The organism is Pseudoxanthomonas yeongjuensis, assembly GCF_010093345.1.
GTDB classification, from domain to species: Bacteria; Pseudomonadota; Gammaproteobacteria; order Xanthomonadales; family Xanthomonadaceae; genus Pseudoxanthomonas_A; species Pseudoxanthomonas_A yeongjuensis.
The window spans coordinates 172,675-229,062 of record NZ_PDWT01000003.1 but is presented as its reverse complement, the minus strand read 5'-3'; the positions used below and the strand labels follow the sequence as shown (position 1 = coordinate 229,062).

At 66.5% G+C, this 56,388-nt stretch carries 53 protein-coding genes (2 of these 53 cut by a window edge); 26 read left to right on the top strand and 27 right to left on the bottom strand.

Annotated features, from left to right (window positions below; translation table 11 throughout):
• A protein-coding gene (locus CSC74_RS10780; RefSeq protein WP_162314467.1) for a carbohydrate kinase family protein crosses the window boundary here: on the bottom strand, positions 1-107 show its 5' end (the start). Its footprint begins 826 nt before the window's first position; 107 of the gene's 933 nt are visible here — the first part of the coding sequence; it begins with the start codon at positions 105-107; its stop codon lies off the left edge, out of view.
• A gap of 449 nt (positions 108-556) precedes the next feature.
• On the opposite strand from CSC74_RS10780, the gene CSC74_RS10775 reads away from it, so the two are divergent.
• From CSC74_RS10775 to glnE, 12 genes are all read left to right on the top strand, one after another.
• Positions 557-1,606, top strand: a complete 1,050-nt coding sequence (locus tag CSC74_RS10775) for a rod shape-determining protein (protein WP_162314466.1) — start codon at positions 557-559, stop codon at positions 1,604-1,606.
• A 243-nt stretch (positions 1,607-1,849) separates the two neighbouring features.
• Positions 1,850-2,872: a rod shape-determining protein MreC gene (gene mreC, locus CSC74_RS10770; RefSeq protein WP_162314465.1), complete on the top strand. Its 1,023-nt coding sequence runs from the start codon at positions 1,850-1,852 to the stop codon at positions 2,870-2,872.
• Positions 2,869-3,348: a rod shape-determining protein MreD gene (gene mreD / locus CSC74_RS10765; RefSeq protein ID WP_162314464.1), complete on the top strand. Its 480-nt coding sequence runs from the start codon at positions 2,869-2,871 to the stop codon at positions 3,346-3,348. Before mreC ends, mreD begins: the two co-directional genes overlap by 4 nt.
• A gap of 3 nt (positions 3,349-3,351) precedes the next feature.
• Positions 3,352-5,325, top strand: coding sequence for a penicillin-binding protein 2 (gene mrdA / locus CSC74_RS10760; RefSeq protein WP_162314463.1), 1,974 nt, complete (start codon positions 3,352-3,354; stop codon positions 5,323-5,325).
• A complete protein-coding gene (gene rodA / locus CSC74_RS10755; RefSeq protein WP_162314462.1) occupies positions 5,322-6,440 on the top strand; it encodes a rod shape-determining protein RodA in 1,119 nt (372 codons plus the stop codon). The genes mrdA and rodA overlap by 4 nt, the downstream gene beginning before the upstream one ends.
• Before the next feature lie 149 nt (positions 6,441-6,589).
• On the top strand, positions 6,590-7,750 hold the full coding sequence (mltB, locus tag CSC74_RS10750; protein WP_162314461.1) for a lytic murein transglycosylase B: 1,161 nt from the start codon (positions 6,590-6,592) through the stop codon (positions 7,748-7,750).
• Positions 7,747-9,030 (top strand): septal ring lytic transglycosylase RlpA family protein, encoded by a 1,284-nt coding sequence (locus tag CSC74_RS10745; RefSeq protein WP_162314460.1) that lies wholly within the window; start codon positions 7,747-7,749, stop codon positions 9,028-9,030. The genes mltB and CSC74_RS10745 overlap by 4 nt, the downstream gene beginning before the upstream one ends.
• A gap of 135 nt (positions 9,031-9,165) precedes the next feature.
• A complete protein-coding gene (locus CSC74_RS10740; RefSeq protein WP_162314459.1) occupies positions 9,166-10,371 on the top strand; it encodes a D-alanyl-D-alanine carboxypeptidase family protein in 1,206 nt (401 codons plus the stop codon).
• A 301-nt stretch (positions 10,372-10,672) separates the two neighbouring features.
• Complete coding sequence (locus tag CSC74_RS10735; RefSeq protein ID WP_162314458.1) at positions 10,673-11,641, top strand: CsgG/HfaB family protein; 969 nt, start codon at positions 10,673-10,675, stop codon at positions 11,639-11,641.
• 205 nt (positions 11,642-11,846) lie between these two features.
• Complete coding sequence (locus CSC74_RS10730) at positions 11,847-12,125, top strand: DUF493 family protein (RefSeq protein ID WP_162314457.1); 279 nt, start codon at positions 11,847-11,849, stop codon at positions 12,123-12,125.
• Positions 12,122-12,784: a lipoyl(octanoyl) transferase LipB gene (gene lipB, locus CSC74_RS10725; RefSeq protein ID WP_162314456.1), complete on the top strand. Its 663-nt coding sequence runs from the start codon at positions 12,122-12,124 to the stop codon at positions 12,782-12,784. The genes CSC74_RS10730 and lipB overlap by 4 nt, the downstream gene beginning before the upstream one ends.
• 162 nt (positions 12,785-12,946) lie before the next feature.
• Positions 12,947-15,760, top strand: coding sequence for a bifunctional [glutamate--ammonia ligase]-adenylyl-L-tyrosine phosphorylase/[glutamate--ammonia-ligase] adenylyltransferase (gene glnE / locus CSC74_RS10720; protein WP_162314455.1), 2,814 nt, complete (start codon positions 12,947-12,949; stop codon positions 15,758-15,760).
• 63 nt (positions 15,761-15,823) lie between these two features.
• Here glnE and CSC74_RS10715 read toward each other — a convergent pair whose 3' ends face one another.
• Positions 15,824-16,774, bottom strand: coding sequence for a mitochondrial fission ELM1 family protein (locus CSC74_RS10715; protein WP_162314454.1), 951 nt, complete (start codon positions 16,772-16,774; stop codon positions 15,824-15,826).
• 172 nt (positions 16,775-16,946) lie between these two features.
• Here CSC74_RS10715 and CSC74_RS10710 point away from each other — a divergent pair, with 172 nt between their 5' ends.
• From CSC74_RS10710 to CSC74_RS10680, 7 genes are all read left to right on the top strand, one after another.
• A complete protein-coding gene (locus CSC74_RS10710; RefSeq protein ID WP_162314453.1) occupies positions 16,947-17,540 on the top strand; it encodes a malonic semialdehyde reductase in 594 nt (197 codons plus the stop codon).
• A 55-nt stretch (positions 17,541-17,595) separates the two neighbouring features.
• Entirely contained in the window at positions 17,596-18,171 is a 576-nt protein-coding gene (locus CSC74_RS10705; RefSeq protein ID WP_162314452.1) for a YceI family protein, read from the top strand.
• Positions 18,172-18,333: 162 nt separating this feature from the next.
• Positions 18,334-18,909 carry a YceI family protein gene (locus tag CSC74_RS10700; protein ID WP_162314451.1) on the top strand — a complete coding sequence of 192 codons (576 nt, stop codon included), beginning with the start codon at positions 18,334-18,336 and terminating at the stop codon, positions 18,907-18,909.
• Positions 18,910-19,088: 179 nt separating this feature from the next.
• A complete protein-coding gene (locus tag CSC74_RS10695; protein ID WP_162314450.1) occupies positions 19,089-19,286 on the top strand; it encodes a zinc-finger domain-containing protein in 198 nt (65 codons plus the stop codon).
• Positions 19,287-19,311: 25 nt separating this feature from the next.
• Positions 19,312-20,448, top strand: coding sequence for a glycosyltransferase (locus CSC74_RS10690; RefSeq protein WP_162314449.1), 1,137 nt, complete (start codon positions 19,312-19,314; stop codon positions 20,446-20,448).
• Entirely contained in the window at positions 20,420-21,739 is a 1,320-nt protein-coding gene (locus tag CSC74_RS10685) for an O-antigen ligase family protein (RefSeq protein WP_246193155.1), read from the top strand. Before CSC74_RS10690 ends, CSC74_RS10685 begins: the two co-directional genes overlap by 29 nt.
• Entirely contained in the window at positions 21,732-22,628 is an 897-nt protein-coding gene (locus CSC74_RS10680; RefSeq protein WP_162314448.1) for a lysophospholipid acyltransferase family protein, read from the top strand. Before CSC74_RS10685 ends, CSC74_RS10680 begins: the two co-directional genes overlap by 8 nt.
• A 72-nt stretch (positions 22,629-22,700) precedes the next feature.
• Here CSC74_RS10680 and lpxL read toward each other — a convergent pair whose 3' ends face one another.
• The gene (gene lpxL, locus CSC74_RS10675; protein ID WP_162314447.1) at positions 22,701-23,621 is read right to left on the bottom strand and encodes an LpxL/LpxP family Kdo(2)-lipid IV(A) lauroyl/palmitoleoyl acyltransferase; all 921 of its coding nucleotides are present in this window, start codon (positions 23,619-23,621) and stop codon (positions 22,701-22,703) included.
• A gap of 38 nt (positions 23,622-23,659) precedes the next feature.
• Here lpxL and waaA point away from each other — a divergent pair, with 38 nt between their 5' ends.
• Entirely contained in the window at positions 23,660-24,958 is a 1,299-nt protein-coding gene (waaA, locus tag CSC74_RS10670) for a lipid IV(A) 3-deoxy-D-manno-octulosonic acid transferase (protein ID WP_162314446.1), read from the top strand.
• Positions 24,959-25,128: 170 nt separating this feature from the next.
• Here the strand turns inward: waaA and CSC74_RS10665 are convergent, their stop codons facing one another.
• From CSC74_RS10665 to CSC74_RS10655, 3 genes are all read right to left on the bottom strand, one after another.
• Positions 25,129-26,481: a TolC family outer membrane protein gene (locus tag CSC74_RS10665; RefSeq protein WP_162314445.1), complete on the bottom strand. Its 1,353-nt coding sequence runs from the start codon at positions 26,479-26,481 to the stop codon at positions 25,129-25,131.
• A gap of 17 nt (positions 26,482-26,498) precedes the next feature.
• A complete protein-coding gene (locus CSC74_RS10660) occupies positions 26,499-27,155 on the bottom strand; it encodes a protein-L-isoaspartate O-methyltransferase family protein (protein ID WP_162314444.1) in 657 nt (218 codons plus the stop codon).
• Positions 27,156-27,323: 168 nt separating this feature from the next.
• Positions 27,324-27,989, bottom strand: coding sequence for a TetR/AcrR family transcriptional regulator (locus CSC74_RS10655; RefSeq protein ID WP_162314443.1), 666 nt, complete (start codon positions 27,987-27,989; stop codon positions 27,324-27,326).
• A 94-nt stretch (positions 27,990-28,083) separates the two neighbouring features.
• Between CSC74_RS10655 and CSC74_RS10650 the strand changes: the two genes are divergently transcribed.
• The 5 genes from CSC74_RS10650 (at position 28,084) to CSC74_RS10630 (ending at position 35,802) form a co-directional block, all read left to right on the top strand.
• The gene (locus tag CSC74_RS10650) at positions 28,084-29,184 is read left to right on the top strand and encodes an efflux RND transporter periplasmic adaptor subunit (protein ID WP_162314442.1); all 1,101 of its coding nucleotides are present in this window, start codon (positions 28,084-28,086) and stop codon (positions 29,182-29,184) included.
• A 224-nt stretch (positions 29,185-29,408) separates the two neighbouring features.
• Positions 29,409-32,576 carry an efflux RND transporter permease subunit gene (locus CSC74_RS10645; RefSeq protein WP_162314441.1) on the top strand — a complete coding sequence of 1,056 codons (3,168 nt, stop codon included), beginning with the start codon at positions 29,409-29,411 and terminating at the stop codon, positions 32,574-32,576.
• A gap of 187 nt (positions 32,577-32,763) precedes the next feature.
• Positions 32,764-33,204: a hypothetical protein gene (locus CSC74_RS10640; RefSeq protein ID WP_162314440.1), complete on the top strand. Its 441-nt coding sequence runs from the start codon at positions 32,764-32,766 to the stop codon at positions 33,202-33,204.
• Between the two features lie 631 nt (positions 33,205-33,835).
• A complete protein-coding gene (locus tag CSC74_RS10635) occupies positions 33,836-34,192 on the top strand; it encodes a hypothetical protein (protein ID WP_162314439.1) in 357 nt (118 codons plus the stop codon).
• Complete coding sequence (locus CSC74_RS10630; protein ID WP_162314438.1) at positions 34,189-35,802, top strand: PA domain-containing protein; 1,614 nt, start codon at positions 34,189-34,191, stop codon at positions 35,800-35,802. Before CSC74_RS10635 ends, CSC74_RS10630 begins: the two co-directional genes overlap by 4 nt.
• An 85-nt stretch (positions 35,803-35,887) precedes the next feature.
• Here CSC74_RS10630 and CSC74_RS10625 read toward each other — a convergent pair whose 3' ends face one another.
• Positions 35,888-36,430 (bottom strand): hypothetical protein, encoded by a 543-nt coding sequence (locus CSC74_RS10625; protein ID WP_162314437.1) that lies wholly within the window; start codon positions 36,428-36,430, stop codon positions 35,888-35,890.
• A gap of 152 nt (positions 36,431-36,582) precedes the next feature.
• Entirely contained in the window at positions 36,583-36,816 is a 234-nt protein-coding gene (locus CSC74_RS10620; protein WP_162314436.1) for a hypothetical protein, read from the bottom strand.
• A gap of 421 nt (positions 36,817-37,237) precedes the next feature.
• On the opposite strand from CSC74_RS10620, the gene CSC74_RS10615 reads away from it, so the two are divergent.
• The gene (locus tag CSC74_RS10615) at positions 37,238-38,344 is read left to right on the top strand and encodes a sensor domain-containing diguanylate cyclase (RefSeq protein ID WP_162314435.1); all 1,107 of its coding nucleotides are present in this window, start codon (positions 37,238-37,240) and stop codon (positions 38,342-38,344) included.
• 138 nt (positions 38,345-38,482) lie between these two features.
• Here the strand turns inward: CSC74_RS10615 and CSC74_RS10610 are convergent, their stop codons facing one another.
• The 19 genes from CSC74_RS10610 to ilvC form a co-directional block, all read right to left on the bottom strand.
• Positions 38,483-39,643: a serine hydrolase domain-containing protein gene (locus CSC74_RS10610; RefSeq protein ID WP_162314434.1), complete on the bottom strand. Its 1,161-nt coding sequence runs from the start codon at positions 39,641-39,643 to the stop codon at positions 38,483-38,485.
• Between the two features lie 221 nt (positions 39,644-39,864).
• Positions 39,865-40,278: a hypothetical protein gene (locus CSC74_RS10605; RefSeq protein WP_162314433.1), complete on the bottom strand. Its 414-nt coding sequence runs from the start codon at positions 40,276-40,278 to the stop codon at positions 39,865-39,867.
• Positions 40,279-40,587: 309 nt separating this feature from the next.
• Positions 40,588-40,929, bottom strand: a complete 342-nt coding sequence (locus tag CSC74_RS10600) for a hypothetical protein (protein WP_425501458.1) — start codon at positions 40,927-40,929, stop codon at positions 40,588-40,590.
• Positions 40,930-41,016: 87 nt separating this feature from the next.
• A complete protein-coding gene (locus CSC74_RS10595; protein ID WP_162314431.1) occupies positions 41,017-41,334 on the bottom strand; it encodes a putative quinol monooxygenase in 318 nt (105 codons plus the stop codon).
• Positions 41,335-41,418: 84 nt separating this feature from the next.
• Positions 41,419-42,099 (bottom strand): class I SAM-dependent methyltransferase, encoded by a 681-nt coding sequence (locus CSC74_RS10590; protein WP_162314430.1) that lies wholly within the window; start codon positions 42,097-42,099, stop codon positions 41,419-41,421.
• A gap of 72 nt (positions 42,100-42,171) precedes the next feature.
• The gene (locus CSC74_RS10585; protein WP_162314429.1) at positions 42,172-42,447 is read right to left on the bottom strand and encodes a hypothetical protein; all 276 of its coding nucleotides are present in this window, start codon (positions 42,445-42,447) and stop codon (positions 42,172-42,174) included.
• Between the two features lie 122 nt (positions 42,448-42,569).
• A complete protein-coding gene (locus CSC74_RS10580; RefSeq protein ID WP_162314428.1) occupies positions 42,570-43,046 on the bottom strand; it encodes an Hsp20/alpha crystallin family protein in 477 nt (158 codons plus the stop codon).
• Between the two features lie 232 nt (positions 43,047-43,278).
• Complete coding sequence (locus CSC74_RS10575) at positions 43,279-43,959, bottom strand: class I SAM-dependent methyltransferase (RefSeq protein ID WP_162314427.1); 681 nt, start codon at positions 43,957-43,959, stop codon at positions 43,279-43,281.
• A gap of 89 nt (positions 43,960-44,048) precedes the next feature.
• Positions 44,049-44,549, bottom strand: a complete 501-nt coding sequence (locus tag CSC74_RS10570) for a hypothetical protein (RefSeq protein WP_162314426.1) — start codon at positions 44,547-44,549, stop codon at positions 44,049-44,051.
• An 84-nt stretch (positions 44,550-44,633) separates the two neighbouring features.
• Positions 44,634-46,136 (bottom strand): glycerol kinase GlpK, encoded by a 1,503-nt coding sequence (gene glpK / locus CSC74_RS10565; protein WP_162314425.1) that lies wholly within the window; start codon positions 46,134-46,136, stop codon positions 44,634-44,636.
• Positions 46,137-46,274: 138 nt separating this feature from the next.
• Entirely contained in the window at positions 46,275-47,420 is a 1,146-nt protein-coding gene (locus CSC74_RS10560) for a peptidoglycan DD-metalloendopeptidase family protein (RefSeq protein WP_162314424.1), read from the bottom strand.
• Positions 47,421-47,570: 150 nt separating this feature from the next.
• The gene (gene leuB, locus CSC74_RS10555) at positions 47,571-48,659 is read right to left on the bottom strand and encodes a 3-isopropylmalate dehydrogenase (RefSeq protein ID WP_162314423.1); all 1,089 of its coding nucleotides are present in this window, start codon (positions 48,657-48,659) and stop codon (positions 47,571-47,573) included.
• On the bottom strand, positions 48,649-49,230 hold the full coding sequence (gene leuD / locus CSC74_RS10550; RefSeq protein WP_162314422.1) for a 3-isopropylmalate dehydratase small subunit: 582 nt from the start codon (positions 49,228-49,230) through the stop codon (positions 48,649-48,651). Before leuD ends, leuB begins: the two co-directional genes overlap by 11 nt.
• Positions 49,231-49,411: 181 nt before the next feature.
• The gene (gene leuC / locus CSC74_RS10545; protein WP_162314421.1) at positions 49,412-50,830 is read right to left on the bottom strand and encodes a 3-isopropylmalate dehydratase large subunit; all 1,419 of its coding nucleotides are present in this window, start codon (positions 50,828-50,830) and stop codon (positions 49,412-49,414) included.
• 201 nt (positions 50,831-51,031) lie between these two features.
• Positions 51,032-52,594: a 2-isopropylmalate synthase gene (locus CSC74_RS10540; protein ID WP_425501454.1), complete on the bottom strand. Its 1,563-nt coding sequence runs from the start codon at positions 52,592-52,594 to the stop codon at positions 51,032-51,034.
• Positions 52,591-53,709, bottom strand: a complete 1,119-nt coding sequence (locus CSC74_RS10535) for a threonine dehydratase (RefSeq protein ID WP_162314420.1) — start codon at positions 53,707-53,709, stop codon at positions 52,591-52,593. Before CSC74_RS10535 ends, CSC74_RS10540 begins: the two co-directional genes overlap by 4 nt.
• 150 nt (positions 53,710-53,859) lie before the next feature.
• On the bottom strand, positions 53,860-54,117 hold the full coding sequence (locus tag CSC74_RS10530) for an ACT domain-containing protein (RefSeq protein ID WP_162314419.1): 258 nt from the start codon (positions 54,115-54,117) through the stop codon (positions 53,860-53,862).
• Positions 54,101-55,843: an acetolactate synthase 2 catalytic subunit gene (ilvG, locus tag CSC74_RS10525; RefSeq protein ID WP_162314418.1), complete on the bottom strand. Its 1,743-nt coding sequence runs from the start codon at positions 55,841-55,843 to the stop codon at positions 54,101-54,103. The genes CSC74_RS10530 and ilvG overlap by 17 nt, the downstream gene beginning before the upstream one ends.
• Positions 55,840-56,388, bottom strand: the 3' portion of a protein-coding gene (ilvC, locus tag CSC74_RS10520; protein WP_162314417.1) for a ketol-acid reductoisomerase. Its footprint extends 474 nt past the window's final position; 549 of the gene's 1,023 nt are visible here — the last part of the coding sequence; its start codon lies off the right edge, out of view; the stop codon is at positions 55,840-55,842. The genes ilvG and ilvC overlap by 4 nt, the downstream gene beginning before the upstream one ends.

Here is a 56,388-nt window from a genome sequence, read left to right as displayed (position 1 = left end):
GACACATTCAGGATGTGCACCTTGTCCGGCAGGATGTGGTTCTTGAACTGGTCCGGGAACACCATGATGGTGTCGTAGGCGAGGGAACCACAGATCAGTGCGGACATAGGCCGTGCTCACGGGAGGCGGCCCGTTGCCGCAAGGCGCACAGGTTAGCGGCAAGGGGTTGAAAGGTGAAGCCGCCCGCTTTGCGGGCTGTGAAGTCGGTGGCTTCGCCACCTGTGAATCGCCAGGAAAAGCCCGCTGTTTCTCTTTGCAGGCCGCGAGCGGCCGACTTTCCCCTTTGCAGCGCCGCAGGCGCGACTTCAGCGGGCCGCGTCGCCCGCAATGGGGATCGGGGAGTCGGACGTTTCGCCATCCGCGAAGAAACAGGAGAAAAGCCCGCCGCTTCACTTTGCAGGCCGACTTCACACTTGCCAGCGCCGCAGGCGAGAATTCCCGCTATTTCCCGGGTTTTAGCTTGCCGCACCCCGGGTCGGTTGTTAGTCTAGCGAACCCCCGAATTCCCCTCCGCGCGGACACTCCGCCGCTTCGGCACAGCAGGACTCTTTCCCCGATGTTCTTCAAGAAACTCCGCGGCATGTTCTCCAACGACCTGTCCATCGACCTGGGCACGGCCAATACCCTCATCTACGTGCGCGGGCAGGGCATCGTCCTGAACGAACCGTCGGTGGTCGCCGTGCGCCAGGACCGCGCCTTCGGCGGCAACCGCACCGTGGCCGCGGTCGGCGCCGAGGCCAAGCAGATGCTCGGCCGCACCCCCGGCAACATCACCACCATCCGCCCGATGAAGGACGGCGTGATCGCCGACTTCACCTATACCGAGGCGATGCTCAAGTACTTCATCAAGAAAGTGCACAAGTCGCGCTTCCTGCGTCCCAGCCCGCGGGTGCTGGTCTGCGTGCCGGCCGGCTCCACCCAGGTGGAGCGCCGGGCGATCAAGGAATCGGCCGAAGAGGCCGGCGCCCGCGACGTGTTCCTGATCGAGGAGCCGATGGCCGCGGCGATCGGCGCCGGTCTCCCGGTCACCGAGGCGCGCGGCTCGATGGTCATCGACATCGGCGGCGGCACCACCGAAGTCGCGGTGATCTCGTTGAACGGCATCGTCTATTCGCAGTCGGTGCGGATCGGCGGCGATCGCTTCGACGAGTCGATCACCAACTACGTGCGCCGCAACCACGGCATGCTGATCGGCGAGGCCACGGCCGAGCGGATCAAGCTGGAGATCGGTTGCGCCTATCCGCAGCCGGAAGTGGTGGAAATGGAGATCTCCGGCCGCAACCTGGCCGAAGGCGTGCCGAAGATGATCAAGATCACCTCCAACGAGGTGCTCGAGGCCCTGCACGAACCGCTGGCCGGCATCGTCAGCGCGGTCAAGCTGGCCCTGGAACAGACCCCGCCGGAGCTCTGCGCCGACGTGGCCGAGCGCGGCATCGTGCTTACCGGTGGCGGTGCCCTGCTGCGCGACATGGATCGCCTGATCTCCGAGGAAACCGGCCTGCACGTGCAGGTGGCCGACGATCCGCTGACCTGCGTGGCCCGCGGCGGCGGTCGCGCGCTGGAGCTGGTGGACATGCACGGCAACGAGTTCTTCGCGCCGGAGTGAGGGGAGAAACGAGTGGAGAGGAACGAGGAACGAGTAAAGGCAGCCACCTTTGCATGTCGTTTCCGCTCCCGTGAATCCGCTTTTCGCAGCATGACTGCTGCCACGCCGGTGCCACGAAGATCCGATCATTGCCGTCAAAGATCGGTATTTGCCCTAGGTAGGTCCTCGTTTCTCGTTCCTCGTTCCTCGTTCCTTACTCCCCGTTCCTCGCTCCTCACTCCTCCCCACTCGTTCCTCGCCTAAGTGCCCTCCTACGCCGGCCCTCCCGTCACCGCACGTCCAGGCGAAGTCGCCAGCACGCTCAGGCTGCTGGCCTATCTGGCGCTGGCCATCACCTTGGTCATCTTCGACCATCGCGGCGGCTGGCTGTCGCAGCTGCGGGTCCAGGCCAATGTCGCCACCCAGCCGCTGTGGTGGCTGGCCGGACTGCCGGGGCGGCTGGGCGCGCGCATGCAGGAGGACGCCGGTACCCGCGCCCACCTGACCAGCGAAAACCGCAACCTGCGCAATGAGCTGCTGATCGCCAATGCGCGCCTGACCCGGCTGCAGACCGCCGCCGCCGACAATGCGCAACTGCGCGCGCTGCTGGGGGCGACGGAAGGCCGCGGCCTGGACGTGCAGCTGGCGCCGATCCTGGACATCGACCTGGACCCCGTGCGCCAGCGCCTGGTGCTGGACGCGGGCAGCCGCGATGGCGTGCACGTGGGCCAGGCGGTGATCGATGCCGGCGGGCTGATGGGCCAGATCATCGAGGCCACGCCGGGCCATGCCACGGTGCTGCTGCTGACCGATCCCGACCATGCGGTGCCGGTGGTGGTGGCGCGCAACGGCGTGCGCCTGATCGTGTACGGGCGCGGCGACCACCTGGAACTCTCGGACGTGCCCTTGAACACCGATGTGAAGCAGGGCGATGTGATCGTCACCTCCGGACTGGGTGGGCGCTTCCCGGCCGGGTTCCCGGTGGGTACGGTCACCAGCCTGCGCAGCGACGACAGCCGCGCCTTCCTGGTCGGCGAACTGGAGCCGGCGGCGCAGCTCGATCGCGGCCGCGACGTGCTGTTGCTGCGATCGGCGCCGAACCGCTTGCCGGCCCTCCCGGCGGCTTCGGGCGTCGACAGCGTTGGCGTGGTGGCGCTGGGCGCATCGACGGTTTCCGACCCCGCGGCCCATCCACTGGTCGATCCTTCCACCGCGTCTCCGGCGGCGATGCAAGCGGATCCCGCGACCGATCCGGCCGCCGAACGTGCCGTGGGGCCCGGGCGATGAGCCGCGCCCGCAATGGCTGGATCCTGCCGGTCAGCATCGTGATCGCGCTGCTGCTCGGCCTGTTGCCGCTGCCGCCGGTGCTGCAGCCGCTGCGGCCCTACTGGCTGGCGCTGGTCCTGGCGTACTGGGTGATCGAGGCGCCGGAGAGCGCGGGCCTGGGTTTCGCCTTCATCGTCGGCCTGGTCGCCGACCTGATGTTCGGCGGCCTGCTCGGCGAACAGGCGCTGCGGCTGGTCATCATGACCTTCATCCTGCAACGCTTCCGCGCGCGTTTGCGCTTCTTCCCGCTGTCGCAGCAGGCCCTGGCCATCGGCGTGCTGTTGTTCAACGACCGCGTGGTCGCCGGCGCAGTGCATCTGACCCTGGGCGAACCGGCGCTGCCTTGGAGTTACTGGTGGGCGCCGCTGCTGGGCATGTTGCTGTGGCCGCCGCTGTTCCTGCTGCTGGACGCGACGCGCCTGGGCAAGCGCAAGTAGGCCATGAGACCGGCGCGTCGACCGTCGAAGAACCCGCATGCGGAAGCCGAGCAGTTCCGCCGCCGCGCGGTGCTCGGCTTCGTCGTGGTGGCGGTCGCGCTGTTCGGCCTGGGTGGCTGGTACTTCAAGCTGCAGGTGCTCGATCACGCCGCCTACGCGACCTTGTCCGAAGCCAACCGGATCAAGCCCCGGCCGGTGGTGCCGGGACGCGGCAGCATCTTCGATCGCAAGGGTAAATTGCTGGCCGAGAACGTGCCCGCCTTCCGCCTGGACGTGATGGCGGAGAAGGCCGGCGACATCGACAAGCTGGTAGCCGAGCTCGGCAAGATATTCACCCTGGCGCCGGAAGACATCGAACGCTTCGACGCCACCCGCAAGGCGACCCGCGGGTTCCGCCCGGTGACCCTGAAACTGCGGGTCAGCGAGGACGAGATGGCCCGTTTCGCGGTGGACCGCTGGCGTTTCCCGGGTGTGGAACTGGAGCCGTACCTGACCCGGCGTTATCCCTATGGCGACCTGTTCGCGCACATCATCGGCTACGTCTCGCGGATCGACGAAAAGGACCTGGAAACGCTGGGCGAAGGCAATGCGGCGCTGACCCACATCGGCAAGACCGGGCTGGAACGCTATTACGAGGAAGTGCTGCGCGGAAAGGTCGGTTACGAACAGGTCGAGACCAATGTCGAGGGCCGCGCGCTGCGCACCGTCGGCCGGGTCCCGGCGCACGCCGGCACCGACCTGCGCCTGAGCGTGGACGCCGACCTGCAGCGGGCGATGGTCGAAGCCTTCGGCGATCTGGAAGGCTCGGCGGTGGCGCTGGATCCGCGCACCGGCGAAGTGCTGGCCATGGTCAGCCTGCCCAGCTTCGATCCCAACCTGTTCGTCAACGGCATCTCGCATGTCGACTTCGATGCGCTCAACACCAATCCGTCGCGGCCGCAATTCAACCGGCTGGTGCTGGGCGGGGTGGCGCCGGGTTCGACGGTCAAGCCGCTGACCGCGCTGGCCGGCCTGGACAGCGGCCTGCGCAAGCCCGAGGACCGGATCCTTTCCACCGGCATGTTCCGCCTGCCCGGCATGAGCGGGCGTGGCTGGGGCGACTCGCATCGCGGCGGCCATGGCTGGACCGACGCGCGCAAGTCGATCTACGAATCGGTCAACACCTATTACTACCGGCTGGCGCTGGACATGGGCGTGCAGCGCTACGACGAATACATGGCCCGCTATGGCTTCGGCCAGAAGACCGGCATCGACCTGATGGGCGAAATCGAAGGCATCGTGCCCTCGCCGGAAAGCAAGCGGAAATACGCCAGGGAACGCTGGTATCCCGGTGATCTGGTCAACGCGGCCATCGGCCAGGGCCTGTGGAAGGCGACCCCGCTGCAGCTGGCGCGCGGGGTGGCGGCGATCGCCGACGGCGGCGTGATGCGGCGCCCGCACCTGGTGGCCGAACAGCGCGCCGGCTTCGATGCGCCGTGGCAGCCGCTGCCGCAACCGGCGCCGCTGCGCATCAGCGATCGCGCCGACCACGTGCGCGTGGTCCAGGAAGGCATGGAAATGACCGTCACCATGGGCACCGCGGCCAGCGTGTTCCGTGGCTCGGCCTATCATTCGGCCGGCAAGACCGGCACCGCGCAGGTGGTCAACCGCAGCACGGTCGCGGTCAACCCGAAATCGTTGCCGCTGTGGAAACGCCATCGCGCGCTGTACATCGGGTACGCGCCGGCCGAGAGTCCGACCATCGCGGTGGCGGTGATGGTCGAAGGCGGCGGCTATGGCGCATCCACCGCGGCGCCGATCGCGCGCAAGGTCTTCGACGCCTACCTGCTGGGCAAGATGCCCGACGGCACCCGGCTCGACGCGACCGATCCGGACGGCACCCAGTCGGTGCAGGTGGGCTTGCCGGCACCGGCGCCGGCGACTCCACCGGCTGCGGACTCGACCGCCGCGGTCGCCAATGGGGTGGTGCGGCCATGAGCGAAATCCTGCGCTGGTTGCTGGACCTGGTGCGCTACTTCCTGCGCACCCTGGACTGGCCCTTGCTGCTGGCCTTGTCCGCGCTGATGGGTATCGGCCTGGCGGTGCTGTACAGCGCCGGCGGCGACAGCCAGGGCATGCACCTGATGCTGGCCCAGGGCGTGCGCTTCGCAGTCGGCCTGGCGGCGATGTGGGGACTGTCGCGGGTCACGCCGACGCGTTTGCGCGCCTGGACGCCGGGCGCGTACCTGGCCTCGTTGCTGCCGTTGCTGCTGGTGCTGTTCATCGGCAGCGGCCGGCACGGCAACCACTGGATCGACCTCAAGCTGTTCTATTTCCAGCCCTCGGAACTGATGAAGCTCAGTCTGCCGATGATGATGGCCTGGTACCTGCACCGCGAACCGCTGCCGCCGCGCCTGCGCACGGTGCTGGCGGCGGGCGCGTTGATCGGCGTGCCGACCGGGATGATCCTGCTGCAGCCGGATTTCGGCACCGCCATGCTGGTCGCGGCCAGCGGCGTGTTCGCCTTGCTGCTGGCGGGCCTGCCGTGGTGGTGGGTGGGCGTGGCTGTCGGAGGAGTGTCGGCCGCGGCGCCCGCGGCCTGGTTCTGGTTCCTGCGTCCGTACCAGAAGGACCGCATCCTGACCTTCCTCAATCCCGAGAACGACCCGCTCGGCACCGGCTGGAACATCATCCAGTCGAAGATCGCGATCGGCGGCGGCGGCCTGACCGGCAAGGGCTGGGGCGAGGGCACCCAGTCGCACCTCAACTTCCTGCCCGAGCACACCACCGACTTCATCTTCGCGGTGCTGTCCGAGGAATTCGGCTGGATAGGGGTCGCCGTGGTCCTGGCCCTGTACCTGTTCGTGATCGGCCGCTGCCTGTGGATCGCCATCGACGCGCGCGACACTTACTCGCGCCTGGTCGCCGGCACCATCGGCCTGTCGTTCTTCGTCTACGTGATCGTCAACGGCGGCATGATCTCCGGTCTGTTGCCGGTGGTCGGCGTGCCGATGCCGCTGCTGAGTTACGGCGGCACCTCGGCGGTGTCGCTGCTCGCGGGCCTGGGCCTGGTGATGTCGGTGCGCGCGCATCGGCCGGTGCATGGGTATTGAAGGCGAGGAGTGAGTGGAGAGGAACGAGGAACGAGAGGAAGAGCGCGGCTCTACGCTCTTGCTCCTTCTCACTCCTCGTTCCTCACCACTCGTTCCTCGCTATTCCCGATTCACTATTCCCCGCAACCCCCATGCTACCCTCGGCGCCGATGACCCGAACCGCTCTTTTCTGCCTGTTCACGCTCGGCCTCGTCGCTTGCGCGACGCCGGTGAAATCCCCGACTCCCGCGCCGCAGACCGCAGGCGAGCCGGTGAAACCAGCGACTCCCGCAATCGGCACGACTCCCGCGGAAACCTCCGTCGAAGCGATGCCGGTGGGTGCGCCGGTCGATCTGGTCCCGGTTCCCTTCGAAACCGCGCGCGCCGATTTCGTGCGCGATACCGCGGCGAAGTACGCCATCGCCCCGGCCACCATCGAAGCCACGCTGGCACAGGCGCAATTCCTCGACAGCGTGGTGTCGTTGATGTCGCGTCCGGCCGAACGGGTCAAACCGTGGAGCGAGTACCGCCCGAATTTCATCACCGCTTCGCGGATCGAAGGCGGCCGCGCGTTCCTGGCCACCCATCGCGATGAACTGCAACGCGTGCAGGCGCGCACCGGAGTGCCGGCGGAGATCATCGTCGCCATCATCGGCGTGGAAACCAGCTACGGCGGCTTCACCGGCAAGACCCGCGTGCTCGATGCGCTGTACACGCTCGCGTTCCGCTATCCGCGCAGCGGCAACCCGGAACGCGCGGCCTACGAATACAAGCGCGAGCTGTTCTTCCGCGACGAACTGGCGCAGCTGTTCGCGCTGGGCCGCGAGGAGAACCTGGACATCGCCAGCCTCACCGGCAGCTATGCCGGGGCGATGGGCCTGGGCCAGTTCATGCCGTCCAGCTATCGCGAATTCGCCGTGGATGGCGACGGCGATGGACGCCGCGACCTGTTCAACGACTACGACGACGTGTTTTCCTCGATCGCCAATTATTTCCTGAAGAAGGGCGGCGAGCGCGGTGGCTGGGTGCGGGGTGGGGCGGTCGCCGCACGCGCGGAATTGCAACCGGGCTTCGCCGAATTCAATCCGGAAACCTGGACCCCCGATTACACCCTCGCCGACCTGGCCCAGCGCGGTTATCGTCCGCTCGATCCGGTCGCGCCGGACGCCACCGCCACGCTGGTGTCGCTGGAAGGCAGCACCGGCAAGCAGTATTGGCTCGGCTTCCAGAACTACTACGCCATCACCCGCTACAACAACTCCAAGATGTACGCGATGGCGGTGTACCAGCTGTCGCAGGCGATCGCCGGCAAAGAGATTCCCCCGGCATGAGGTGGCTGGCGCTGCCGTTGCTGGCCCTGGCCCTGGCGGCATGCAGCACCGCACCGAAGAAGTCCCCGCCGTCCGCCTCCGCCGCGGCCGGCAGGCATGGCCCTTCCGCGCCGCAACCGCAGGCGGGCGCCGCTGGTTGCAGCGGCAAATACATGCCGGCGCAGGAGGATTTGAGCAAGCGCGGCGACTACAAGGCCGGCGGACTGTATGCGCCTGGCGTCGCCGATACCACGCCCGACCACGTGCCCGATGTCGATTGCATCGCCGAGCCGGTGGTCACCAATGAGCCGCGCTCGCCGGTCGGCAATCGTTCGCCCTACAGCGTGCTCGGCAAGAAATACCAGGTGCTGGATCGCGTCGATGGCTACGTGGAACGCGGCACCGCGTCGTACTACGGCAACAAGTTCCATGGCCGCCGCACTTCCAACCAGGAGGTGTACGACATGTACGCCTTCACCGCCGCGCACAAGACCCTGCCGCTGCCCAGCTTCGCCCGGGTCACCAACCTGGACAACGGCAAGTCGGTGGTGGTGCGGGTCAACGACCGCGGCCCATTCCACGATGGCCGGGTGATCGACCTGAGCTATGCCGCCGCGGTCAAGCTAGGCATCACCCAGCGCGGCACCGGCCGGGTCGAGGTGCGCGCGCTGACCGGCAAGGACCAGGGAAGCGTGCTGGCTGCGACGACGCCCGCGCCGGTCAGGACCACCATCGCCACCGGCATCCCCACGCGCATCGCCACCGGCGAGCCGACGGCGATGGACGAACTGGTCGGCAAACTGCCGCAGGTCGCGTCCACGCCGGCACAGGCTCCGCCAACAGCGACTACGGCATCGCCGGCAGCGCAGTCCCTGCGTTACCAGGTCGCCCCGGAGCCGCGGACGATCGCCAGCGCGGACAATTTCGACGCCTGGATGCGCGAGCAGGGCGTCCGCGTCGCCGCCGGCAAACCGATGCCGGTCGCAGCCGCGGCGGCGGCGATGCAGGTCGCCTCGGCCACGCCCGCCGCAGTTGCGGTCGCCGCACTGCCGAGGCAAGCATTCCCCGCTGGCGATGTGCAGTTGCAGGTCGCCAGTTTCGCCAGCCGCGAGAACGCGGATCGCGCGCTCGCACGCCTGAGCGCGGCCGGGATCGCCCGCGCCAGCCTCAGCGATGTGGCCAGCAACGGCCGCACCCTGTGGCGCTTGCGCGTGCAGGCGGCCGACCAGGCCGCAGCTGTGGAACTCGCTGGCCGCATCGCCGGTCTGGGTTTCGGGCAGCCGCAATGGGTCAGGGAATAAAACGGTTGGTGGTTGGTGGTTCTCGGGTGGTGTAGAGCCGCGATGTCGCCAACCACGAACCACGAACTACCAGCCAGCCCCGAACCCTTACAATCCCATCCCTACAGGCCCCGGCCTTCCAGGAGTTCGCATTAGATGAAGTTCCGTTTCGCAATCGCCGCACTGGCCACCGTTTCGGTCGGGCTGGCCTTCGCCCAGACGCCGACGCCGCAACCCGCGCCGCAAGCGGCTGCGCCGACTCCTGCAGTCGCCATTCCGCCAGCGCCCAAGCCCGCCGGTACCGCCTGGGTGCTGATGGACTACACCACCGGCCAGGTACTGGCCGGAGAGAACTACGACGAGCGCCTCGAACCGGCCAGCATCACCAAGGTGATGACGTCCTACGTGGTCGCCGCTGAAATCAAGAACGGCAAGATCAAGCCCACCGACCCGGTGCTGATGAGCGAGCGCGCCTGGCGCGAAGGCGGCGCCGGCACCGATGGCAGCTACAGCGGCTTCGAATTGAACAAGACCGCGCCGCTGGTGGACATGGAAAAGGGCATGGCGGTGCAATCGGGCAACGATGCGGCGATCGCCCTGGCCGAGCACACCGCCGGCAGCGAGGAAGCGTTCGCTTCGCTGATGAACAGCTATGCCGCCCGGATCGGCATGAAGAACTCGCACTTCGTCAATGCCCACGGCCTTTCCGCGCCGGAGCATTATTCGACCGCCCGCGACCTCGCCCTGCTGGGTCAGGCGATGATCCGCGACTATCCCGAGACCTACGCCTACAACAAGATCAAGGAATACAAGGTCGGCGCGATGAATCCGCAGCCCAACCGCAACTTGCTGTTGTGGCGCGATCCGGCGGTGGACGGGATCAAGACCGGCCATCATTCCGGTGCGGGTTACTGTCTGATGAGTTCGGCCCAGCGCGGCGACCAGCGACTGATCGCGGTGGTCATGGGCTCCACTTCCGAGAAACAGCGCGCCGACGACAGCATGGCGCTGTTGAACTGGGGTTTCCGCTTCTTCGAGACCCATCGCCTGTACGAAACCGGCAAGGCCATCGCCCAGCAGCGGGTATGGAAGGGCGCCAGCAAGCAGGTGCAGCTCGGCGTGGCCAAGCCGTTGCTGGTCGGCGTGCCGCGCGGCCGCTACGCCGATCTGAAGCCGTCCATGGACGTGCCCAAGGTACTGGAAGCGCCGATCAAGAAGGGCCAGGCGATCGGCACGGTCAAGGTCAGCCTGGATGGCAAGCTGGTGGCGCAGGCCCCGCTGGTCGCGCTCAACGAAGTGGAACAGGGCGGTTTCTTCCGCCGCCTGTGGGACAGCTTCTGGATGTGGTGGGAATCGGAATAAGCGGCCCCGCTGCGGAAACAGGAGAAGCCGGCGCAAGCCGGCTTTTTCGTGCCTGGTACTCCCGCAAGGGAGTGCGATGGCCGGGGAAAGCCTGATTCCACGTTGTTACGACGAACCGTCGCTTCATGCCGATGCTGTCCGGTCCCCTGTCCCACGCCCATGATTTATCATCCAAGCTCGGGGCCTGGAAGCGTCACGGATCATGGGGATCTGTTTTCGGGATCCGGTTTTTCGGCAACGAGTCAGCATAGGGGGACGCCGGACGGCGTTCGTGCATGTCTATTTCAATAGGGAAGATTCAATGAATATCAGCATCTCCAAACACGCGGTCGTGGCCGCGGGTATCTTCGGCCTGGTCCTGGCCGTGTCTTCGGCCCCGGCGCAGGCCCAGCGCAAGAGCGCGCAGGACCAGCGCAAGGAACAGGCCGCGCAGATTCCTACCTGCGCCAAGCCGCTCGGTTCCATCTCGGTGATCGAGCCGGAAGACGCGACCAACTGGTGGACCGGCCAGCAACTGCCCGCGCCATCCAAGCTGATCAAGGTCTTCGTCAACAAGTCGCGCTGCTTCACCCTGGTCGATCGCGGCGCCGGCATGAGCGCGGCGATGAGCGAACGCGCGCTGGCTTCCAGCGGCGAATTGCGCGGCCGTTCCAACATCGGCAAGGGCCAGATCAAGGCGGCCGACTACGTGCTGGTACCCGACCTGATCGCACAGAACAGCAATGCCGGCGGCAATGCGCTGGGCGGCCTGCTGGGTGGCCTGGTCGGCGGCAACGCCGGCGCGCTCATCGGCGGCCTCAACTTCAAGAAGAAGACCGCCGACGTGGTCCTGACCGTGACCGACGTGCGTTCGTCCGAGCAGGTGGCCATGGCCGAGGGCACCGCCAAGAAAACCGACCTGGGCTGGGGCGCGGGCGGCGGCCTGTTCTCCGGCGGCGGTTTCGGTGCCGCGGGCGTGTCGGGCTATGCGAATACGGAGATCGGCCAGGTCATCACCCTGGCCTACCTGCAGGCCTATACCGACATCATCGGCCAGTTGGGCGGCTTGCCGGACAACGCCTCGGCGGCCAACGCCACCCAGGCGGTGACCGTGACCAAGGCGGCGCGTTTGCTGGCCAACTCCAAGGGCACCGGCAAGGCCGTGCGTTCGCTGGACCCGGGCATGATGCTGTACCCGACCGGCAACAAGGACGGCCTGATGTGGGAAGTGGAAGACGAGCTGGGCAACAAGGGCTGGGTCAATTCCACCAGCATCGAGCTTTCCAAGTAATCCGGGTTCGCTCCATTGCTTGATTCGAAGGGCCGCATGCGAATGCGGCCCTTTTTTTGTAGGAGCGGGCCTTGCCCGCGATGCTCTTGGCGAGAAAAAGCGAAAAGCATCGCGGGCAAGGCCCGCTCCTACGCCCCGAAGGAAGCCCCTCGGGGGACAAGGCCCCCAGCTTGGGTTTCCATCGCAATGGCCCAATAATCGGTCCATGGAAATCAAATCAGACAACCCGGACCACGGCTTCCAGTTCCCCGGCACCTTCGAACTCAGCGCGATGGGTAGCGCCGACACCGGCCTGGAAAGCGAACTTCCCCGCTTGCTCACCGACGCCGGCATCGAAGTGCTGACCGAGAACATCAGCTGGAAGCATTCCTCCAACGGCAAGTACGTGTCCGTGCGCATCGGCTTCCGCGCCGACAGCCGCGAGCAGTACGACGCCGCGCACAACGCCTTGCGCGCACATCCGGAAGTGAAGTGGACGATATGACCGCATCGCCGTGCCGGGTGCGCGAGCTCGGGCGCCAGCCCTACGAACCGGTGTGGCGCGCGATGCAGCGCTTCACCGATGCGCGCGGCGAAGACACCGTCGACGAGATCTGGCTGGTGGAGCATGACCCGGTATTCACCCTGGGCCAGGCCGGCAAGCCGGAGCACGTGCTCGCCGCGGGCGACATCCCGGTGGTCCACGTCGACCGCGGCGGACAGGTCACCTATCACGGCCCGGGACAGATCGTGGCCTATCCGCTGTTCGACCTGAAGCGGATGAAGACCGGCGTGCGCGAGTACGTGTGCAGGATCGAGCAATCGATGATCGACACCATGGCCGAGTGGAACATCCACGCCGAACGCAAGGACGGCGCGCCGGGCGTATATGTGGCCGGGGCCAAGGTCGGCGCGCTCGGCATCCGCGTGCGCCGCGGCCGCACCTTCCATGGTCTGGCCTTCAACGTCGCCATGGACCTGGAACCATGGCACCGGATCAATCCCTGCGGCTACCAGGGACTGCAGGTGACGACGCTCGCCGATCTCGGCGGCCCTTCCGGCATGGAGGCGGTGAAGCCGGTGTTGCTGGCGAACATGGCCAGGCAATTCGGACTCGAGTTGCAGCCGGCGACGGAATTGCCGGACCTGTCTTTGGCTGCCTGATCGCGGGAGCGGCATTGTGGGAGCGGCATCCCGCCGCGAGCTCTTGATCCGCTCTGTGGCCTGACCTCCATGTATCGGACAGAAGCAGGAGCAGGAACAAAGCAAAGGCAAAAGCTCGCGGCGGGACGCCGCTCCCACGGGTCGTGACACAATCGCGATTCCATGGATGCCACTAATCCGACTTCCGATGAATTCCTCGATACGCTGATCGAGCGCGGCCTGTCGCGCCTGCGGGCGAGTTCGCCACAATCCGCGGTCCTGCTCGATGACACCGCCTTCGTCCCACGGATGTCGAAGGTGATCGTAGCCAGCGATTTCGCGCTGGAAACCCTGCGCAGGCAGCCCGGCCTGCTGGCGACGCTGGCCCATGACGATGGCGTGACGCCATTGCCGCCGCCGTTGCTGGCGGCGGGCGAACCATCGCTATGGCCCGAACAACTGCGCCGTTATCGCAGCGCCGAATCCACGCGCCTGGTCTGGCGCGACGTGCTGGGCCTGGAAGATGTCGATGCGATCCTCGCCGGCAGCACGCGTTTGGCGGAAACCTGCTTGCGAACCGCACTCGCCGCGCTGGAAGTCGAATTCGCCCGGCGCCACGGCATCGTGCGCGCGGCCGATGGCGCGCCGCAACGGCTGGTGGTGTTCGGCCTGGGCAAGCTCGGTGGCGGCGAGCTGAATTTTTCTTCCGACATCGACCTGGTCTACGCCTATCCGCAGGGCGGCGAATCCGATGGCGCGCGGCCGCTGGCGGCGGAAGATTATTTCGCCCGCCTCGGCCAGCAGCTGGCGAAATTGCTGGACGAGCCGACCGTGGACGGCTTCTGCCATCGCGTCGACCTGCGCCTGCGTCCATTCGGCAATGCCGGACGGGTCGCGTTGTCCTTCGCCGGCATGGACCAGTATTTCCAGCGCGAAGGCCGCGACTGGGAGCGCTACGCCTGGCTGAAGGCGCGCGCGGTCGCCGGCGACATCGACGCCGGCGAACAGTGGCTGCAGACCTTGCGCCCGTTCGTGTATCGCCGTTACCTGGATTTCACCGCGCTCGACGGCCTGCGCGACATGAAGGCGGCGATCGCCGCCGAGGTGGCGCGCCGCGAACTGGACGACGACATCAAGCGCGGTGCCGGCGGCATCCGCGAGATCGAGTTCCTGGCCCAGGCCCTGCAGCTGATCCATGGCGGGCGCGAGCAGCTTTTGCGCGAACGCCGTCTGTTGCCGGCCCTGCGCGCGTTGATGGAAACACGGCGGATCTCGCGCGAAGACGGCGATGCGCTGGTCCACGCCTATCGCTTCCTGCGCAAGCTGGAGAACCGCCTGCAGATGCTGCGCGACGCGCAGACCCACGCACTGCCCGGGGACGCGCTGGATCGCGCGCGCATCGCCCATGGACTCGGTTATCCACAATGGGCGGCCCTGCGCGAGGCGCTGGAAATCCAGCGCGCGCGTGTCGCCGCCGAATTCGGCGAGTTGCTGGCGCCGCGCCAGCGCGAATCCGTGGCCGGTGCGCTGACCCGGTACTGGCGCGGCTTGCCCGGGTCCGGTGAGGCCGAGGCGCTGGCGGACGCCGGATTCGCCGATCCCGGCAATGCCGACGCGGCATTGCGCGATTTCGCCAATTCCAGCGGCGTGCTCGGGCTCTCCGATGGCGCGCGCGTGCGCCTGGACCGGGTCTTGCCCGCGCTGCTCGAAGCGACGGTGCGATCGTCGCAAGCCGACGCGGCGCTGAAGCGATTGCTGGTCCTGCTGCGCGCGATCCTGCGCCGCACCAGCTACCTGGCCTTGCTCGACGAGCAACCCAGCGCCTTGAACCGACTGGTCGAAGTGGTGAGCCGCAGCGCGCTGCTGGCCGAGCGGTTGGCGTTGTATCCGCTGCTGCTGGATGAATTGCTGGACACCCGCGTCGGCGGGCCGATGCCCGACCGCGCCGCCATGCGTCGCGAATGCGCCACCGCCTTGCAGGAAGACGATCCCGAGATCGCCCTGCGCATGCTCAACGAAATACGCCTGGCACTGAGCTTCCGCATCGCCCTGGCGGCGCTGGACGGACGCCAGTCGGCGCGCGACAGCACCCGGCAACTGGCCTGGCTGGCCGATGAGGTGGTGCGGGTCGTGCTGCGCAGGGTGCAGGAAGAGGTCGCCGCCGCGCATGGCGAAGTCGCGGGCGGGCGCTTCGCGGTGATCGGCTACGGCAGCCTGGGCGGCGAAGAGCTCGGCTTCGGTTCGGACCTGGATCTGGTGTTCCTGTTCGACGCGCAGGAGAGCGCGGTTTCCGACGGCGCGCGAGCGCTCGAGGCGGGCCGCTGGTATGCGCGCCTGGCGCAGAAACTGGTCGCCCTGCTGGGCGCGGTCACCGGCGCGGGCCGTTTATACGACGTGGACGTACGCCTGCGGCCGGACGGCGCCAAGGGCCTGCTGGTGTCTTCGCTGCCCAGCTATCGCGACTACCAGCGCGAACGCGCCTGGACCTGGGAACACCAGGCCCTGGCGCGCGCGCGCGGCATCGCCGGGGACGAGTCGCTGCTTGCCGAATTCGACGCGATCCGCGCGCAGACCCTGGCGCAGCCGCGCGATCCGCAAGTGTTGCGCGAGGACGTCATCAAGATGCGCCTGAAGATGCGCGCCGAACTGGATCGCAGCGATGCCGCACGCTTCGACCTCAAGCAGGGCGCCAGTGGCCTGGTCGACCTGGAGTTCCTGCTGCAGTACCTGGTGCTGCGCGAATCCGCGGCGCATGCGGGATTGTTGGTTCCGCGCGATACGCCGGGACTGATCGAAGCGTTGGCTGCCGCCGGCCTGCTCGATGGCACGCTCGCGCCATCGTTGATGCAGGCGCATTCCACCTTCGTCAGCGAAGGCCTGGCCTGCACCCTGGACCGGCGTCCGCGGCTGGTGGTGGAAAGCGAGGCGGTGGCGTCATCGCGATCGGTGGTGGGTGCCGCGGTGCGTGCGCAGGGCCTGGGATTCGATCCCGCGTAGGAGCGGGCCTTGCCCGCGATGCTTTTGGCGTTGAAGCAAGAGCATCGCGGGCAAGGCCCGCTCCTACGCAGCAAGGCGCTCCCGCACGATCGCCGCGACCCGCGCGGTTTCGCGCAGCGGCTCCACCGGGTACGCGGCGAGTGCGGTGTCCATCGCGCGGATGCGTCCGTTCTGCAGCAGCGAATCGAGGAACCGGCGCGGCCGCCCGCTGACCCGCTGCGGGTCGAATACGAACACCGGCGCCGCGGTCGCGCAGGCTTCGGAAACCATGTTCACCGAATCCGGCGAACACACGATGCGGTCGGCCCAGGCCAGCACGCCCGCATACGGATTGGCGCCATCGGCTTCGCCGCACCAGACCAGGCCCGGGGTTTCCACGTAGCGATGGCGCAAGGCGGCGACCAGGTCCGCGGGCGTGCGTCGCGAAGTGGTGACCAGCACGCTGCCGCCGTCGCGGGCCAGCGACACTTCCAGTTTCGCGGCCAGCACCTCGAAGGCGCTGCGGTCGAAACGCGCATGCGCGCTGGAGCCGCCCAACAGCACCGCAGTGCGTGGCTGCGGCAATTCCGCGAACGAGGCGAACGCATCGCGCGCCTGCAGCAGCCATGCATCGTCGACCGGATTCAGGCTGCCGAGCAGGGCGATGACGTTGCCGCCTTGCAGGCGGTCGTGTTCGGGCGCGACCACCAGGTCCCAGTGCTTCGTGTCGATGCGCGGGTCGAGGATCTGCACGACCTTGCCACCGCGTTCGCGCAGCAGACGCGTGGCCAGCGCCGCCTGCCGACCGCAACCGATGGACAGGCGCGGCGGCTGATCCAGCGCCTGGGCGAATGCGGGGCCGAAGGCGTTGTCGGCACCCGCGAAACGGTGCGGCGCGAACAAGCGCCAGGGCAGGCGTGGCCGTAGCGACCAGTCCGTGGCCGGACCGCAATCCAGTGCCGCAGCCAATGCATCGGCCTGGCGCCGGTTGCCGGCATGGCCGTCGGTGAGGGTCCAGAGCTGTGTCGAATCCATGGTTGGCCGAGTCATTCGTTCCAAAAATTAAAACAATCCGTTCCGAAGTGACTGTATGTATCCATTATCAGGACACTCTACACTTCCCACCTCGATCTGCGGTGCCTCGCGAATCCGCCCGATCACCCAGTTCTCCACCCAATGCTCCACCTGATTCCTCCAAGGACGTGACATGTCGGAAGTCTTGAACGATACCGCGCTGGACCAGCTGTTCCGCAGCGCCCGCACCCAGAATGCCTTCCTCGACCAGCCGGTCGAAGATGCGCAGTTGCATGCATTGTATGAATTGCTGAAGTGGGGCCCGACCGCGGCCAACACCACGCCGGCACGCTTCGTGTTCGTCAAATCCGCGGAAGCCAAGGCCAAGCTGGGCCCGACCCTGGACCAGGGCAACTACAAGAAGACCCTGGCCGCCCCGGTCACCGTGATCGTCGGGTTCGACGAGGATTTCCACGAGAAGACCCCGTTCCTGTTCCCGCACGTGCCCGATGCCAAGGGCTGGTTCGACGGCCCGCGCGAGAACCGTCACGTCGCCGCGTTCCGCAACGGCAGCCTGCAGGGCGCGTATCTGATCCTGGCCGCGCGCGCGCTGGGCCTGGACGCCGGCCCGATGTCGGGTTTCGACAATGCCAAGGTCGACGAGGCCTTCTTCGCCGGCACCGCGATCAAATCCAATTTCCTGGTCAACCTGGGTTATGGCGATCCCGCGGGCGTGTTCCCGCGCCTGCCGCGCCTGTCGTTCGACGAAGCGGCGCGGATCGAGTAACCCGCTTCCCCATTCCCTTTCTGTTCCACCCCACCCGATATTAGAGGAATCCATCATGCGCAAGACCCTGCTCGTTGCCGCCCTGTTCGCCTTCGCCGGTTCGGCCTTCGCCGCGCCGGTCACCTACAAGCTCGACCCGACCCACACCGACGTGATCGCGCAGTGGAGCCACTTCGGCTTCTCCAATCCCAGCGCGCATTTCGGCCAGGCCGATGGCAGCCTGGTCTACGACGCCGACAACGTCGCCAAGTCCAGCGTGCAGGTGACCTTGCCGCTGTCGGGCCTGAACGCCTTCAGCGCCAAGTTCGACGAGCACTTGCGCAGCGCCGACTTCTTCGACGCGATCAAGTTCCCGTCCGCCAGCTTCAAGAGCACCCGGGTCGAAGACCTGGGCGGCGGCAAGCTCAAGGTCAGCGGCGACCTGACCATCAAGGACATCACCAGGCCGGTGGTGCTGGACGTGACCCTGAACAAGGTCGGCGAGAACATGCAGAAGCAGGCGGCGATCGGCTTCGACGCCAGCGCCACGATCAAGCGCAGCGATTTCGGTGTGGGCCTGTATGCGCCGGCGGTGAGCGACGAGGTCAAGATCCGCATCACCACCGAGGCGGGAGTGCCCAAGACCGAATAAGCCACGGCCACCGCTGTCCCCGGCAACGCCGGTCGCGCTTCCATCGCGGCCGGCGTTTTCTTTTGCGCAGCGGAATAGGGTAGGGTTCCAGCCGATGCGCGCGTCCGGTCCGGATCCGGACGGTCGCGCTGCACCGCGACCCTTTGCCCCCGGAGAACCGCCATGCGCAAGACCCTGCTCGCTGCCCTCCTGTTCGCCTTCGCCGCTCCGGCCTTCGCCGCCCCGGTCACCTACAAGCTCGATCCCAACCACACCCTGGTTCTCGCCAGTTGGAACCACAAGGGTTTCTCGCACCCCAGCGCCAACTTCGGCCAGGCCGATGGCACCCTGGTCTACGATGCCGAAGACGTGGCCGCCTCCAGCGTGCAGGTGACCCTGCCGCTGTCGGGTTTGAATGCCTTCGTCAAGGATTTCGACGAGCATCTGCGCAGCGCCGACTTCTTCGACGCGATCAAGTTTCCGTCCGCGACCTTCAAGAGCAGCAAGGTCGAAGCCGCGGGCGAAGGCAGGCTCAAGGTCGGCGGCGACCTGACCATCAAGGACATCACCAGGCCGGTGGTGCTGGACGTGACCCTGAACAAGGCCGACAAGCTAGGCGACGGCCGCGGCATCATCGGTTTCGACGCGACCGCGACGATCAAGCGCAGCGATTTCGGCGTGGGCCTGTACGTGCCCAATGTCGGCGACGAGGTGAAGTTGTCGATCACCACCGAGGCGATCGTGCCGAAGACGGAATAGCCGGCGAAGCGGGTTTCCTCGAACGCCAAACCCGTAGAGCGGGGCTCGCCCCGCTGCCCTTGCTTCCACGCGACGGATGGAAAAGCAGCGGGGCGAGCCCCGCTCTACGGGGTGCCGTCCTTTTTCGGCATGGACCCGGCTGCTAGACTGCAATCCCTCGCGTTCCATCGAATAAAGCCATGAACCAGACCGCCGCCGCGCCCGCCAATGCCGAGAAGCGCTACACCGTGCACCGCAGCGATCTGCCGCTGAGTTGCCCGTTGCCGTCGATGGCCTTGTGGAATTCGCATCCGCGCGTGTACCTGGCCATCGAGGACGCGCCGGGCCACGAAGTGCAATGCCCTTACTGCGGTTCGCATTTCGTCCTCGCCGACTGACGTCGCGCGCACGGGCCCTGCGCCGATGCGTCGATTGACCGTGGTCCAGTTGCTCCCGGCGCTCGAGTCGGGCGGGGTCGAACGCTCCACTCTCGAAATCTCAGAAGCGCTGGTCGCCGCGGGCCACCGCTCGATCGTCGTTTCCGCCGGCGGCCGCCTGTTGCCTGCCTTGCGCGCCACCGGCGCCGAGCACATCGCGCTGGATATCGGGCGCAAGTCGCTGCTGACCTTGCGCCATTTGCCGGCGTTGCGGAAACTGTTCGTTGGCGAACAGGCCGACATCGTGCACGCGCGTTCGCGCCTGCCGGCGTGGCTGGGATGGAAGGCGCTGCAGGCTATCGCCGTGGCGCAGCGCCCGCATTTCGTCACCACCATGCACGGGCTCAACTCGCCCGGCCGCTACAGCGCGGTGATGACCCATGGCGAACGCGTGATCTGCGTGTCCGACACGGTGCGCGACTATCTGCTGCGCCACTATCCACGGACCGATCCCGGCAAGCTGCGGGTGATCCCGCGCGGTATCGATACGACCCGGTTCCCACGTGTCGCGGAACCCGGCCCTGCATTGCGCGGGGAGTTCGCCAGGGAACATCCGCAACTCGGTGGCGAAGGGCCGCTGCTGCTGCTGCCGGGACGCGGCACGCGACTGAAAGGCCATGTCGATGCCTTGCGCCTGCTCGCGGCCCTGCGTGGCGATGGCGGCGATGCGCGCCTGTGGCTGCCCGGCGCGCGCGCGGCCGGGCGCGAGGATTACATCGCCGAAATGGAAGGCGAAGCGGTTGCGCTCGGCATCGCCGATGCAGTGGCCTTCACCGCCGCGACCTCGCGCATCGCCGAGGCCTATGCGGCCTCGGACCTGGTGCTGCAGCTTTCGCGCAAGCCCGAATCGTTCGGCCGTACCGTGATCGAAGCGCTGTCGGTCGGCCGTCCGGTGCTGGGCTGGGCGCATGGCGGGGTCGGCGAATTGCTCGCCGAGCTGCAACCGCAGGGCGCGGTGCCGGCCTTCGACGAAGCAGCGCTCGCTTCCACCGCACGCGCACTGCTCAGGCACCCGCCGTCGCCATTGGCTACGATGCCCTATACCCTGCGCGCCATGCAGGAGGCCACCCTGGCCCTTTACCAAGAGCTTGCCGATGACCCTTCCCCGCGCGTTGCACGCTGATTCCCCGATGGCACCCGAGCACGGCTGGCGCTGGGCGCCGGCATGGGTGCTGACCTTCGTCGCCCTGTGGCCCGCCGCCGGCTACGCCGAAGCCATCATGGTGCTGGGTGCGCTGGCCGCGATCGTGCAGTTGCTGATGGTGCGTTTCCGCGGCGGCACGCGCCTGCTCAGCGGCCCGGCCTGGGCGCTGACCAGCGTGATGTTCTTCGCCTACTGGACGCCGCAGCTGCTCTCCTCGTTCGATGCGCTGGATGCGAAGCATGCGTTCTACAAAACCGCCACCGGGCTGCGCTACCTGCCATTCCTGTGGCTGGTGGCCTCGGCGGTGGCCAACGAGCATGGCCGCCGCACCACCTTCAATGGGTTGGCGATCATCGGCGCGATATGGACCGTGGATGCGCTGCTGCAGGTCGACTCGGGCACCAGTCCGCTGTTCTGGGGCATCGACCAGATCAAGCAGCTGATCAGCGGACGCAGCATGTGCACGGCCGCCGACGTGGCCGTGCTCGATCGCCTCAGCGGGATCCTCGGGCCCTGCAATCTGAAGCTCGGCGTGGTCCTGGCCAGCCTTTCGCCTTTCGCCCTGTTCGCGGTCGCGAAACGCTTCGGCCTGCTCGGCTGGTCGCTGGCGGCGGCGGCGATCGGCATGGTGATCCTGCTGGCCGGCGCGCGCGCGGCATGGCTGACCTACACCCTGGTGCTGGTGTTCTCGGGCTGGCGCCTGCTGGGTTGGAAGAAGTTGCTGGGCGTGTTCGCCTTCGGTGCGGCCACGCTGGTCGTGCTGACCCTGTTCTCCCCGCAATTCCAGGAGCGCATCCAGCGCACCGCGCATGTCCTGACCGCCGATGAAAGCGGCGTGGACGTGGCCTTGTCCGGACGCACGCGGATCTGGCGCGCGGCCACCTGCATGATCGGCGAACACCCGATCAACGGCGTCGGCGCGCGCAACTTCCGCGAGGAATTCCCGGCTTGCGATCCTTCCCCCGACATAAGTCCTGCCTGGGGCGACGGCCCCGCCCACCATGCCCACCAGATCGTCCTGGAAATCCTCAGCGAGACCGGCGCGATCGGCCTGCTGCTGTGGCTGGCGGGAGCGGCCCTGGCCTGGCGCGCCTGGCGCTATGCCACGCCCGAGGCCCGCGACCGCGCGCGACCGGCGATGCTGGCGCTGGGTGTCACCGTGTTTCCGTTGAATACCCACCTGGCGTTCTATTCCACCTTCTGGGGCGGGCTGACCCTGCTGCTGGCGGCGTTGTATTCGGGCAGCCTGCTGGCCCGGGACGATGACTGAAGCAAGCGCGGCGCGCTGCTGGTTCATCGCGCCGCTGGACCTGCTTGCGGCCGGCGTCGCCCGCCTGCCGCAATCGATCCTGTTGTGGCTGGGGCGCGTGATGACCTGGCTGCTGGGGCCGGCCATGCGCAAGCGCAGTCGTTATGCGCGCACCAATATCGCGCTGTGCTTCCCCAGTCTCGACGATGCCCAGCGCAAGCGCCTGCTGCGCGACAACCTGCGGGCGACGGTCACCGGCGCACTCGAGCTGATCCGCGCCTGGTATGCGCCTTCGTCCGCGTTGGCGGGCCTGGCCGAGATCGAAGGCATCGAACACCTGCGCGCGGCGACCGCCGCCGGACGCGGTGTGTTGCTGTTCGGCGGACACTTCACTACTTCCGAACTGTGCGCGCGGCTGCTGCAGGAAGTCGCCGCGCAGCCGGTGCACGTGGTGGTCCGGCGCAACAACCATCGCTGCCTGGAAGCGATGTTCGACCGCGCGCGGCGCAGTCGTTTCGCCGGCACCATCGCCAAGAAGGATGTGCGCGGATTGTTGCGGATACTCTCGAGCGGCGGCGTGGTCGCGTATTCGGCCGACCAGAACTTCACCTACCAGAACGCGTTCGTGCCGTTCTTCGGCATCCCCGCCGCGACCCTGACCGCGACCCCGGAACTCGCCCGGCGCGGCAAGGCGGTGGTGCTGCCGTTCTGGTTCCATCGCGACGCGGACGGCCGCTACCGCCTGCGCATCGAGGCGCAATGGAGCGGCTGGCCCAGCGGCGATCCGGCCGCCGACGCGGCGCGCTACATGGCCGAACTGGAAAAGCCGGTCCGCCAGCATCCCGAGCAATACCTGTGGGTGCACCGGCGCTTCAAGACCCGGCCGCCGGGTGAAGCGGATGTCTATTGATAGGGTGGGCCCCGGCCCACCGCTCGGAGTGTTGCAAGATTCCGGAAGGTGGGCCGGGGCCCACCCTATGGGTCATTCGTAGAGTTTTCCGCGGCCATCGGGCTGGCGCTTGAAGCGGCGGTGGATCCACAGGTATTGCGCCGGCGCCTTGCGCACCATCGCCTCGATGGCCGCCATCACCCGCGCGGTATCGGCGGTCGCATCCTTGCCGGGGAAGTCCGCGAAGGCCGGCGACAGGCGTAGCGTGTAGCCGCCATCGGCGCGGCGTTCGTGGGCGAAGGCGATCACCGCCGCGCCGGACAGGCGCGCCAGCTGGTGGGTCGAAGTCAGGCTGTACGCGGGCAGGCCGAAAAACGGCACGAACACGCTTTCGCCGCGCCGCGTGTCCTGGTCGGGCGCGAACCACAGCAACCCGCCCTGCTTGAGATGCTTCAACGCCGGCCGCAGCTCCTCGCGGGTGAACATGTGCGTCGCATAGCGCAGGCGTCCGTGCTTGACCGCCCACTCCATCGCGCCCTGGTCGTGCGGACGGTACATGCCGGCCAGTGGCGCGTGGTCGCACATCAGCCGCGCGGCGATCTCCAGGGTGGTGAAGTGTCCGGAAATCACGATCACCCCGCGCCCGCCTTCGCGCGCGGCCGCCAGATGTTCCAGCCCTTCCACGCGCAGGCCGCGACGCATCGGCTGCACGCTGCCCCACCAGGCGCGGGCGAACTCGAACAGGCCGATGCCCAGTTCCGAGAAACTCTTGCGCACCAGCGCCGCCCGTTGCGTGGTTTCCAGTTCCGGGAAGCACAGGGCGATGTTGCGTTCGGCCACGTGCCGGCGATCGCGCAGCACCGCGTGCAGCAACCCGCCCAGCCAGTGCCCGAGCACGCGCTGCAGCCGCCACGGCAGCCGGGCCAGCAGCGCGGCCAGGCCGATGCCCAGCCAGGCAGGCCACTGGCGCAAGCCCTTCGGCGCGGGGTCGTTGTCGATTCGGTGTTCTGCCATACAGCGATTCTAACGGTTCAGTTGGTTATCCTTCTTCGATGCGGATGGACCTGACCGAGCGTTTCCTGCGTGGCCTGTATTCGGCCGTGCTCTATGTACTGACGCCGGTCACGGTCTATCACCTGATCTGGCGCGGGTTCCGCTTTCGCGAGTATTTCCAGCGTTGGAACGAGCGCTATGCCTCGTACCCGCACCCTGCGCGGCAGACCGATGTGTGGTTGCACGCGGTGTCGATGGGCGAGGTCAACGCCGCCGCGCCGGTGGTCGATGCGCTGCGCAAGGCGCACCCCGAATGGCGCTGGCTGGTCACCACCATCACCCCGACCGGCTCGGCGCGAGTACGCGCGTTGTGGGGCGACGAGGTCGAACACGTCTATGTGCCCTACGACCTGCCTGGCGCGGTGTCGCGTTTTCTGCGCCATTACCGGCCGCGACTGGCGCTGGTCATGGAAACCGAGTTGTGGCCCAACCTGCTGTTCGGTTGCCGCGATCGCGGCATCCCGGCCTACATCCTCAACGCGCGGCTGTCGGCGCGCTCGCTGCGCGGTTACCGGGCACTGGCCCCGCTGATCGCGCGGGTGGTGCGCACGCTGCGGTGCATCGGCGCGCAATCCTCCGCCGATGCCGGGCGTTTCGTCGCCCTGGGGGCGACGCGCGAGGGCGTGATCGATACCGGCAACCTCAAGTTCGACATCGCCGTGCCCGAAGGGCTCGACGACTTCGTGCAGACCTTCAGGGACAACGTGGGGCAGCGCCCGGTGTGGATCGCCGCCAGCACCCACGAAGAGGAAGAAGCCGCGGTGGTCGCCATCCATCGGCGCTTGCGCGAGCGTTGGCCGGAGCTGCTGCTGCTGTGGGCACCGCGACATCCGGAACGTTTCGGGCGCGTGGCCGAACAGGCCCAGGCCGCTGGCTGGAAGGTGGCCACGCGCAGGAAATCGACTTGGCCTGGCGACGATGACGACGTATTCGTGATCGACACGATGGGCGAACTGATGGCGTTCTACGCCTGCGCCGAGGCCGCCTTCGTCGGCGGCAGCCTGCAGCCGGTCGGCGGGCACAACCTGCTCGAGCCCGCCGCGGTCGGCACCGCCATGGTCACCGGCCCGCACCTGCACAACTTCGTCGAGATCTCGCGGCGCCTGCGCGAAGCCGGCGCGCTGGTGGTCGCCGACGATGCGGACGGTATCGCACAGGCGCTCGGCGAGCTGCTCGCGGATCCGCAAGCGCGCGACAGGATCTCCGGAGCCGGACGCGCACTGGTGGAGCAGGGGCGTGGCGCGCTGGCCAGGACCCTGCAGATGATCGATGCCGATCTGCCTTCCGGTAACGCGTAGAAGTTCGATCCTGCTCGTGTGGAAGGGTGTGGGAGGGGCTTCAGCCCCGGCGCATTCTGCGCGCAAGCGTCGGGACTGAAGTCCCTCCCGCAAAACCGATCGGATATCGCAAACGATTACGGCGAACCGGGGTTCGCCGCAATCGATCAAGCCGTTGCCGCAACCGCGGATTACGGCGTGGCGGGCGCCAGCTGCGTGTCCGCATCCACGGTCAGCAGGCGGTTCACGTCCTGCACGTCGCTGCCGTCCAGGGTGCCGGCGGCCTGGTCCAGCAGCAGGCGGTTCTGCAGGTAGTTGTACTTGGCCAGCGCGTAGTTCTGCTGGGCCTGGAACAGGTTCTGCTGGTTGATCAGCACGTCCAGCACGGTGCGGGTGCCGACTTCCAGGCCGACCTGCGAGGCTTCGTACGCCGCCTTGGCCGAAACCAGGGCCAGGCGCCGCGCCTCGATCTCGCTGATGCCCGCTTCCAGGGTCTGGTAGGCGTTGCGGGTGTTGCGCACGATCGCGCGCTTCTGCTGCTCGTAGCCGTCCTGGACCGCGTCGCGGTTGGCCAGGGCCTCGCGCACCCGCGACTGGGTGGCGCCGCCGGAGAAGATCGGAACGCTCAGGGTCAGGCCGACCGTGGTGCCGGTGCCGCTGCCGCCGTTGGCCGTATCGCCCCAGGCCGCATCCTTGCCCCAGCTGCCGCCGAGCGACAGCGTGGGCAGGTGCCCGGCGCGCGCGGTGGCCACGCTGGCGTCGGCCGACTGCACCTGGTATTCCAGCGACTTCAGCGCCGGGTTGGTGGCGACGGCAGTGCTGACCCAGCCTTCGGCGTCGTAATCGGTCGGCAGCACCGGGCGGAAGTCGTCCGGCAGCGCTTTCAGATTGCTGATCGGCTGGCCGGTGATCTCGGTCAGGGCCTCGTACGCGTCCTTCAAGGCGTTCTGGCTGGTGATCACGCTGGCGCGGGCGCTGTCGTACTGGGCGCGGGCTTCGTGCACGTCGGTGATCGGGGCCAGGCCCACGTCCAGGCGTTTCTGCGCGTAGTCGAACTGCTTCTGCAGCGCGGTCTGCTGCGCTTCGGCCGCGGCCAGGGTCTCGATCGCCACCAGCACGTTGAAATACGCGGCGGAGGTACGCGTGATCAGCGAATCGTTGGCCGCTTCCAGGTCGAAGTCGGCGGCCTGGCTCAGCGCCTTCTGCCCGCGCAGGGTCGAATAGCGGCTGAAATCGAGGATCGATTGGTCAACCCGCAGGCCGTAGCTGCGGGTGGTGTTGGTCAAGCTGCCCGGTACGCCGTCCTCCTCGTTGCGGCTGCGGCTGAGCGAGGCGCTGCCGTTGACCTGCGGCAGCAGGTTGGCGCGTGCCTGCACGGCGCCTTCCTTCTGCGCCAGGCGCCCGGATTCGGCGGCGGCCAGCTGCGGGTCGCCGGCACGGGCGAGTTCATAGGTCTGCATCAGGTCGGTGGCGCTGGCCGCATCGATGGTGGCGAATGCGGGCAAGGCCAGGGCGAGCGCGAGGACTAGGGGGCGGCGGCTCATGCGGTTTCCTTGTTCAATCAAAAGACGAATTCCGGCGCGGGGGCCGCGCCGGCGAGGTAGGGGAGGTCGGTTTCAAACAACGATTCGATGCGCGGTCCGTTGACTTCGTTGTGGACCAGCACCGCTTCCATGACCGGCGAACGGCCGCGGACCACGAACAGGCGTCCACCCGGACGCAGCCATTGCAGGAATCGTGGCGGTACCGCCTCGACTGCGGCGGTGACGCAGATCGCGTCGAAGCGGCGGTCGGTGGCGTAATCCAGCGCATCGACGTTCTCGACGCGGACATTGTTGCCGTGGCCGCTGATATCCAACTGATGGCGCGCGCGCGCGGCCAGCTCCGGATTGATTTCCAGGCTGACCACTTCACGCGCCAGCGCGCCCATGCACGCGGCCAGGTAGCCGCCGCCGGTGCCGATTTCCAGCACCTCTTCGCCGGGCTGCAGCAGCAGGCCCTGCAGGGTGCGGCCTTCGACCACCGGCTTCATCATCTTCTGGCCATGGCCCAACGGGATCTCCACGTCGGCATAGGCCAGGGCGCGGTGGATCTCGGGAACGAAAGCCTCGCGCGGCAACGTGGCCAACGCTTCCAGCACGCGCGCATCCAGCACGTCCCAGGGACGCACCTGCTGCTCGACCATCATTTCGCGGGCTTGGCTGTAATCGATCATCATGGGGTCATCCGGGTGGAGTCATCTGCTCGGGAGCCGGGCATTTTAGCGGCTCGGGGCGTGCTTCGAGGCGGCATTCCGCTGAACAACAGCATCGCCGTAGTAGTACACCCATACGCAGTGCCGGAAGTCATCGCGACCTTCGTCCCATCCGGCAATGGAGATGTCCACTTATCGCACCGCATAGGCGCGCAGGAACATGTCCACGGTGGCCTCAATATGCGTCGCCACGTCGCCGCGCGAGGGCTTGGCGCACAGGCCGCAGATCATGCGCCCGTGCATTTCGCCCTTGATCAGCGAAAAGAACTGTTCGGCCGCGCGCGACACATCGGGGATCTGCAGCTCCCCGGCCTCTACCCGCGACTGCAGGAAGGCGGCGAAGGCATCGTGGGTGCGCTGCGGGCCGGCTTCCCAGAACAGCTTGCGCAAGGGGTCGTCGGCCTGGCCGAGCGCCATCATCATGCGCTGGGTACTGATCGCCTCGTCGCTGCTGACCAGGGCGAAAAAGGCGTTGGCGATGACCTTGAGCTGCGCCCGCAGCGGGCCTTTCAGCTCCTGGGCGAACAGGTCGTCCGGCAGCATCTCCTCGCACTTGGCCCGCACCGCGGCGGAGAACAGGGCCTCCTTGTCGCCGAAATGGCTGTACACAGTGAGTTTGGAAACCCCGGCCTCGGCCGCGATCTGGTCCATGCTGGCGCCGTTGAAGCCTTCGTTCGAGAACAGTCGCTTGGCGGCTTCCAGGATCGCGGCGCGCTTGCCCAGGTCCTTGGGGCGGCCGGGGCTTGCGGTCTTGGCCGCGGTCTTGGGGCGGCTGGCGGGAGAGGCATTGCTGACCATCTGCGAATACTAGACTAATCGGTTCGATATTTATACTATACCGCCAAGTCCACTTATTGCCCAATCACGGCCAACCATACGGAGTATCCGACCCATGAGCAGTTTGCGCCTCCTCGCAATCCTCGTCCTGCTCGCCGGTCTCGCCGGTTGTGGCGGCCAGGTCGAAACCTCCGAGACGGCTCGCCCGGTGCTGGTGGTGCATCCCGGCGGCGGCGCGCAGGCGGCCTTGTCCGCCTATGCCGGTGAAGTGCATGCGCGCGAGGAAAGCCCGCTTTCGTTCCGGGTCGGCGGCAAGCTGGTCCGCCGCGACGTGGATGCGGGCACCCGGGTCAAGCAGGGCCAGGTGCTGGCGGTACTCGATGCCGACGATCTCAGCCTGCAAGCCCAGTCCGCCCAGGCCCAGCTCGCTGCCGCCGAGGCCGACCTGGTCCGCGCCCGTGGCGATCGCGACCGCTACGCCAAGCTGGTCGGCGACAAACTGGTCAGCCAATCGACCTACGATGCGCAGAACGCCGCCTACAAGGCGGCCGAAGGCCAGGCCCGCGCCGCCCGCGCGCAACTCGACGTAGCCCGCAACCAGGCCGCCTATTCGCAATTGCGCGCACCGCGCGATGGCGTCATCGCCACCCGCCAGGTCGAAGCCGGACAGGTCGTCGCCGCCGGCCAGACCGTGTTCACCCTGGCCGCCGACCAGGGCCGCGAGGTCGCCATCTCGCTGCCCGAGAACCGCATCCGCCAGTTCGTCGTCGGCCAACCGGTGCTGGTGGAATTGTGGAATGCACCGGGCGAACGCCTGCCCGGGACGATCCGTGAAATCTCCCCCGCCGCAGACCCGCAGACCCGGACCTACGCCGCCCGCGTCAACCTGGTCGGCGACGCGGCCAAGGCGGTCGAGCTGGGCCAGAGCGCCCGCGTCTATGTGCAGGAAACCGGAGCCGAAGCCGCCCTCAGCCTGCCGCTGTCGGCGATCCAGCGCGGCGCCGGCGGCGCTACCGCGGTCTGGGTGGTCGATCCGCGGACCGGCAAGGTGAAGTCGCAACCCGTGCAGCTCGGCCGTTACGGCGAAACCGACGTGCCGGTACTGGCCGGGGTGAAGGCCGACGATTGGGTGGTTGGCGCCGGCGGGCACCTGTTGCGCGAGGACCAGCCGGTGTCGCCGGTGGATCGCGACAACCGGCCCATCAAATCGAAATGAGGCGGAGCGAGATCATGTCAGTGGAAATTGAAGCGACACGACACGATTCATGCCCGGCACCGATCCCCCCTCCTTCGCTTGCGGGGCAAGAGCCTGCCCCGGATCTGACCCGGGGATGGGATGGGGGCGCGTCGCGAAGCGGCGCATCTGTCAGCGCCCCTGTCGTCTGTTCCCTCACTCTGACCCTCTCCCGCTTGCGGGAGAGGGGACACAAGGACTGAGCCATGAAGCGCTTCAATCTTTCCGAATGGGCGCTGACCCATCGCAGCCTGGTGCTGTACGCGATGATCGTGCTCGGCATCATCGGCGCCTGGTCCTATCGCCACCTGGGCCAGTCCGAAGACCCGCCCTTCACCTTCAAGGTGATGGTGGTGCGCACGGTGTGGCCCGGCGCTGCCGCCAACGAGGTTTCCCAGCAAGTCACCGAGCGCATCGAGAAGGCGCTGATGACCACCGGCAATTACGAATACATCCGCTCGTATTCGCGCCCCGGCGAATCGCAGGTCATCTTCGTGGCCCGCGATTCGATGCATTCCGACGAGATTCCCGAGCTCTGGTACCAGGCGCGCAAGAAGGTCGGCGACATCCGGGCCACGCTGCCCGAAGGCGTGGTCGGCCCGTTCTTCAACGACGAATTCGGCGACACCTTCGGCAACATCTACGCGCTCACCGGCCCGGGTTTCGACTACGCGGTGATGAAGGACTACGCCGACCGCATCCAGCTGGAACTGCAGCGCGTCGCCGACGTGGGCAAGGTCGAACTGATCGGCCTGCAGGACGAGAAGGTCTGGATCGAGCTGTCGAACACCAAGCTGGCCACGCTCGGCATTCCGTTGAACGTGGTCCAGGAGGCGCTGGACCAGCAGAACGCGGTGACTTCGGCCGGCTTCTTCGAGACCACCAGCGACCGCGTGCAATTGCGGGTCAGCGGCGCCTTCGCCTCGGTCAAGGACATCCGCGATTTCCCGATCCGGGCCGGCGGCCGCACCGTGCGCCTGGGCGATATCGCCGAGGTCTATCGCGGCTTCGCGGATCCGTCCGCGCCGAAGATGCGCTTCATGGGCCAGGACGCGATCGGCCTGGCGGTGGCGATGAAGAACGGCGGCGACATCATCCGCCTGGGCAAGACCCTGGACGCGGCATTCGAACGCCTGCAGAAGACCCTGCCGCTCGGCATGCAGCTGCGCAAAGTCTCCGACCAGCCGCATTCGGTCGAGGATTCGGTCGGCGAATTCGTGCGCGTGCTGACCGAGGCCGTGGTCATCGTGCTGCTGGTGAGTTTCTTCTCGCTGGGCCTGCGCACCGGCCTGGTCGTCGCGGTGACCATCCCGCTGGTGCTGGCGATGACCTTCGCGGTGATGCATTACTTCAACATCGGTCTGCACAAGATCTCGCTCGGCGCGCTGGTGCTCGCGCTCGGTCTGCTCGTCGACGACGCGATCATCGCCGTGGAGATGATGGCGATCAAGATGGAGCAAGGCTACGACCGCATGCGCGCGGCCAGCTTCGCCTACACCTCCACCGCGTTCCCGATGCTCACCGGCACGCTGGTGACCGCCGCCGGTTTCCTGCCCATCGCCACCGCGGCCTCGGGCACCGGCGAATACACCCGCTCGCTGTTCCAGGTAGTGACGATCGCCCTGGTCGTGTCGTGGATCGCGGCGGTGCTGTTCATCCCGTACCTGGGCGACAAGATGCTGCCCGACCTGGACCAGCCCAGGCCACCCAGAGCAGGCTCGCTGGCGGCGCGCTGGAATGGTTTTCGCGCACGCCTCGCGGATCGTTTCCCCGCGTTCGCCGACGTGCTCGCGCCCAAGCTCCACGACGGTCGCGAGCATGACCCTTACCAGAGTCGTTTCTACCAGCGTTACCGCAAGCTGCTCGACGCCTGCCTTCGCCATCGCTGGCTGGTGATCGGGATCACCGTGCTCGCCTTCGTGCTGTCCATCGTGATGTTCCGTTTCGTGCCGCAGCAGTTCTTCCCCGATTCGACCCGGCCGGAACTGATGGTCGACCTGGAACTGGCCGAAGGTTCCTCGCTGCGTTCCACCCAGGCCCAGGCCGAGAAACTGGAGAAGCTGCTGGCCACGCGCAGCGACATCGACAATTACGTCGCCTACGTCGGCACCGGTTCGCCGCGTTTCTACCTGCCGCTGGACCAGCAGTTGCCGCAGGCCAATTTCACCCAGTTCGTGGTCACCGCCAAGGACCTGCCCGCGCGCGAGGCGTTGCGCAGCTGGATGATCGATGAAGTCGGCCCGCAGTTCCCGCAGCTGCAGTTCCGCGTCACCCGTCTGGAGAACGGCCCGCCGGTCGGTTATCCGATCCAGTTCCGCATCGCCGGCGAACATATCGACCGGGTCCAGGCGCTGGCCAGGCAGGTCGCCGCGCAGGTGCGCGCCAATCCCGACGTCACCAACGTCAACCTGGACTGGGACGAACCCAGCAAGGTCGTGCGCCTGAGCATCGACCAGGACCGCGCCCGCGCGCTGGGCGTCAGCACCGCCGACGTGTCGCACTTCCTCACCAGTTCGCTGTCGGGCTTGCGCGTGAGCACCTATCGCGAAGGCAACGAGCTGATCGAGATCCTGCTGCGCGGTCCCGACGACGAACGCGTACGCCTGGACCTGCTCGGCAGCCTGGCCGTGCCCACGCCCAACGGCAGCGTGCCGCTGTCGCAGATCGCCAACATCGAATACGCGTTCGAGGACGGCGTCATCTGGCATCGCAACCGCCTGCCCACGGTCACCGTGCGCGCCGACATCCGCGACGGCGTGACCCCGCCGTCGGTTACCGCGACGATACTGCCGACGCTGGAAAAGATCCGCGCGACCCTGCCCGAAGGTTACCTGCTGGAAACCGGCGGCACGGTCGAGGATTCCGGACGCGGACAGAAGTCGATCGCCGCCGGCATGCCGCTGTTCCTGCTGGTCGTGGCCACGCTGCTGATGCTGCAGTTGCGCAGCTTCTCGCGCATGGCCCTGGTCATGCTGACCGCTCCGCTCGGCCTGATCGGCGTGACCTTCGCGCTGCTGGTGTTCCGGGTGCCGTTCGGTTTCGTGGCCATGCTCGGCACGATCGCACTGGCCGGCATGATCATGCGCAACTCGGTCATCCTGGTCGACCAGATCCAGCAGGACATCGACGCCGGCCACGACCGCTGGCACGCGATCATCGACGCCACCGTGCGCCGCTTCCGCCCGATCGTGCTGACCGCGATGGCCGCGGTGCTGGCGATGATCCCGCTGTCGCGCAGCGCGTTCTTCGGCCCGATGGCGGTGGCGATCATGGGCGGCCTGACCGTGGCCACCGCCCTGACCCTGCTGTTCCTGCCGGCGCTGTACGCGGCATGGTTCAAGGTCAAACCGGAAGAGGGTGGGGCGAAGGCGTAAGGCGTGAACGTCGTACCTTCGTAGGAGCGGGCCTTGCCCGCGATGCTTTTGGCTCCACCCGATGTGACCGAAGAGCATCGCGGGCAAGGCCCGCTCCTACGGGGTTCGGCCGACGATGATCCACCCATGACATCATGGCGTGCCGGCCGAGCTGGCCGGCCACCATCACTTCTTGGGAGAGGAAAGGATGAATACCGCTAGCGTTTCTCCGCGTCGCTGGACTTTCTGGGTGATCGCCTTCGTGGCCCTGGTATGGAACCTGATCGGCCTGGCGATGTTCGTCGTGCAGGTCAGGCTGACCCCGGCAATGGTGGCCGCCATGCCGGCAGCGCAACAACAGGTGCACGCGGCCACGCCGCCGTGGGTCGATATCGCCTTCGGCGTAGCGGTCGTGTTCGGCGTGCTTGGATCGCTGGCCTTGTTGTTGCGGAAGCGCCTGGCGCCGCCATTGTTCATGGTTTCGCTGCTGGCCATCGTGGTGCAGGTGGCGGGCATCTTCGTGGCCACGCCGGCATGGCAGGCCTACGGACCGGCCGGTCTGGCGATGCCGGCGATGCTGGTGGTGATCGCGGTCTATCTTTACGGGTATGCGCGCACGGCCGCAGCGAAGGGCTGGCTGGGCCCGTAGGGTGGGCCTTGGCCCACCCTCGCAATGTCTCGAGTTGCATTGACGCCGGGACGAAAGCGGTGGGCTGAAGCCCACCCTGCGGGATCTTTCGAAATCCCGGCCGCGAGAGTGTGGATGCACGGGCGCGACACTGAGCAGTATCGCGTGCGGCTTCTTGAAGCGTGCGCGCGCGACCCGCGCACGTCGTGCGCAAGCCTGGACAGTATCGGCACCGGGCCGCGGAGTGTTGCGAGCGGGTATCAGGAACCTTGCGGCCAGGGTCGAACACCGCGGCTTCGATGCACCCGGGCTCCGCCACTCACGCTGGGTCTTGCTGTCTCGCAACAAAAAGATCGCGCCGGTCCCGTGTCAGTCGCCTGGCCCGGCTGCCCCGGGATGCCCGAGCCCCGCAGGGAATGATTACCGCTGCTGGGTTCTTGCAGCCACGCGTCCGGACGGGTCTCGGTGCTTTGGCTTTATCACATTGGAAAAGTGACGCCGGTCTTGTTCTGGCCAAATGAACTGGCTAGGGTCGGCGTGTGGCTGGGCTGCTCGAAAGCAAAGTCCTCCACGCACCGGCCGATCCCAGGGGACACGTGCCGGTCGCAACGTCTTCGGGCCCCCGCCCGTCACCCACCAAGGAGTTCCATTCGTGAAACGCAGAGCCATCAAACAGGTATTGCTCGCGGCCGTCGCCTTGCTCGGCGCCGCAAGCATCGTCGTGCCGGCTGTCGCCCAGTCACAGAACGGCAAGAGCAAGCGCGACAAGGGTGATTTCGTCCGCGGCAACGCAAACAGCAAGGCGAAGCGGGTCACGCCGCCCAAGACCGAACAGGAAGCGATCGCGAGCAGACGCGTCGCTGCGCGCGGCATCGTCGAGCTGCAGCTGCCGGAGGACCGCATGGTCAACCTGGTCGCCGTGCACCATGCCGACGGCACGGTGACCTATCAACATCTCGCGGAAGGCGAATCGCTGCCGGCGCAGGACAAGCAGGGAGAAGTGAAATGAAGAAGACACTCCTGCTCAGCTGCCTCGGTGCCGCGCTCTTCGCCGGCAACGCCGTCGCCGCCAACGTCATCCCGATCAATGCCGATCCCGCTGGACAGGGTCTGAACGATCCCACCCCGCTGGCGCCCGCGGGCGGCAATCCCGGCACCAGCGTCGGCGAACAACGCCGCATCGCCTATCAGTTCGCCGCCGATCTGTGGGGCGCGGTGCTGGAGAGCGATGCGGACATCCGCGTGCAGGCCAGTTTCCAGGCGCTGCGCTGCGACGCCACCGGCACGGTGCTGGGTTCGGCGGGTACCTCGCCCATCTACATCCTCACCGAGCCCGGCCAGCCCGATACGCTCTACCACGGCGCACTGGCCGACGCGCTCGTCGGCGAAGACCTGCAGGAAGGCGCCGGCGTCGACATCATCAGCCGCTTCAATGCTTCCTTCGGCCTGACCAATCCCGATGGTTCGGCTTGCTCGCCGGGTTCGGGCTGGTACTACGGGCTTGATGGCAACACGCCGGCCGGCAAGACCAACTTCCTCAATGTGGTCATGCACGAGATCGCGCACGGCCTGGGCTTTTCCGGGTTCGGCAACGTGATCAACGGCGCGCCGCTGGCGGGTTACCAGGACATCTATTCGCGCTTCGTGTTCGACAACGTGTCGCAGAAGGGCTGGTACCAGCTGACCAACGCCGGACGCGTGGCGGCGGTGGTCGGCAACAACCTGGCTTTCCGCGGACCGCAGGTGACCGCCCAGGTGCCGCTGGTACTCGATGAAAAGACCGTGGTCCGGGCCAGTGGTACGGCTTCCGGAGATTTCGTCTACGGCACGGCGTCGTTCGGCGCGCCGGCGACGGCGGCCAACTTCAGCGGCAGCGTGGTCCTGGTCAACGACGGCAGCGCATCGCCATCGCAAGGCTGCTTCGCCTCGCCGGCAGGCGCGTACGCGGGCAAGGTGGCGCTGGTGGATCGCGGTACCTGCGCGTTCGAGATCAAGGCGAAGTTCGCCGAAGATGCGGGCGCCAAGGCCGTGCTCGTGGCCAACAACGCTTCGGGCGTGATCTCGATGGGCGAGGACGCCTCGGTCGCGGCGACGGTGCCGACGCTCAGCATCTCCCAGGCCAACGGCGCGACCATCAAGGCCGGCCTGCCGGGCGTGAACGTGACCATCGCTTCGATTCCCGGCCAGTTGCAGGGTGCCGACAGCAATGGTTATGCGTTGCTGTATGCGCCCAACCCGGTGGCGCAGGGATCTTCGTTCTCGCACTACGACACCAGCACCAGTCCCAACGCGTTGATGGAGCCCGCGATCACGGCGTCGCTCGCGGCCAATTACAACGTCGACCTGACCCCGGCCCTGTTCAACGATGAAGGCTGGACGCTCAATCCGGGCAACGCGCGGATCGGCGGTTGCGACACCGGCGTCCCGGTCGTCCAGGAAGGCGGCCTGATCATCGGTGCCAACGTGCAGGCGCAGAGCAACATCTGCGAGATCAACGCCAGGAACCATGGCGCTTATCAAAGCTGCATGTCCGCCTACAAGGACAGGCTGGAAACCAGCGGTCTGGTTACTTCCGCGCAAGCCGACCGGATCGCGTCCTGCGCTGCAAAGAACAGGTAAGCAGGAAGGCGGTGCAACGAAAAACCGGCGCCTGGTGCGCCGGTTTTTTTATGGAGCTGCGCCGGGAGTCCGGATGGAAGGTTTCTCAGTCATCGCTCTTGCCGCCGAAGTCGCTCGGCTTGCCGCGCTTCGGCGCAGGCGATGATCCCATCCGCCGCGCCCGCCGCGCGAACAGTGTGCATGCCACGCCGAACAGCATATGCGCCGCTACGCTCATCGCCATCGTGTCCAGATGCTTGAACGAAGGCGATGCATCCACGCGGGACAGCGGCATCACCACGAAGTTCATCGCCACGTACAGTCCCGCGCCGTAGAGCAGGCCGCTCGTCACCGGCTTTTCCACCAGCAGGCGGAAGCGCAGGCCGAGCACGATGCAGACCGCAACGAAGGCGATGGCCATGGCCACGTGCAATCCCGCGCCCAGCAGGGCGGTCGCCGTGCCGCCCTCGTAGCTCGCCTTGCCCAGCACGCCGACGGCGATGCTCTGGAACACCTGGGTCAGGCCTTTCGTGGTCCATTCGAACCAGACGGCAATGGCGAAGAGCGCATCGCCCAGGGCGATCAGCAGTCCGCCATATACGGCCTGTTTCCAGTTGATGGAACGTCGCGGAGTCGCTGCAGTGATCATGATGGAGCCTGGCGTGGCGATGCGCCTTGATAGAGCCATGGCGTCGCGCAGTCAATCGCCAGCGTGGTGATGGCGGTGAATCGCCTCTTTCAGCAAAGCAGGCCAGGAGATCGGGTGAGCTTGCCAACCCCGATCCATGCCCCGAAATATCTTCAGTCGTCCTTTTTGCCGCTGAAGTCGATCGGCTTGCTGTCCTTGGGTTCGGACTGGAACAGCACGGTCTCCGTCTTGCGCTCGCATTCCTTCGGGCCGAGGTTGACCGGCGCATCGCGGTCCAGGCCGACGCACAGGGGATTGGCATCGACGGCGGCGTTGGTGTCGCGGTATTCGGTGGAACTGCAAGCGGCCAGCAGCAGGGCGGCGATCAGGGGCAGGGCGATGCGCATGGCGGTCTCCAGCGAAGGGTCGGATGTGGGTCGAGCATTGCAGAAGGCGTTGCCGGGTGCAATTCGCTAGCCTCGTGCCGCGTCGCTTTCTGAAGGAATCCCGGTCACAAGAAACGCCCCGGGGGCGGTTCGCTTGCCTGGGCTATGCCGGGTCAAAAGATCTGCGGGTTCCGGACCGAAGGAATATGACGCGGTGTCCGCAGGAGCGACGTCCCCCAGAGGAACTTCCTTCGGGGCGCAAGCCGCGAGCGACCGCTTGCCCGTGCACGAGGAACAGAGATCGATTGTTTCGCGACATGCGTCCCTCCTGCCGTTGCTGTCGGTGAATTCGCGTTGCCTGCCACACCCGGCGATTACATCGGCACTGCATCAGGGACACACCCGCGGCTAAAATAATTCGCTGGCGGCAGGGGAAATCAACATGAGGGAAGCGGAAACCCGGGAACACTGGGTCGTGCGGTTGAATCGGCGCAACCGCACCGCATTCTTCGCATTGATGATCCCGGTGCTGGGGACCCACTTCGTTTTCATCCAGGCGGGCCCGTTGCAATGGATCCTGTTGGGGTTGCAGTTCCTGCTTTATCCGCAACTGGTGTACTGGCGGGCGCGTCGTTCGGCCGATCCCCTGCGCGCCGAAATGCAGAACCTGCTGGTCGACGACGTGCTGCTCGGCATCTGGGTGGCCAGTTGGGGGTTCCCGCTCTGGATCGCCTTCATCCTGTTCATCAGTACATGCCTGAACCTGATGATCTTCCACGGTCGACGCGGCTTGTCGAAGGTGGTCCTGGCGATGCTCGCCGGTGTCCTGATCGTGGCGCTGGCCAGCGGCCTGCGCTTCCGGCCCGACACCAGCCCGCTGACCACCGGCCTGTGCATGCTGGCGCTCGCCCTTTACCTCTTCATGTTCGCCGATGATGCGTATACCCGCGGCGTGGCCTTGCGCCAAAGCCGCAAGCAGTTGGGCATACGCGTTGAGGAAATCACTTCGTTGCAGGCCCAGCTGCAGGAGCAGGCCTCGCGCGATCCGCTGACGGGTCTGTTCAACCGGCGGCACCTGGATAACCTGCTGGCGCAGGAACTGGCCGAATGCCGCGAGATGGGCGCCGAACTGGCCCTGGTCATGATCGACATCGATCGCTTCAAGGCGATCAACGACAATTTCGGGCATCTGGCCGGCGACAAGATGATCCGGGCCGTGGCCGCCTTGCTGCTGCGCCACGCGCAGGAGGCGGATCTGGCCTGCCGGTTCGGCGGCGAGGAATTCCTGTTGATAATGCCGCGGACGCCGCCATCGGTCGTGCTGCAGCGGTCGGAAGCGCTGCGCAAGGAATTCGAGGCGATGCGCGTCACCTTCGAAGGGCACGACATGCGGACCACGCTGTCGTTCGGCATCGCCGGATTTCCGGATCACGGATCCGAGCCCACGCCGCTGCTGCAGATGGCCGACAAGGCCTTGTACGTGGCCAAGTTGCAGGGCCGCAATTGCATCGTCGATGCCGGTCGGCTGGCCGAGACAGCGGACGCTTAGACCCCTTGGGATGCGGTAAGCCGCAGGCGCATCGCATCGTTTGCGTCATTACATGCCGAGGCCAACGGTTGCACGATTGATGCGGTGCGCCTGCGGCTTACCGCACCCTGCGAGCTCCATCCTGCGCCTGCTGTATTCCTACTTCTCCGGGCTCAAATCCGTAAACAACGTTCCCAGCACTGCCTTCGTCGCCTTGTCGCCACCCATGTCCTCGGTGGCGTTGGCGACTGCCAGCACGCCCGTGTTCGCTTCCGGAAACAACACCGCCCAGGCGAGCCAGTTGCCGTCGGAGCCGCCATGCACCAGCACCGGTCCCTTGCGTCCGGCGATGGAGTCCTGCACGCCCCAGTCCATCCCGCTCGGACTGCCGGGTTGAGCGGTCTGCATCAACCGGTAGGAAGCAGGCGCCAGCAGCTTGCCGTTGCCGCGGCTTCCGGCCAGTTGGTCGAGGCAGAACTGCGCCCAGTCGTGCAGGCTCATGTGCAGGTTGCCGGCGGCGGTGTACATCATCGGCACGCCGTCGTCGGATTTCGTCATCATCGCGGTGATCGGCTTGCCACCCCGGTGGCCTCGCGGTTGGCCGTCATGGGTGGGGCCGAAAGCGGCGCTGTCCATGCCCAGCGGCTGGAACACTTCGCGGCGCATCAGTTCCTCGAAATCCGCGCCGGCCGCGCGTTCGGCGATGACCGCGGCGATGAGGAAGCCGGTGTTGCAGTAAACGAACTCGGTGCCCGGCGCGGCGGCCGGCGCTTCCTTCAGTGCGGCGGTGATCAAGTCGAGGCGTTGCTGCGGCAGCGGCCGCGAATTGGTGAAGAAGGTATCCAGGAACTTGAGGTCGCCGATGTTCTCGGGCAATCCCGAGCGATGCGACAGCAACTGGACCAGGGTCACCGTGCGGTATTCCGGTCGCATGGAGTCGGCCAGGTCGGGAAGCATCTTCGCCAGTGGCGTGTCCCAGGAAAGCACGCCGCGGTCGACCAGCTTGGCGATCAGGGCGACGGTCATCGGCTTGCCGGTCGAGCCGATCAGCCAGACGTCATCGGCACGCACGGCATCGGGCTGGTCGTTGCGACGCACGCCGCGCACGGCCTGCCCGGCGATCTTGCCGTCGCGCATGACCAGTGCGGCCAGCGCGGGGGTTTGCGTGCCGTCCATGGCCTGCTTGAGGACGGCATCCAGATCCAACGGCTCCGTGCGCTGCGCGCCGTCGGCGCTGGCCGGCGCCGACGCCTGTGCCTGGAAGAAGAACAATGGGCACAGGGCAAGCAGGAAGAAGAAATGACGCGCTGGGTGTTTCAAGGAAATCCCCAAGGGTGACAATCGCATAGTGGGCACGAGGCAACCGGAGTTGTCGAGTGCCGATTGGATGGCGAAGCGCGGCCGGGCGGAACCGTCATGGGCGATCAACGGTTTCGCCTGGACCCTCCTGCGATTTTCGTGACGTTACGCGTGACCCGACAGTTGTTGCGCTCGGATCGAGGTGGATCCGTAGCCGACAGGTTTGGTGACGCTTCGCCAGGCTAGGATCGCCTGGTCCACGCCTCGCCGCGCGCCGCCAGGTAGGTGCGGTACACATGGCCCCAGGGGATCACCAGCGGTACCAGTACCACTCCAACCATGCAGGCGAACAGGGTTTCCCGGCCGTAAGCATCAAGCGTGCCAGCCAACCAGAGTGGCAATGCGAAGGCCACTACCCAGATCGTCTTCCACACCAGTTCGAAGATCAGCAGCGGCAGCATTCGAAGCGGGTAGCGAATGCCCAGTAAGCACAGCAGCGACAACGAGCCCAGCAGTGCCATGACCACGGTGTTCGAATCCGCCGCGGTGCCGGCCGAGGAAACAATCGAAGGCCAGAGGACGATGCCAAGGCCTGCCGCGATCAGCAGGTACATCGCCCTGAGCAGGTAGAGCCGTAACAGCGAGACTTCGGGCATGGCGTTTCCAGGGCAGGGTGGTTGCCCATTCTCGGGTGGGCGACAGGGTGCCGTGATGTGCTGGGCGGCCACCCGACTTATGGCACAGACGGGATCCGGGTCCACAACAAGGCTCGGGCAAGGAGGCATGCCCGTTGCTTGCTGGCCAGATGCGGCAGGGCCGAAGGAAACGGCATGCCCGCCGTGCTTCACCCGTCCTGCGTGTCCGGTATCGAAGGAAGATCGGGTAGTGCCCGTCGCAACGATGTCCCCCACGGGGACTTCCTTCGGCGTGCAGGTCCCGAGGTGCGGGTTCCGCCCTGCGCGGATTCATTTCATTGCCTGCGTTCCCAGGTACCACTCCGCATAGGGCGTGTTCTTCACCAGGCAGCGATTGAAATCCCGGGTGCCATCCGTCCACCAGACGGCGCCTCGTTCGCCCAGCGCGACCTTGGCGGCATGCACCGCGATGCGGGCTTGTGCCAGGCGCGTGCCATCCTTGTTGCGAAGCGCGATGCCGACCTCGCGTCTTGCGGTCATCAAGGCGTTGACCAGACCGGACCTGGCTTCGGCGCTCAATCCCGGATTCGCTGCGCGCCACAGGCGGTCGCGAACGATCAGGTAGCGGCCATCAGGAGTGAAGAGTGGGTTCAATTCGGCTTCGCCGGGCAGGTTTCAGTCGACCTTCGCCGGCAAGCCGTTGCGATGGTGTCAAAGGGAAGACCTGCGGCCGACTCACCCGCGTTTCGGGTTTACCCGTTACTTGTGCCACTCGTTGATCGGCAGCAGGACGGTGGGTTCCCTGGGTCGTTCGAGCAGGGCGGGCAGGCGTGCCTCGTAAGCGCGGCGGTAGGGTGTGTCCTGGTGTTGCAGGAACGCGTCGACGCTGGGTTCGTTCCAGCGTTCGTAGAGCACGAAGAGGTTGGACTGCTGCGCGTCCTGGTGCAGGTAGCAGGAAACAAAAGCGGCCTCATGCGACATCTGCTCGACGATGTCGGTCACTGCACGTTTCCATTCGTCGATGCATTCCGGCTTGACGTGCAGCTTGACGTAGAAGACCAGGTCGCTGTCTGCCATGTTCGGCTCCTGTGGCGAGAGGGGTGGAATAAGCGGCCAGACGTAAGAGACATGGTTTGCGTTGCCCGCCGCTTCGTTGGAGTTCTAGGCTCGCTTGTAGGCGATCCAGCCCTTGAAGGTGAACGCTGCGTAGAACAGTTCGATGTTGTCGAAGCCTGCTTCCTGCAGCAGGGCGACGTCGTGTTCGGGCGCGATTACGGGAAGTCGGCTGCCGATGGCGGCGACTGCATTGCGTGCGTCGGCGGCGGATATGCCGCCTGAAGCGACGGCGAAGGCGGCGTAGCGTTCCAGCCAGCGTGCCTTGCCGCCATCGGCCAGGGGAAAGCTGTGGTGGGCGACGATGAGCGGCGCGCCGGGCTTCAACCTTCGCGCCAGCTCTTTCAATGTGTGCAGGCGTTCTTCCGCAGGCAGGAAGTGCAGGGTCAGCAGGCAGGTGGCGCCGTCGAAGGGGCCGGCGGGCGCGGTGTCGATATAGCCTTCGACCAGATCGACGCGCGCCGCGAGCGAACCCAAAGTCTCTTTCGCCAGCGCCAGCATTTCAGCGGAGGGATCGACGCCGGTGAACCGCCAGCCGGCGTGCGCGTCGGCGAACACTTTCAGTTCCAGGCCACCACCGGCGCCGAGCACCATCACATGGCCGTCCTGCGGCACGGTCTCGGCCAGCAGCAGTGAGGCCATCTGCTGCATGGCGTGGAAGCCGGGCACCTGCCTGACGGGGCCGGTGGCGTAGCGGGCTACGGCTTGGGGATCGGAGAACGAAGGCAAATGGATTCCAGGGTCTGTTCGGCCTCCCGATCCTATCGCGAAACCTCTATCGCGAAACCGCCGCGCCTCCGTCTATTGCGGCGTCGGCTTGCGCGTGGGCACCGCGAGTTCCACCAGTTCGGCGGTCCAGTCTTCGGCAAAGGCCTGGCATCTTTCGGCAAGGTATTCGCTTTGCCGCGCATAGGCGGGCACCACCGGGCCGGCCGTGGATTCGCCAAGTGCTTCGTGCCAGGCCTTAAGCAGCTGATTGGGATCGGGATGGGTCTGGGCCAATGCGCGCAGGGCGACGCGCAGCGCGTAGACCTGGGCCTGGAGGTCGCAGATGATTTCCTCGGCGGTTCGATCCATGGTGCTTCACCTTTTCATTTCAGGGTCGGCGGGTCCGCAGGCCTGCATGCGCCCTTAGCGCTGTAGTCGCCCGGCGCGGCGCAGGGCGACTGGCTATACGGATGACGCTGCGGACGATGCAGTCAGGAGTTGAGGGTGCTGCCTACCTGGATACGCCGGGGCGTGGTCTCCGGCCGCTTGGGAATGACGATCTCCAGCACGCCGTTCCTGCCCGAGGCGGTGATGCCTTCGGGATTGGCGCTGTCCGGCAGGGCGAAGCGGCGGTGGAAGACGCCGTGTTGACGCTCGAGCCGCGAGAAGCTGGTGCCTTCGCTGCGGTTCTCCACGGTGCGCTCGCCCTTGATGGCCAACATGCCCTTGTCCATCTGCACCTCGATATCGGCGGGCTCGACGCCGGGGATGTCGGCCAGCAGGACGAAGCGGTCGCTTTCTTCCCTGATGTCCACATGCGGGACCCACTGGCTGGTCACCACATTGGAATCCTCGTTGCCGCCCTGGTGCAGGCCGCCATCGAAGAGGCGGTTGAACAGTTGCTGCAGCGGGTCCTGGGAGGGGTTCTGACTGGGCCAGGTGGCCTGGCCAACCAAATGCTTTGCCATGGCAATTCTCCTGATGAAGTGTTGTGGATGGCAACTTCGTGCCAAGGCGCAAAATGGTTTGCTCGATGGCGGTTTCAAGGGTCGCGCCGCAGGCGGAATTCAGGATTTATTTAGCCCGTGGGTAGGGCATCCGCAGCACTGTGCTGATCGCCGGCGGCGCCGGAGCTGTGGAGCCAACAGAGGCCTATCGAATTCGCCGGGACACCCGTGCGCGGGTTCTACCCTACGCGAGCTATGGGTTGCGGTACGCGATCCAACCCTTGAAGGTGAATGCTGCGTAGAACAGTTCGACGTGGCCGAAGCCTGCTTCGTGCAGCAGTGCGACATCCTGTTCGGGCGGGATCACGGGCAGGCGGCTGCCGATGGCGGCGACTGCGTTGCGTGCGTCGGCGGCGGGAATGCCGCCGGCGGCAATGGCGAAGGCGGCGTAGCGTTCCAGCCAACGCTCCTTGGCGCCATCGGCCAACGGAAAGCTGTGGTGGGCGACGATGAGCGGCGCGCCGGGTTTCAAGCGTCGCGCCAGTTCCTTCAATGTGTGCAGGCGCTCTTCCGCAGGCAGGAAATGCAGGGTCAGCAGGCAGGTGGCGCCGTCGAAAGGTCCGACGGGCGCGGTGTCAATATAGCCTTCGACCAGTTCTACGCGCGGGGCGAGCGGGCCCAGGGTTTCTTTCGCCAGCGCCAGCATTTCAGCGGAGGGATCGACGCCGGTGAACCGCCAGCCGGCGTGCGCGTCGGCGAACACTTTCAGTTCCAGGCCGCCACCGGCGCCGAGCACCAGCACATGACCATCCTGCGGTACGGTTTCGGCCAGCAGTAGTGAAGCCATCTGCTGCATGGCGTGGAAACCGGGCACCTGCCGGACGGGGCCGGTGGCGTAGCGGGCTACGGCTTGGGGATCGGAGAAGGAAGACAAGAAAAAATGCCTTGCGTGGATTGAATGGTTGTTGCAATCGCGGATCTTCTGCTGATCTCTATGATTGGCAAGCTGCAGACCCGACCAGACTACAGCCCCTCCAGCTCCTGGATCACCCGTTTCCATCTTTGAAGATGAGAAATAACTTCCACAGATTCAGCGCCTAAAAACTTGTTATAAGAGGTGTCAAGGTCGGCTACAAGACTTGCTCTTGTGCCATTTGAAATAGCCTCAAACTCTGCCTTCTTTCTACAAAGATAATGTCTAAGGCAACGCTTCTTCGCTTCAGTTGTCGGAAACTCAATACGTACTACCCCATTTTTACGTTTGATGCTTTTAACTTCGCTTTCTCCGTAAAGTTGAAAGTTGTCCGCATTGCCGTTGATGATCGCTCTGCATTCTGCGCAGTTACAAACTTCCGCATGAAAGGCGGCGGATGATGCTAACCACTGCTTGCGCAAAGCAGTTGGTAGAAAATCTCTGAACTTGGCTCGTAAATGGAGGTCGGGCACATAGAATCGCGATATTGGAATTCCGCCGCCAACTGGAACTACACTGCGTGACTCGCCGAATTCAGGTCCGTGCGACACGCCAGTCAATCTCCTTCCTAGCGCTTCAGAGCTCAGTAAGCACGAGAAGTATCCGCCATGCAGATTCAGTACAGGCTTGGCCCACTATTTCCCAGATCCAAACACCATAGTAGCCTCAACTGCACGCTTCCATCCCCCGTACAACCGCTGCCGTCGCTCCGCCACCATCTCCGGCACGAACGTCCGCTCCACCTGTCGCTGCCGCGCGATCTGTTCCCGGCTTTCCCAGAACCCCACCGCCAGCCCTGCCAGATAGGCCGCGCCCAGCGCCGTGGATTCCTTCACTGACGGCCGCTCCACCGCGATATCCAGAAGGTCGGCCTGGAACTGCGCGGTGAAATCATTGGCGATGGCGCCGCCGTCCACCCGCAACGCCTTCAAGGTCAAGCCCGCGTCGACCTGCATCGCGGTCAGCACATCGCGGGTCTGGTAGGCCAGCGATTCCAGCACCGCGCGGATGAAATGCTCCTTGGTCGTGCCCCGCGTCAGCCCGAACATCGACCCGCGTACATCGCTGCGCCAGTACGGCGCGCCCAGGCCGACGAAGGCCGGTACGAAATACACTCCGTCCGACGACAGCGCCCGTTCCGCATAGGCCTGCGAATCGCCGGCCTTGCCCAGCATGCGCAGGCCATCGCGCAGCCACTGGATCGCCGAGCCCGCCGCGAACACGCTGCCTTCCAGTGCGTATTCCACTTCGCCATTGAGGCTCCACGCGATCGTGGTCAGCAATCCGTTGTTCGATTGCACCGCCTTCGCGCCGGTGTTCATCAGCAGAAAACAGCCGGTGCCGTAGGTGTTCTTGGCCATGCCCGGCTCGAAGCACGCATGCCCAAACAACGCAGCCTGCTGGTCGCCAGCGATGCCGCTGATCGGCACCCGATGGCCGAACACCGATTGCGCCCCGGTATGCGCATAGACCGTGCTGCTGTCGCGTACCTCCGGCAGCATCGCCGCCGGCACGTCCAGCATGCGCAACAAGTCGGGGCACCACTGCTTCTTGTGGATGTCGTACATCAGCGTGCGCGAGGCGTTGCTGACGTCGGTGGCGTGGGTGCGGTCCTCGGACAGGTTCCACAACAGCCAGCTGTCGATGGTGCCGAACAACAACTCACCGCGTTCGGCGCGCGCGCGGGCACCGGGCACGTGGTCGAGGATCCACTTCACCTTGGTGCCGCTGAAATAGGCATCGATCAGCAGGCCGGTGCGTTCGCGCACCAGGTCCGCATGACCATCGGCCTTCAACTGTTCGCAGATGTCCGCGGTCTGCCGCGACTGCCAGACGATGGCGTTGTGGATCGCCTGGCCAGTGTTGCGGTCCCACACCACCGTGGTCTCGCGCTGGTTGGTGATGCCGATGCCGGCGATCTGCGAAGCGCTGACCTGCGCCCGCGTCATCGCCTCCACGATCGTGCTCTGCACGCTGCCCAGGATCTCGCGCGGGTCGTGTTCCACCCAGCCCGGCTGCGGGAACAGCTGCTCGAATTCGCGCTGGGCCATGCCCACCACCGCACCACCGCGGTCGAACAGCATCGCCCGCGAGCTGGTGGTGCCCTGGTCGATGGCGAGGAGGTAGGGTTTGTCCATATCGACACCGATCTTAACGAAACCCGGGCCGTAGGAGCGACGCAAGTCGCGAAGTCCTCAGCCCCCATGCGTTCGGGAGGCCTGGAGGTCGGGATTCCAGGATTTCGCGACTTGCGTCGCTCCTACAACGACCAGGCGTCAGTCGAAACTGACAACGGTATTGGAGGCCGGCATTTCGCCCTCCCGCCGCGGTTCCTGGCCAGCGTCGCGCAGGGTCCACGGCTTGGAACCCAACACCCCGATATCCGGATAGCCGCCCAGTACCTCGAAACGTTCGAACACGAACGGCACGCCTTCCGCACCAAGCGGAGAATCGCCATCCGCGACATGGAAGTGCAGGTGCGGGCCGGTGGAGTCGCCGGTGAAGCCGAGCGCGGCGATCACCTGGCCGCGCTTCACGTGCTGGCCGAGTTTCACCTTCAGGCTGCCGGGCTTCAGGTGTTCGTAGAAGGCGTAGCGACCGTCGCCCAGGTCCAGCGATACGTAGTTGCCGGTGGCGTCGCCGAGCGCATGCTTCGGATTCGCAGCGACCGAGGCGCTTTCGGCGACATCGTCGCGGGTGCTGGCGACCACCGCATCGGCGACGGCCAGGACGTCGGCGCCGTAACCGTAGGCATTGGTCACGACATCGGCATCACCCCGCGCGGTGCGGCCGGCGGAGTCCAGCTTCACCCAGTCGATGGCGAAGCGGCCGGGAATGCGTGCGCGGCCGTCGACGGTGTACAGCACGCGGCGATGGCCGCGTTCCCAATCCGGCGAATGGATCGCGACCCAGGGTCCGTCGCGCAGCGGCGCGCCGAGTACGGGGGGAGCGGTGCCCAACGCGATCGTCGCGCCTTCCACTTCAAGGGAGTCCGGGGTGGGCGTGGCGTAAGCGATGCGGTGCGACAGCGCGCGCGGTACGGCGCCTGCGGGAAGTGCGAACTCCAGGTAAAGCACGCCACGCATCCCGGGTGCGATAGCGCCCGCCGCACCCGCTTCAATTGCGTCGGGGCGTGCGAGGCGTACGGCCAGGTCCGCATCCATGAACTGGGCGAGCACGTGGCCGGTTGCCGGATCGAGCACGTCCACGCGCTGCAGCGACAAGGGCTCGCGCGCGAAGTTGGTCAGGTGCAGTTCGTAGACCAGCCGCTGCTGGCCGTCGATGCGGACCGGGGTCGGCGGGACCGGGAGTTGCAGGTCGAAGGATTCGCGCAGGGGCGGGGCGGCATGGACTGGTGTGTTGAACAGCAGCGCCAGGAGGAGGACAGACGCTGCGATGACGAAGAAAGTGGACCGATTCATCGGGTGCGTGTGCCTGTGCCGGAAGCGCCGAGCATAGAGCCTGCACGGGTCAGGGAAAAGCAGCGTACGTAGGAGCGACGTAAGTCGCGAAGGGTCCATGGTCTTCTTGTTTCGCGACTTACGTCGCTCCTACGCCTTCTGCTACGTGGCTCAGTCGCGGAGTTCGGCCACGTAGCAGTTGGCCTGCATCTGCTCGATCACCGCTTGCGCGGCGGCGGTAGTGGAAATGCTGCGCCCGTTGGAGGACAGGTCGGCGGTGAAAGCATGCGCATTCAACGCGCCATCGACCGAACGTTCGAGGCAGTCGGCTTCATCGTGCAGGCCCAGCGAATGGCGCAGCAGCATCGCCGCACTGAGGATCGTCGCGTACGGATTGGCGATGCCCTTGCCGGCGATGTCGGGCGCGGAACCGTGGATGGGTTCGTAAACTCCGGCCTTGCCGTCGCCCAGCGACGCGGAAGGCAGCAGGCCCAGCGAACCGGCCAGCATCGATGCCTCGTCGGTGAGGATGTCGCCGAACATGTTCTCGGTCACGATCACATCGTACTCGCGCGGATGCGCCAGCAGGTGCATGGCCATCGCATCCACCAGCACGTGCTCGAGTTTGACGTCCGCGAACTCGTCGCGGCCGATGCGCGCGGTCACGTCGCGCCACAGGCGCGAGGTCTCCAGCACGTTGGCCTTGTCCACCGACACCAGGTAGCCGCGGCGCTGGCGGGCCAGCTTGAACGCGCTGCGGACCACGCGTTCGATCTCGACCACGCTATACGTGCACAGGTCGCTGGCGCTGTCGGCGCTGCGGGTCTTCTCGCCGAAATAGATGCCGCCGGTCAGTTCGCGCACCACCATGATGTCCACCCCGGTGAGCAGGTGCGGCTTGATCGGCGAGGCGTTCAATGCGGCCGGATGCGGGCGCACAGGGCGCAGGTTGGCGTACAGGCCCAGGCCCTTGCGCAGGGCGAGCAGGCCCTGTTCGGGACGTATCTTGGAATTCGGATCCGACCACTTCGGCCCGCCGACCGCGCCCAGCAGTACCGCGTCGGCGCTCTTGCACGCGGCCAGGGTGGAAGCGGGCAACGGTTCGCCGGTCTTGTCGATGGCGATGCCGCCGATGTCGTGTTCGCTGAAGGTGAACTGGTGGCCGTAGCGGCGCGCCACGGTCTTCAACACGGACAGTGCGGCGGCGGTCACTTCCGGACCGATGCCGTCGCCGGGCAGGACTGCGATGTCAGCTTGCATGGAAACGTTCCTCGTACTTTGAGATCTGCGGGTCGCGCAGCAACAGGTAGCCCAGCTCGTCCACGCCTTGCATCAGACAGGTGCGGGCGAAGGCGTCGAGCGGGAAGGGATGGACGTCGCCGGCGGGCGTGCGCAGTTCGCGCGCCTCGATGTCGACGGTCAGTTCGTCGTCGGGGCGCTGCATCAGCGATTGCACCACGGCCTCGTCCAGCACGATCGGCAGCAGCCCGTTCTTCAGCGAGTTGTTGCGGAAGATATCGGCGATCTGGCTGCTCACGATCGCGCGCAGGCCCAGGTCGGTCAGCGCCCACGGCGCGTGCTCGCGCGAGGAACCGCAGCCGAAATTGGCGCCGGCCAGCAGGATCTGGCGGCCGCTGTTCTGCGGCTGGTTGAAGGCGAACTCCGGATTCGGCGAACCATCGGCCTGCCAGCGCCAGTCGTTGAAGGCGTGCTTGCCGAGTCCGGCGCGCTCGGTGGTCGACAGGAAGCGCGCGGGGATGATCTGGTCGGTGTCGATGTTGCTTTGGCGCAGGACCACGCTGCGCGAGGTGAGGGCGGCGAAGGCGGTCATGCGAAAACCCCTGAAGCGAAGGCGGCTGTTTCCTTCTCCCCCCGGGAGAAGGTGCCCGAAGGGCGGATGAGGGAAGATGAATGACTAGGCGACCAACCCCGGTACATCCGGAACTCTTCTTCCCCCATCCGTCGCTGCGCGCCACCTTCTCCCGGTGGGAGAAGGGAATCAAAAGCATCCATCACGCGACCTCCTTCACAAACAGCTCACGCGGATCGGACACTTTCCCGTTCACCGCCGCCCACGCCGCGGTCATCGGCGAGGCCAGCAGCGTGCGCGAACCGGGCCCCTGGCGGCCTTCGAAATTGCGGTTGCTGGTGCTGACCGCCAATTGTCCCGGCGCGACCAGGTCGCCATTCATGGCGATGCACATGGAGCAGCCCGGTTCGCGCCATTCGGCGCCGGCGGCCCGCACGATCCGGTCGATCCCTTCGGCCTCGGCCTGGCGCTTGACCAGTTCCGAACCCGGTACCACCAGCATGCGCACGCGCGGATCGACGCGGCGGTCGCGCAGCACGGTGGCCACTTCGCGCATGTCGCTGAGGCGACCGTTGGTGCAGGAGCCGACGAAGACCACGTCCACCGCCGTACCTTCCAGCGGCCTGCCGGCGTCGAAGGCCATGTAATCCAGCGACTTCTGCGCCGCGGCATCGTTGGCGGCGGGGATAGGTTTGTCCACGGCGATGGCCGTGCCCGGATGCGTGCCCCAGGTCAGCGTGGGGCGGATGTCGCGCGCGTCGATGACTACTTCCTGGTCGAAATGCGCGCCGTCGTCGCTGCCGAATTGCGACCAGCGCGTCTTCGCTTCCTCGAACGCCGCGCCTTGCGGCACGCGTGGCGTATTCGCCAGCCAGGCGTAAGTCGTTTCATCCGGCGCGACCATGCCCGCGCGCGCGCCGGCCTCGATCGACATGTTGCACAGGGTCATGCGCTGTTCCATGTCCATCGCGCGGATCGTGGAGCCGCGGTATTCCAGAACGTGGCCGGTGCCGCCGTTGACGCCGATCACGCCGATGATGTGCAGGATCACGTCCTTGGCGCCGACACCCGGCGCCAGCGGACCATCGACGGTGATCGCCATGGTCTTCGCCTTGCGCTGCAGCAGGCATTGCGTGGCCAGCACGTGGCCGACCTCGCTGGTGCCGATGCCGAAGGCCAGCGCGCCGAACGCGCCATGGGTGGAGGTGTGGCTGTCGCCGCAGACGATCGTCATGCCGGGCTGGGTCAGGCCCAGTTCCGGCGCGATCACGTGGACGATGCCGCGTTCGGCCGAGTGCATGTCGAACAGTTCGATGCCGTACTCGGCGCAGTTGCCGGCCAGCGTGTCGACCTGGGTCTCGGAGGCCCGCGTGTAGTAATGGAACTTGCCGTCCGCATCGGCCGGCGTGGTCGGCGTGGAGTGGTCCATGGTCGCCTTGGTCCGGTCCGGCCGGCGCGGCGCGATGCCGCGCGCACGCAGTTCGGTGAAGGCCTGCGGCGAGGTGACTTCGTGGATCAGGTGCAGGTCGATGTACAGCACCGCGGGCGCGGCGTCTGTCTCCGGAACGACGACATGCGCGTCCCAGAGTTTGTCGAAGAGGGTGCGGGGGGTGGAGCTCATGAAATGTTTCCAGAGGAAGGATATGGAATTGTGCGATGGCTGCGCTGATCGTGGAAAACCGGGCTCGTCATCCCAGCGAAGGCTGGGATACATCCTGATCCTGCTTTTGATGGGGACGTATGCAGGCAACGGCAAAGTCAAAATGGATCCCGGCTTGCGCCGGGATGACGGCATGTATTTCCTTGGCTACGGAAAGACGCATCACGCCACCGCCATTTCCGACGTGGACTTCGTCTTGGCCTTGCTGCGCGCGCGCAGCAGGCGGTTGGCCACATCCAGCCAGGCCAGGGCGCTGGCTTCGATGATGTCCTTGCTGGTGCCGGTGCCGTCGTACTCCACCCCTTCGTGGCGCACGCTCAGGTTGGCCTCGCCGCGCGCATCGCGGCCCAGGCCGACGCTGTGCACCTGGTAGCTTTCCAGCTTCAGATCCACGCCGGTGGCCATGGCCAATGCAGCGAACAGCGCATCCACCGGCCCGTCGCCTTCCGCGGTCTCGAATAGGCGATCGCCGTCCGGATCGGACAACTCGACCGTGGCCCGCGCGCGATGCCCGGCATCGCTGATGGTCATCGAAGAGAGCCGGTAGCCTTCGCTGTCGGCGCCGTCCTGCATCAGCGTCTGCAGGTCGGCGTCGTTGACCACGCGCTGCTTCTCGCACAGCGCCTTGAAGTCGGCGAAGACCAGTTCCAGTTCCGATTCCTCAAGCAGGTAGCCCAGTGCGCGCAGGCGCTGCTCGACCGCGGCACGGCCGCTGTGGCGGCCCAGCACCATCTGCGAATCCGGCCAGCCCACGTCCTGCGGATTCATGATTTCGTAGGTGCCGCGATGGCGCAGCATGCCGTGCTGGTGGATACCGGATTCGTGGGCGAAGGCGTTCAGGCCGACGATGGCCTTGTTGCGTTGCACCGGCATGCCGACCAGGCGCTGCAGCAGTTGTGAGGTGGACACCAGGCGGCGCGTGTCCAGGCGTGTGTCGGCGTTGAAGTAAGCGCCGCGGACCTTCAGCGCCATGGCGATTTCCTCCAGCGCGCAGTTGCCGGCGCGTTCGCCGATGCCGTTGACGGCGCATTCGACCTGGCGCGCGCCGCCTTCGACCGCGGCCAGCGAATTCGCGACGGCCATGCCCAGGTCGTTGTGGCAATGGGTGCTGAAGACCACGTCGCGCGCGCCGGGCACGCCGCCGATCAGACGCTCGAACAGGCCGCGGATCTCCGCCGGCGTGGTGTAGCCCAGGGTGTCGGGCACGTTGATGGTGGTGGCGCCTGCAGCGATCGCCGCCCCGATCACTTCGGCCAGGAAATCCTCCTCGGTGCGGGTGCCGTCCTCGGTGGAGAACTCGACGTCGTCGACGAAGCGGCGCGCGTGGGCCACGCTGGTCGCGGCCAGGTCCAGCACTTGCTGCTTGCTCATGCGCAGTTTGTGCTCGCGGTGCAGCGGGCTGGTGGAAACGAACAGGTGCAGGCGCGGTTTCGCCGTGCCTTCCAGCGCGCGCGCCGAGATCTCGATGTCGTTGGGCAGGCAGCGCGACAGCACGCACAGGGTGGTGTCGCGCAGCTCGCGCGCGATCAGCGAGGCCGCTTCGCGGTCGGACTGCGAGCTGGCGGGGAAGCCGGTCTCGATCACGTCGACGCCTAGCTCGGCCAGCGCGCGCGCCATCACCAGTTTCTGCTGCGGCGACATGCTGCAGCCGGGCGATTGTTCGCCGTCGCGCAGGGTGGTATCGAAAATCCGGACCTGGGCCGGCTGGGTAATGATGGTGCTCACCAGGTGTACTCCTCTTCGGTTACGGCGTGGCGCGCTTGCGGCGCGTCGACTTCAATGGGGGAAAGTGTCTTGATCAATCGTGGAAGCGCGTGCCCGGGTTCGAGCGGATGCAATTCCTGGGTGCGCCGCCGCGGTTTGCGCGGTGCGCGCGGTCGCACTTCCGAGAGCAGGGCGGCGAGTACCGCGGCATCGATGTTGCCGCCGGAGACCACCGCGCACTTGCGCTTGCCGGACACGCGGCGGCCCGCGGCCAGGGCCAGCGCTCCGGCGCCTTCGGCGATGATGTTTTCTTCCAATGCGAGCCGGACCAGGGTTTCGCGCAGCTCGGCTTCGCGCACGATGACCACGTCGTCGAGCAGGCTGGCGCACAGGCGGCGGGTCAGGAAACCCGGCACCTTCACCCGCACGCCGTCGGCCAGGCTGGCGACCGGCGCGACCTCGCGCGTGTCGCCCTTCAATGCGCGCGCCATCGAATCGACGCCTTCGACCTGCGCGCCGACCACGCGCACGCCCTGCGACTTCAGCGCCAACGCGACGCCGGACGCCAGGCCGCCGCCGCCGATCGGGACGATGACCACGTCCGGCGCATGCGGCGCGATCTCGATGCCGACCGTGCCTTGCCCCGCGATCACGTCGGGATCGTCGAACGCGGACAGGAAGCGGTAGTCGTTCTGTTCGGCCAGTTCGCGCGCGAACGCATAGGCCTCGTCGTAGCTGTCGCCATGCTGGCGCACGGTCGCGCCCCAGTGGGCGACGCCGGCGATCTTGTTCTGCGGCGCGCCATGCGGCATCACCGTGATCGCCTGCACGCCCAGCCGGTACGCGGCCCAGGCCAGGCCCTGCGCATGGTTGCCGGCGGATGCGGCGATGACCGGACGCGTGTCGCCGCGTTCGCGCGCGGCCAGCAATGCGTTCAAGGCGCCACGCACCTTGTACGAACCGGTGCGCTGCAGATTCTCAAGTTTCAGCATCACCCCGAAGCGTTCGGCATGGTGCAGCGGCGTCGGCGGCAGGTAGCGGCGCAGGCGCGCCTGCGCGGCCAGCACGTCGGCCACGGTGACGATTACGTCGCCTACGTCGGGTTCCTTGCTGGCAGCGGCACGTGAATCAGGCATGGAAATTAGGCATGCATGCGGATGACGCTGGAAGAAGACGCCTCCGTGCAGCACGTGAAAAGACCGGGCCTGTGGAAGGGGCTTCAGCCCCGACGGATTTGCGCGAAGAGCGTCGGGGCTGAAGCCCCTCCCACAACGGCAGACAGACGGTCACGGCACCACCTCTACTGCAGTCTCCACCGGGGTGATCTCGACCGACACGCAGTCGTACACCTTCAGCATCTGCAGGCGCAGGGTCTCCGCCGGGCGTTGTCCCTCCACCACCAGTTGCAGGCGCCAGCCGCCGTCCTCGCTGGCGGAACCGCCGTTGATCGAATGCGGGGTGAAGCCACGGCGTTCGGCCATGCCGATCACGCGGGTCAGCGCGCCTTCGGCCGGTTTCAGCACCAGGTCAAGCCGGTAGCGCATGCGCGGACTCCGTGCGTTGTGCGGCTTCCGGCGCCTTCGCGTCGGCGGGATTGCTGTCCAGCATGGTGCTGTTGGCGGTGTTGGGCGGGACCAGCGGCCAGACGTTGGCCTTGATGTCGATGGCCACGTGCAGCAGGGCGGGACCAGGTTGCGCCAGCAGGTCGGCCAGCGCGCCTTCCACCTGGTCGCGGCGGTCGATGCGTTTGGCGGGAATGCCGAACACTTCGGCCAGCGCCGCGAAGTCCGGGTTGTCGGACAGGTCGATCTCGCTGTAGCGCCTGGCGAAGAACAGTTCCTGCCACTGCCGGACCATGCCCAGCGAACTGTTGTCCAGCAGCACGATCTTCACCGGCAAGCGGCAACGCGCGATCGTCACCAGCTCCTGCACGTTCATCATGAAACTGCCGTCGCCGCTGACCAGCAGCACGGTGCGGTCGGGACAGGCGAACTGCGCGCCCATCGCCGCCGGCAGGCCGAAACCCATGGTGCCCAGCGCGCCGCTGGTCAGGTGGTTGCGTGGATGGTTGAACTTGCAGTGCTGCGCGACCCACATCTGGTGCTGGCCGACATCGCAGGCGACGATGGCGTCGTCCGGCGCCAGTTCGGTCATGCGCTTCAGCAGGGCCGGCGCGTAGATGTCGGTGCCGGGCGCGTCGTAACGGAAGCCGTGCTTCTCGGCCAGCATGCGGCAACGCTTGCGCCAGTCGTCGCAGGTGCTGCGCGCGCCGACCAGCGCACGCAGGCCCGCGGCCACGTCGCCGGGTACGGCGATGTTGGCGGTGCGCAGCTTGGATATCTCGTACGCGTCGGCATCCAGGTGGATGACCCGCGCGAACGGGGCGAACTCGGCCAGCTTGCCGGTGGCGCGGTCGTCGAAGCGCGCGCCGACCACGATCAACAGGTCCGATTCCTGCACCGCCATGTTCGCCGCGCGGGTGCCATGCATGCCCAGCATGCCCAGATAGTCGGGATGTCCGCCGGGCAGCGCGCCCAGGCCGCGCAAGGTCAGCACGGTGGGAATCCGCGTGGCTTCGACGAATTCGCGGAACACCTCGGTCGCATCGGCCAGGCCGATGCCGCCGCCGCCGTAGATCACCGGCTTCTCCGCGCCGGCGATCGCGGCCAGCGCTTCGGCCAGGGCGGCGTCGGCCGGAGCCGGCGGCAGCTGGACTTGCGCCGGCACGTGATCGGGCAGATGCGAGGCATCGGCGACCTGCACGTCTTTCGGCAGGTCGATCAGCACCGGGCCGGGCCGCCCTTCGCGGGCGATGCGGAACGCGTCGCGCACTACTTCCGGCAAGTCTTCCACGCGCCGCACGATGAAACTGTGTTTGACGATGGGCAGGGTCAGGCCGAACACGTCCAGTTCCTGGAACGCGTCGGTGCCCATCAGATGCGTCGCGACCTGGCCGGTCAGGCACACCATCGGCACCGAATCCAGCATCGCATCCGCGATGCCGGTGACCAGGTTGGATGCGCCGGGACCGGAGGTCGCGACGCATACGCCGACGCGTCCGCTGGCGCGCGCATAACCGTTCGCCGCCAATGCCGCGCCTTGCTCGTGGCGCACCAGGATGTGCTTCAGCTTCGAATCCACCAGCGCGTCGTAGAACGGCATGATGGTGCCGCCCGGATAACCGAACAGCGTTTCGACGCCTTCGGCTTCCAGCGCCTGGGTCAGCCAGCGGGCGCCGTTGCGTGGGGCAATGGCAGCGGTTGTGTTCATGCAGCGGCGGCCTTTGCGGTTGAAGTGGCGTCGTCCGCATCCGGCTGCGCGGCGTTGGCCGACAGCCACACCATCTTGGCGCGCAGCTTCTTGCCCACGACTTCGATCGGATGCTCCATGTCGGCTTTCTTGAAGCGGTTGTAGTTGGGCAGGCCGGCTTCGTATTCGGCGATCCAGTTCCTGGTGAACGTGCCGTCCTGGATGTCGGTCAGGATGTCCTTCATCCGCGCCTTGGTCGCCGCGTCGATCACCCGCGGGCCACTGACGTAGTCGCCGTACTGCGCGGTCTCGGAGATGAACTCCAGCATGCGGGTGATGCCGCCTTCGTAGAACAGGTCGACGATCAGCTTCAGTTCGTGCAGCACTTCGTAATAAGCGATCTCCGGCTGGTAGCCGGCTTCCACCAGGGTCTCGAAACCGGCCTGGACCAGCGACGAAGCGCCGCCGCAGAGCACGGCCTGCTCGCCGAACAGGTCGGTCTCGGTCTCTTCCTTGAAGGTGGTCTTGATGATGTTGGCGCGCGCGCCGCCCAGGCCGGCGGCGTA

Coding starts and splice junctions, on each gene's coding strand:
- CSC74_RS10775 (WP_162314466.1), top strand. CDS start 557: ATGTTCTTCAAGAAACTCCGCGGCATGTTCTCCAACGACCTGTCCATC.
- mreD (WP_162314464.1), top strand. CDS start 2,869: ATGAGCCGCGCCCGCAATGGCTGGATCCTGCCGGTCAGCATCGTGATC.
- mrdA (WP_162314463.1), top strand. CDS start 3,352: ATGAGACCGGCGCGTCGACCGTCGAAGAACCCGCATGCGGAAGCCGAG.
- rodA (WP_162314462.1), top strand. CDS start 5,322: ATGAGCGAAATCCTGCGCTGGTTGCTGGACCTGGTGCGCTACTTCCTG.
- mltB (WP_162314461.1), top strand. CDS start 6,590: ATGACCCGAACCGCTCTTTTCTGCCTGTTCACGCTCGGCCTCGTCGCT.
- CSC74_RS10745 (WP_162314460.1), top strand. CDS start 7,747: ATGAGGTGGCTGGCGCTGCCGTTGCTGGCCCTGGCCCTGGCGGCATGC.
- CSC74_RS10740 (WP_162314459.1), top strand. CDS start 9,166: ATGAAGTTCCGTTTCGCAATCGCCGCACTGGCCACCGTTTCGGTCGGG.
- CSC74_RS10735 (WP_162314458.1), top strand. CDS start 10,673: ATGAATATCAGCATCTCCAAACACGCGGTCGTGGCCGCGGGTATCTTC.
- CSC74_RS10730 (WP_162314457.1), top strand. CDS start 11,847: ATGGAAATCAAATCAGACAACCCGGACCACGGCTTCCAGTTCCCCGGC.
- lipB (WP_162314456.1), top strand. CDS start 12,122: ATGACCGCATCGCCGTGCCGGGTGCGCGAGCTCGGGCGCCAGCCCTAC.
- glnE (WP_162314455.1), top strand. CDS start 12,947: ATGGATGCCACTAATCCGACTTCCGATGAATTCCTCGATACGCTGATC.
- CSC74_RS10715 (WP_162314454.1), bottom strand. CDS start 16,774: ATGGATTCGACACAGCTCTGGACCCTCACCGACGGCCATGCCGGCAAC.
- CSC74_RS10710 (WP_162314453.1), top strand. CDS start 16,947: ATGTCGGAAGTCTTGAACGATACCGCGCTGGACCAGCTGTTCCGCAGC.
- CSC74_RS10705 (WP_162314452.1), top strand. CDS start 17,596: ATGCGCAAGACCCTGCTCGTTGCCGCCCTGTTCGCCTTCGCCGGTTCG.
- CSC74_RS10700 (WP_162314451.1), top strand. CDS start 18,334: ATGCGCAAGACCCTGCTCGCTGCCCTCCTGTTCGCCTTCGCCGCTCCG.
- CSC74_RS10695 (WP_162314450.1), top strand. CDS start 19,089: ATGAACCAGACCGCCGCCGCGCCCGCCAATGCCGAGAAGCGCTACACC.
- CSC74_RS10690 (WP_162314449.1), top strand. CDS start 19,312: ATGCGTCGATTGACCGTGGTCCAGTTGCTCCCGGCGCTCGAGTCGGGC.
- CSC74_RS10685 (WP_246193155.1), top strand. CDS start 20,420: ATGACCCTTCCCCGCGCGTTGCACGCTGATTCCCCGATGGCACCCGAG.
- CSC74_RS10680 (WP_162314448.1), top strand. CDS start 21,732: ATGACTGAAGCAAGCGCGGCGCGCTGCTGGTTCATCGCGCCGCTGGAC.
- lpxL (WP_162314447.1), bottom strand. CDS start 23,621: ATGGCAGAACACCGAATCGACAACGACCCCGCGCCGAAGGGCTTGCGC.
- waaA (WP_162314446.1), top strand. CDS start 23,660: ATGCGGATGGACCTGACCGAGCGTTTCCTGCGTGGCCTGTATTCGGCC.
- CSC74_RS10665 (WP_162314445.1), bottom strand. CDS start 26,481: ATGAGCCGCCGCCCCCTAGTCCTCGCGCTCGCCCTGGCCTTGCCCGCA.
- CSC74_RS10660 (WP_162314444.1), bottom strand. CDS start 27,155: ATGATGATCGATTACAGCCAAGCCCGCGAAATGATGGTCGAGCAGCAG.
- CSC74_RS10655 (WP_162314443.1), bottom strand. CDS start 27,989: ATGGTCAGCAATGCCTCTCCCGCCAGCCGCCCCAAGACCGCGGCCAAG.
- CSC74_RS10650 (WP_162314442.1), top strand. CDS start 28,084: ATGAGCAGTTTGCGCCTCCTCGCAATCCTCGTCCTGCTCGCCGGTCTC.
- CSC74_RS10645 (WP_162314441.1), top strand. CDS start 29,409: ATGAAGCGCTTCAATCTTTCCGAATGGGCGCTGACCCATCGCAGCCTG.
- CSC74_RS10640 (WP_162314440.1), top strand. CDS start 32,764: ATGAATACCGCTAGCGTTTCTCCGCGTCGCTGGACTTTCTGGGTGATC.
- CSC74_RS10630 (WP_162314438.1), top strand. CDS start 34,189: ATGAAGAAGACACTCCTGCTCAGCTGCCTCGGTGCCGCGCTCTTCGCC.
- CSC74_RS10625 (WP_162314437.1), bottom strand. CDS start 36,430: ATGATCACTGCAGCGACTCCGCGACGTTCCATCAACTGGAAACAGGCC.
- CSC74_RS10620 (WP_162314436.1), bottom strand. CDS start 36,816: ATGCGCATCGCCCTGCCCCTGATCGCCGCCCTGCTGCTGGCCGCTTGC.
- CSC74_RS10615 (WP_162314435.1), top strand. CDS start 37,238: ATGAGGGAAGCGGAAACCCGGGAACACTGGGTCGTGCGGTTGAATCGG.
- CSC74_RS10605 (WP_162314433.1), bottom strand. CDS start 40,278: ATGCCCGAAGTCTCGCTGTTACGGCTCTACCTGCTCAGGGCGATGTAC.
- CSC74_RS10595 (WP_162314431.1), bottom strand. CDS start 41,334: ATGGCAGACAGCGACCTGGTCTTCTACGTCAAGCTGCACGTCAAGCCG.
- CSC74_RS10585 (WP_162314429.1), bottom strand. CDS start 42,447: ATGGATCGAACCGCCGAGGAAATCATCTGCGACCTCCAGGCCCAGGTC.
- CSC74_RS10580 (WP_162314428.1), bottom strand. CDS start 43,046: ATGGCAAAGCATTTGGTTGGCCAGGCCACCTGGCCCAGTCAGAACCCC.
- glpK (WP_162314425.1), bottom strand. CDS start 46,136: ATGGACAAACCCTACCTCCTCGCCATCGACCAGGGCACCACCAGCTCG.
- CSC74_RS10560 (WP_162314424.1), bottom strand. CDS start 47,420: ATGAATCGGTCCACTTTCTTCGTCATCGCAGCGTCTGTCCTCCTCCTG.
- leuB (WP_162314423.1), bottom strand. CDS start 48,659: ATGCAAGCTGACATCGCAGTCCTGCCCGGCGACGGCATCGGTCCGGAA.
- leuD (WP_162314422.1), bottom strand. CDS start 49,230: ATGACCGCCTTCGCCGCCCTCACCTCGCGCAGCGTGGTCCTGCGCCAA.
- leuC (WP_162314421.1), bottom strand. CDS start 50,830: ATGAGCTCCACCCCCCGCACCCTCTTCGACAAACTCTGGGACGCGCAT.
- CSC74_RS10535 (WP_162314420.1), bottom strand. CDS start 53,709: ATGCCTGATTCACGTGCCGCTGCCAGCAAGGAACCCGACGTAGGCGAC.
- CSC74_RS10530 (WP_162314419.1), bottom strand. CDS start 54,117: ATGCGCTACCGGCTTGACCTGGTGCTGAAACCGGCCGAAGGCGCGCTG.
- ilvG (WP_162314418.1), bottom strand. CDS start 55,843: ATGAACACAACCGCTGCCATTGCCCCACGCAACGGCGCCCGCTGGCTG.